Origin of the sequence: Nitratireductor sp. L15S-10, assembly GCF_045011005.1 — a bacterium.
In the GTDB taxonomy this organism is placed as follows: domain Bacteria; phylum Pseudomonadota; class Alphaproteobacteria; order Rhizobiales; family Rhizobiaceae; genus Nitratireductor.
The window spans coordinates 902,062-956,892 of the sequence record NZ_CP120674.1 but is presented as its reverse complement, the minus strand read 5'-3'; the positions used below and the strand labels follow the sequence as shown (position 1 = coordinate 956,892).

Here is a 54,831-nt window from a genome sequence, read left to right as displayed (position 1 = left end):
GTGATCGCCTTCTTCAGTCAGGTGCTCCTCGCACGCTGGATGGGGAGTTTTGAATACGGAATCTATGTGCTCGTCTGGGTGACAATGATCATCCTCGGCAACATTTCCTGCCTCGGATTCCACACGGCGATCATCCGCTTCATTCCTGAATACCGCACGAAGAGCGCGTTCGCGGAATTGCGTGGCGTCAACATTGCCGGCCGGCTTTTCGTGCTGGCTACATCCACGGTCTTCATGCTCGCGGGCCTCTTGGGGCTGTATTTTCTCACTCCGGTCATCGAGTCCTACTACATCGTGCCATTCTACCTCGGCCTGATCTGCCTGCCGATGCTGGCGCTCAGTGACCTGCTGCAGGGTGTTTCTCGAGCCAATGCATGGGTGATCTGGGCTCTGCTTCCGGCTTATTTCATCCGCCCGGTGCTCATCCTGCTCTTCATGGCCGTGGCCGTGCTGAGCGGCTATGCACCCGACGCGAAAACCGCGATCGTCACAGCCATCATAGCCACTTACGTGACGACGCTTCTACAGTTTGCGAGCATCACCACCCGCGTGGACCGGAACATGCCTTCCGGCAGGCCCCGCTTCGAAATGAAACACTGGGTCAGCGTATCGCTGCCCATCTTTCTTGTCGAAAGCTTCTACTTTCTGCTCACCAATGCGGACGTTCTGATGGTGGGACGCTATATGGCCCCCACGGACGTGGCCGTCTATTTTGCCACTGTCAAGACGCTGGCACTGGTGCACTTCGTCTATTTTGCGGTTAAGGCAAGCGTTGCTCAGCGCTACTCCGCCTACATGCATGGCGGAGACCGGTCCGGACTGGCGAGCTTTGCTGCGGAAACCGTGACCTGGACCTTCTGGCCGTCCCTCGCCATGGGCGTCATCGTACTGATTATCGGCAAGCCGATGCTGATGCTGTTCGGCAGTGGTTTCACCGCCGGATATCCTCTGCTGTTCCTGCTCGTCTCGTGTGTCGTCGCCCGGGCCGCCGTCGGCCCCGCGGAAAGCCTGCTTACAATGAGCGGGTTCCAGAAAATCTGCGCCGGGATTTATGCCATCACACTCGGCATCAACATCGGTCTCAACATGATCCTGATACCACTCTACGGGCTTTGGGGAGCAGCGATCGCGACAGGTATTGCCATTCTGTTCGAAGCAGCCTCGCTATCATTCACCGCATGGCAGAAGCTTGGCATCCGCATGCTGGTCTTTCTTCCCCGCTTTCGAAAGGAGGCCAATCCGTGAGCATCCCCCCTCTCCTTGAAGAGACGAGCGGCGGCGCGGGAGGGTCCGACAGCGATCACGCCCGTGATGCCACGTTCGAACCCGATACCGAGCGCCTCGCTTCGGTGGCGACGGACGACCAGAAGCGCAAGCTCGCGGTTTATCCGGCTTCAGCCGGTTTCGAGCTGGTTGATGAGCTGGATTACCTGGCAGCCCGCTCCATCGAAACGAACATATTCTTCAACCCACGCTTTCTGGCACCGGCCATGCCCCGGCTGGAAGATCGGGAAGTTCGGCTGGCGGTGATCCGCGACGGAACGGAGGACCGAAGCCGCCTGCGCCTTCTTGTTCCTTTTACCGTTGAGCGCCCGCTGCTGCCCTTCAGCGTTCCGGTGCTGCGCACCTGGGCAAATCCGTTCGGCCCGCTCGGCACCCCTCTGGTCGACTATGACGACCCTGCCGGAGTGATCGAGGATTTCTTCGCCATGTTGGCCCGGCCACATCTCGATCTGCCCAAGGTTTTTGTCCTGCCGGATGTCGGCCTGGACGGTGCATTTGCTGCCATCCTGCGTACGGTGGTGGACGCGCGCAACCTGCCGTTCCAGATCACCAATCGGGTTGAGCGACCGACTCTCGAGAGCGCTCTGGATGGGGATACATATCTGCGAGATTCCCTGCGCTCACATCACTACCGTGAGTTCCGGCGCCTAAGAAGACGCCTGGGAGAACTGGGCAACCTCGAATATCGCATCGCCCGCCACCCCGATGAGGTAAGGCACGGCATCGAAGCCTTCCTCACCCTGGAAGCTTCCGGCTGGAAGGGCCGGGAGCGCACCGCCATGGCGATCGACCGTTACCGTGCGGCCTTTGCGCGGGAGGCGGTTCATCGGCTTTGCGAACGCGACATGTGCCGCATCCATATGCTCACACTCGACGATGTGGTCATCGCCTGTCTGATCGTCTTCATAGAAAACGGCACGGCCTACACGTGGAAAACGGCCTATGATGAAAGCTTCGCCACCTACTCGCCAGGCACGCTTCTCATGATTGAGGTTACAAAAACACACCTTGACGATCCCAACATCGTGATGACGGACTCCTGCGCGGTGCCCGATCACCCGGTCATGAGCCGCCTGTGGAGCGAGCGTCGTCCCCTGGGAACGATGGTCGTCGGGCTTACACCGGATGCAGACCGCCATGTGCGCAAGGCAGCCGCCCAGCTTGGTCTCGCACGCCGTGTACGCAATCGCCTGCGGATCGTGCGCAATCGTCTGCGCGGCTGAACAGACAGGCGGGAACCATCCTTCCGCGACGCCCGTTCGCCTCCCAGAGGCAAGCCTGTTATATTGCCGCAACACTGGAGGCCGGTCATGCGTTTCAAAACATTTCGCCGAGATCGCATATCGAAGCCCATCTACAACTGGGCCCGCAAGATCATGCCACCGATTTCCGAGACGGAACGGGAAGCGATCGATGCAGGGACGGTCTGGTGGGACGGCGAACTTTTTACCGGGAACCCTGACTGGGAACAGTTCCTGGCCATGCCGCCGGCGCGCCTTTCCAAAGAAGAGCAGGCCTTTATGGACGGTCCCGTGCGCGAGCTGTGCGCCATGGTCGATGATTGGACGCTCAACTGGCGCGATCGCGACCTCTCCCCCGCCGTATGGAATTTCATGCGTAGGAACAAATTCTTCGGAATGATCATCCCGAAGGAGTTTGGTGGGCTCGGCTTCTCAAACACCGCCCATTCGGAGGTGGTGCGCACGCTCTCCTCTGCAAGCGTCGTCGCCGGCGTCACCGTAATGGTGCCCAACTCGCTTGGTCCGGGCGAATTGCTCATGCATTTCGGCACCGACGAACAGCGCAAATACTGGCTGCCGCGCTTGGCCGACGGGCGCGAAATACCGTGTTTCGGCCTTACCTCCCCGCACGCAGGCTCCGACGCCGCAGCGATGACGGACACGGGTGTGGTTGAATATGGGACCTGGAAGGGCAAGAAGGTCCTTGGCCTGCGCCTCAATTTTCACAAGCGCTACATCACGCTCGGGCCTGTGGCCACCGTAATGGGCCTCGCCTTCAAGATGCGGGATCCTGAAAACCATCTCGGCCGCGGCGAGGATCTGGGGATCACCGTCGCGCTTTTGCCAACAGACACCAAAGGCGTACGCCACGGCGACCGGCATATTCCGCAGTTCACCTTCTTCCAGAATGGCCCGCTCTATGGCGAGGATGTCTTCGTTCCACTTGACCACATTCTCGGTGGCGAGAAGCAGATCGGTCAGGGCTGGACCATGCTGATGACGGCGCTCGCTGCCGGGCGCAGCATCTCACTGCCCTCGCAATCGGCGGCATCGGCCGCCATGTGTGCCCGTGCGACCGGCGCCTACGCGCGGGTACGCACACAGTTCAACGTGCCTATTGGTTATTTCGAGGGCATTCAGGAGCCGCTGGCTGAATTGTGTGGCAACGCCTATCTTATCGATGCGGCACGGCGCACGACGCTTGCGGCGCTGGATCAAGGACACAAGCCTTCGGTCATTTCCGCCATCATGAAGTACCACGCCACAGAGCGCATGCGCCGCTCGGTGGAACATGCGATGGATATTCACGGCGGCAAGGCGATCATCGACGGACCCAGCAATTACATGGGCGCAGCCTATCGCGCCGTACCGGTGGGCATCACGGTCGAAGGGGCCAACATCCTGACCCGCAATCTGATGATTTTCGGTCAGGGGGCCATTCGCTCCCACCCCTATATGCTGGAAGAGTTGCTGGCACTTTCCAATGAGGATCGGGAAGAGGGTCTCGATCGCTTCGACGAGACATTCTGGAAACATGCAGGCCACGCTTTCAAGACCGCCGGCCGCGCCTTCCTGCGCGGCTGGACCGGTGGCCTTCTGGCCCCCGCTCCGAAAGGCGCGGCAATGGGCCATCACTGGAAAACGCTCTCGCGCCATTCCGCAGCCTTCGCGCTTCTGTCCGATTTCGCATTGCTCACGCTTGGCGGATCCCTCAAACGACGGGAAATGATCTCGGCACGGCTTGGCGACATTCTTGCAGAACTTTATCTGCTGGGCGCTGTGCTGAAACGCTATGAAAGCGAAGGGCGTTTCGCCGAAGACAAGCCAATCGTCGATTATCTCATGCAGGCTGGTGAGGCGCGCATCGGCATCGCCTTCCGGGGTGTTCTCGACAATTTGCCAGCGCGGCCGGCTGCATGGCTGATGCGTCTGATCGCCTTCCCGTTCGGCGTGCCCAACCCCGTGCCTTCTGACCAGCTCATCACGAAGCTGGCCGAAATCCTGCTGAAACCCTCCGAACAGCGGGACAGGCTCTCGCCCGACCTCTATCTCGGCCAGGGACACGATGCGCATCCGCTCAAGGATCTGGAACGCGCGTTCAGGCTTGTCGTCGACGCCGCCCCCATCGAGAAGAAGATGCGCGCTAGGCATATTAGCAACGCTCAGGAGGCTCACGATATGGATCTCATCAGCGATGCCGAACTCACGCAACTGCGCGAAGCGCGGGAAGCTGTCGAGAAGGTTATCGCTGTCGACGCCTTTCCCATGGAAGAGATTTCGGCAACGGCCTCACAGCACAAGATAAAAAAGCCCGCCGCACGGCGCAAGTCGCCGCAGCGGCAGGCCGCTGAATAGAGAGCTGCAAACCGGAATTATCGTGTCGGGACCGGTGTCTCGCCGCGATAGTCATAAAAACCGCGACCGGTCTTGCGGCCAAGCCAGCCGGCTTCGACGTATTTAACCAGCAGCGGGCACGGCCGATATTTGGAATCGGCCAGTCCCTCGTAAAGGACCTGCATGATCGAAAGGCAGGTGTCGAGGCCGATGAAATCGGCCAGCTGTAACGGCCCCATCGGATGGTTGGCGCCAAGCTTCATGGCCGTGTCGATGGCTTCAACAGTCCCCACGCCTTCGTAGAGCGTATAAATTGCTTCATTGATCATCGGCAACAGGATGCGGTTGACGATGAAAGCGGGGAAGTCCTCGGCCACGGTAATCGTCTTCTCAAGGCTTTCGACAAAGCCGCGCGCCTTCTCGAACGTGTCATCTTCCGTGGCAATGCCGCGCACCAGTTCCACCAGCTTCATCACCGGGACGGGGTTCATGAAGTGGATACCGATGAACCGCTCGGCCCGGTCGGTCTGTGCGGCAAGACGCGTGATGGAGATTGATGAGGTGTTGGTGGCGACGATGGCCTCCGGATTGAGCACCGGACAGAGCTGCGCAAAAATCTTGCGCTTGACCGTTTCGTCCTCCGTAGCCGCCTCGATCACCAGATCCATGTCGGCGAGTGCTTCCATGGTGGTGGCCGGAGCAATGCGCGCCAATGCATCCTGACGAACCTTATCCTCGAGTTTTCCGGACGAAACCTGCCGTGCCATGTTGCCGGAGATGGTCGCGATACCCGCCTCGATCCGCTCGGCGGAAAGATCGTAGAGCTTCACATTATAGCCTGCCAGCGCGGCGACATGGGCAATTCCGCTGCCCATCTGCCCCGCGCCAATCACACCCACTTTTTCAATCTTTCCAGTCATTTCGAAAACCCCGTGAGATGCGGCTTGCACTCTTCGTCAGTGTTGTTGCGCTGCAAACTAAATGGGAGGCGCAATGGCGTCTACCCCCGCGAACAAAATCCTTCACGCTCCCCCTCCCAGCGCCACATTATTTGAATGAAAACAAAAAAAGCCCCGCTCGAGAGCGGGGCTTGTTGCCTGAGATTCCGGTGTTCTTTTTGGCTTAAAGCGCCTTCTCGAGCTCCGGCAGCACGTCGAAAAGGTCTGCAACCAGGCCGTAATCGGCGACCTGGAAGATCGGGGCTTCTTCGTCCTTGTTGATCGCAACGATCACCTTGGAGTCTTTCATGCCGGCGAGATGCTGGATCGCGCCGGAAATGCCGCAGGCAATGTAGAGATCTGGAGCGACGACCTTGCCCGTCTGCCCCACCTGCCAGTCGTTCGGAGCATAGCCCGCATCGACGGCCGCACGCGAGGCACCGACAGCCGCTCCAAGCTTGTCAGCAACAGGAAGGATCACCTCGTTGAACTTCTCCTCAGAGCCCAGCGCACGACCGCCCGAGATGATGATCTTTGCAGAGGTCAGCTCCGGCCGGTCGCTCTCTGCGATACGGTTTTCGACGAATGTCGAGAGACCGGAATCGGTAGGCGCGTCAACGCTCTCCACCGCGGCAGAGCCCCCTTCGCCTGCCGCCTGGAAGGACGATGTGCGAACCGTAAGCACCCGCTTTGCATCGGTTGCTTCAACGGTCTGGATCGCGTTGCCGGCATAGATCGGGCGTTTGAAGGTCTTGGCATCGAGCACTTCGATCACGTCGGAGACCTGCATGACATCCAGCAGGGCCGCCACGCGCGGCATCACGTTTTTGCCAGTGGTCGTGGCGGGGGCAACGAACGTGTCATATCCGTCGGCCAAAGACACTACGAGGTCGGCGAGCGGCTCGGCAAGCCGTTCGGCAAGCGCATCGCTTTCCGCGAGCAGAACCTTGTGCACGCCGCCAAGTTTCGCCGCAGCGTCGGCCGCTGCCTTCGCGCCTTTACCGGCAACCAGCACATCTACATCCGAGCCAATCTGGCTCGCGGCGGCGAGCGCCTTGGCGGTCTGGTCGGACAGGGTTTCGTTATCGTGTTCGGCAATCAGAAGAATAGCCATCTTGTTTCTCCCTCTCCGTTAAAGCACGCCGGCTTCGTTTTTCAGCTTGTCGACCAGTTCGGCCACCGAGCCCACCTTGATGCCCGCCTTGCGGCCAGCCGGTTCCTCGGTCTTGAGCACCTTCAGGCGCGCCTTCACCTCAACGCCGAAATCGCCGGGCTCCTTGGTGTCGAGCGGCTTCTTCTTGGCTTTCATGATGTTCGGCAGAGAAGCGTAGCGCGGCTCGTTCAGACGCAGGTCCGTGGTCACGATGGCCGGCAGTTTGAGCTCGACCACCTGGAGACCACCATCCACCTCACGCGTCACCTTGGCCTTGCCGTCTGCAAGCTCCACATCCGACGCAAATGTTCCCTGGCTCCAGCCAAGCAGTGCAGCCAGCATCTGTCCGGTCTGGTTGGAATCGTCATCAATGGCCTGTTTGCCGAGGATCACGATTTCCGGCTTCTCCTCGTCGACAACGCCCTTGAGGATCTTCGCCACATCAAGTGGCTCGACCGCATCGTCGGTCTTGACGAGGATCGCGCGGTCAGCACCCATGGCAAGAGCGGTGCGCAAGGTTTCCTGGGCCTTGTCGGGGCCAATCGAAACGGCGACGATTTCTTCGACCTTGCCGGCTTCCTTCATGCGGATCGCTTCTTCAACCGCGATTTCACAGAACGGGTTCATCGCCATTTTGACGTTTGTCAGCTCGACACCGGAGCCATCCGCCTTCACGCGGGGCTTCACATTGGCGTCAATGACCCGCTTGACCGGAACAAGGACTTTCATGCGCAATCACCTTCCATGGTGGACTTCGGTTCTGATGCTGGATACCAGCAGATGGACGCGCCGGATGGCTGAATGCCGACATGTTCAGGGAAATTCAGAACACTCCTCCTCCCCCTCATGCGGCACGCCGCCGGAGTTGGCGGGACCGTAGAGAGGCCTGACGTTCACGTCAATATGCAGAAATGTCCTATTGCCGCCCCCAGCGCGGCTGCTCGGTTTCCAGCGTGCGCGCAGCATCCGGCTTTTCAAGCTCTACCGCGCGTGGTTTCTCCAGACGCTTGTCGAGCAGAGGTACATCCCTGCGCCTTAGAATGACCACCAGGACCGCCCCGGCGAGAATGCCTCCCGCATGAGCGGCCCAGGAAATCTGGTTTTCGGTATCAATCATCAACATCAGGAACTGGAAACCGATCCACAGCGCGAGAAGGATGAAAGCCGGGATACGAATGGGAATGCGCGCAAATGCCAGCACCCAGACCTTCACCCGTGGATGCAGGATCAGGTAGGCGGCGACGATGCCTGCAATGGAACCGGAAGCGCCAATGAGCGGCGCATTGGAATCCGGCGCGATGAAGCCGTGCATATAGGCCCCCGCAACAGCGCAGGCGAGATAGAACACCAGATACCGGAAATGCCCGAGCGCATCTTCCACATTGTCTCCGAACACCCACAGAAACAGCATGTTTCCGCCCAAATGCATCAGGTCGCCATGCAGGAACGAGTAGGTGATGTAGGTGAGCGGCTCGGGAACCAGATCGAGCTCTGGCGGCAGCACCGCGAGGTCATTGGAAACGGACGGTATATAGCCAAGCCCAAGCGCAGCGGCGAACGCGAAATCCGTGCCTCCCACCGCCGTCACCAGATAGGCGATCACATTGACCGCTATGATTGCCAGCGTGACATATTGCCGTTTGATATGCCGCAGGCTGTTGGCATCGTGCAGCGGTATGAACATCGGAGCCCTCTTTGCGGGCCCCGATCCCGGCCCGAATATCTCAGCGGTTTTGCCCAGGCACCCATAGCACGTCAAGCGCACCATTGTCATTGACGGCGCGTGAAGCGACGAACAGGAAATCGGAGAGGCGGTTGATGTAGCGCATGGCCGCATCACTGACGATCTCACCTTCGACTGTGCGCAACTCCACCATAAGTCTCTCGGCACGTCGCGAGACAGTGCGCGCGAGATGGAGTGCAGCAGCAGCGGGCTTGCCACCGGGTAGCACGAAGGAGCGCAACGCAGCCAGCTGGGCATTCAAGGCATCGATATCGGCTTCCAGCCGGTCCACCTGGCTCTGCACGATCCGCAAGGGTTCATATTCGGGCGCCTCGCCGGTATCCGGCGTCGAAAGGTCAGCCCCCAGATCGAAGAGATCATTCTGTATACGCGCCAGCATCGCGTCGATACGCGGCTCCGTTTCTGCCAGATGAACACGTGCCATGCCGATGCAGGCATTTGCCTCATCGACAGTGCCATAGGACGCGACCCTGAGATCGGATTTCAGGCGGCGCTCACGCGAACCGAGACCCGTTGTCCCGTCGTCGCCCGTGCGCGTGTAAATCTTGTTCAGCTTGACCACGGTATGCCTCAGCCACCCTTTGAACGCGCGTAGTAAAGCGCGAGTACGACAAAGACGACGGCGACAGCCTGCAGGATCACGCGAGCCTGCATAAGCTTGTTCGACGTGTTGGCCGAGCCACCGCGCATCATGTTCATCAGACCGCGAATGAGGACGATAACGACCGCCATCATCACAAGGATGGAAAGGATATTGAAAACTGTGGACATGGCGGCTTTCTTCTCGGTTTCAGCCCTGGTTCGACAGGAAGCGGTACAACATGCGCGCCGGAAGCAGCCGTTTCAATGCGACACCGATGCGCGCCGGTGTGGTTACCACATAGTGCGGCCTTGGACGCGGGGAAAGGAGCGCGTGAGAAAGTCGCGCATAGACCGCGTCCGGCCCAAGCTTGAACCGCGACTTCACACCGCCCTGCCTCAAACGCGCAAGCTGCGCCTTGTAGGCTTCCCGATGGGGGGAGTTTTCGTGATCGATATAGCGCTCGAACCACGGGAGTCCGTTGCTGGCAATTTTGGACTCGATGGGCCCCGGCTCGATGAGGGAAACATATATGCCAGAACCTTCAAGTTCCGCTCGCTGACATAACATCAAGCCTTCAAGCGCATGCTTCGAGGCAGCGTAGGCACCACGGTACTTTATAGGGATAAGTCCCAGGATCGACGAGCAATGAACAATGCGGCCGTGTCCCTGTCGCCGCATCACCGGGACGAGGCGCTGCGTGAGATCGTGCCAGCCGAAGACATTGACCTCGAACTGGTGGCGCAGCGCTTCCACGGGGAGATCTTCCACCGCTCCGGCTTGAGCATAGGCTCCATTGTTGAAAAGAGCATCAAGAGAACCGCCGGTCCTGTCGAGCACCTCATCCACAAGCGCGACGATCGAGCCGGGCTCGGCATAATCGAGATAGAACGATTCTATCCCTTTCCTTTCAAGGGCTCGGCGATCTTCCGGCTTCCGCGCCGTTGCAAAAACGCGCCAGCCATCCTTGAGCAGCGCCTCGGCACACCATGCACCTATGCCGGAAGAGGTTCCGGTGATCAGGATCGTCCGGTCACTAGCCATGAAATTCCCGTCAGCACTTGTCTATAAGTGTCACGGTTTCACATATTGGCCTGAGCGAAACAACAAAAAGCAGTGACGACAGCAACGAAGGGAAGAACCGTGCGCGGATTGAAAGCCACCAGACGTATCATCGGCGATGCGCTCGGCCACTTCAACACGGATGACGGCTGGGCCATGTCCAGTCACGTCGCCATCTCGGCGCTTATGGCCCTGTTCCCGTTTCTGATATTTGCCACGGCCCTGGCGAGTTTTCTTGGCGCGGACTCGTTCTCGCAACAGGCTGTCGATCTGATTTTCGATACCTGGCCAAAGGAAGTGGCCGAGCCCATTGCAAGAGAGGTTCACAATGTGCTCGGTGTACGCCGCAGCGATGTGCTGACCTTCGGTGTCGTACTGGCTGGTGTTTTTGCCTCCAATGGGGTGGAAGCACTGCGCCTTTCTCTCAACCGCGCCTACCGGGTCAGTGAAAAACGCTCGATCTTCCGCCTGCGCGCGCAAAGCCTGTTTTTCGTACTCGTTGCAACGGTCGGCTTTCTTGCCATCAGCGTCCTGCTCGTCATCGCACCGATCGCACTGCGCATCGCCGCCAACAATCTCGAATGGATCGCTCCTTATGTCGGCACGATCACGTTCTGGCGCTATGTCATCGCGCTGACCGTACTCGTTCTCGCGCTGATTTCGGTCCATCTTTGGCTGCCGGCCGGCCGACGCAGCCTTTGGGACGTGCTGCCCGGTGTCGCGTTTACACTTCTGGGATCCTTTGTCGGATCGAGCCTTTTCGCAGCCTATCTCGGGCGCTTCGGCAGCTACGCCAGCACCTATGCCGGGCTTGCTTCCATCATGATCGCAGTGGTGTTTCTCTACATCATTTCCGCCGTGTTCATTCTCGGCGGAGAACTGAACGCTTCGATCAAGCGCTACCGGGAAGCACGAGCGGTCGCCGGAACCGTATGACGCGATGAACGCCGTGTCGCGAGCGCCACGCCGAACGTCGTGATTGCCATGCCTGCAAGCTGCACGGGCGTCAGGGTCTCATCAAACAGGAACCATGCCATAAGTGCTGTCACCGCCGGCACGAGATAAAACAGAGATGCGACCCGCGCCACCTCCCCTTCTCGAATGAGGATCATCAACAGGAAGATCGCGCCCAGTGACAGCACGAAAACCAGCCACGCCATGGCAAAGACCAGTTCGCCGTTGAGCACGAAGTGCTGGGTTTCGAACAACAGCGAGACGAGAAACGTGACCAACCAACCGCCGACATACTGATAAAGCGTGACTGTTACCAGATCAGCGTTTGCGACGAAGCGCTTCTGCCAGACCGTGCCCACGCTCATGGCGATCACCGCCACAACGGCCGCACCAATGGTCGCTACCGTCACACCGCCGCTGATCGAGCCGAATTTTGGGGAAAGGACTGTCACCACACCGACAAGCCCGACCACAAGGCCAAGCCAGTGCTTTCCTGTCACCTTCTCGCCGAGAAACACACCGGCAATGACCGCAGTCAGCATCGGCTGAAGCCCAACGATGAGGCCCGCGAAACCAGCAGGGAGACCGTTGCGCACTGCCCAGAATACGCCGCCTAGATAGACGCCGTGCATGAGAAAACCCGCTATCGCAGCGTGAAACGCATTGCGCGGACCGATTGCCTTTGCCTTCACAAGCGGAATGATCAACAGAAGAACGCCAAAGGTCAGCGCAAAACGAACCCATAAGAATGTAAAGGGCTCCGCCCAAGGCATTGCATAACGCGCCCCGATGAAACCGGTCGCCCAGAGGAGGACGAACAGGGCCGGGATCGCCCTTGTAATATCTTTCATCGGATATGTCCCTGAATGCGAAACCTTGAGTTCAACCGCGGCTTTAACAGCCCCGGCCCCGGCAAGGAAAGCGAAACATTTCCATCGTAGGATCAATAGAAGTGATCCATGGCGCAGCCGGGAGTACACAAATGCTGATGAAACTGGATACGAGCTGGCTGATCTTCGCGGTCGTGGCGGTCACGATGATCGCCTATCTCCTGTCGCTCGGTCTCAACGCGGCTCTGAAGGAAGACGGCTTCGGTGCTATGGGCACCGCCATGATCATAGCAATTGCATTCTTCGGCACCGTCCATCTGGCCAACCGGAACGGGATTCGTTTCTCAAGCCTTACCGAAGGCGCCCTCGCCGGTCTGGGTGGTGCCTTTGCGGTGCTGCTGATTCTGGTCATGGCCAAGGCGCTTCTTAGACGGCTGAGCTAGACGCCCCGATCATTCGCGCGATATCGTCCGGCGTTGCACCGCTGTCGCGCAATGCCGCAAGGCTGGTATCGCCACGGCTCTTGGAGAGCTTGCGCCCATCATCGTCCAGAATGAGGTCATGATGATGGTAGTGCGGCACCGGCAAACCCAACAGTTCCTGAAGTACACGATGCACGGCGGTCGAATGGAACAGGTCACGCCCGCGCACCACATCGGTGACGCCCTGCAGCGCGTCGTCGACCACAACCGATAGATGATAACTTGCCGGGATTTCCTTCCGCCCGATCACCACGTCGCCCCAGTTCTCGGGCTTTGCCTGGACCTGTCCCGTTTCTCCTTCCGGGCCCTGACCTGTCTCGTCCCAACATAGCGTGCCCCCGACATGCGCGATGGCCGAGGACATGTCGAGCCGCCATGCGTACGGCGCCCCCTCATCGATCAGAGCCTGGCGCTCCCGTGAGCTCATATGGCGGTCTTCTCCAGGATAGATCGGCGCTCCGTCCGGGTCGCGCGGCCAACGTTCGCCACCGGCTTCATGCTCGGCTATGCGCGCCCGCACCTCTCCCCGGGTCATGAACGCCGGATAGACCAGATCCGCATCGATGAGCCGATCGAGCGCGGCACGGTAATCGTCAAAATGCTCCGACTGTCGACGCACCGGCTTCTCCCAACCAAGACCGAGCCATGCAAGATCGCGCAACACACCGCGTTCCAGCTCCGGCGTACAGCGTGTGACGTCGATGTCTTCCATCCTCACGAGGAAACGCCCGCCAGCCTCCCGTGCCATTTCCTGATTAAGGAGCGCGGAATAGGCATGACCAAGATGGAGCTGGCCGTTCGGGCTCGGCGCGAACCGAAAGACGGGACACGTCATGAGTGATGCTTGAATCGGGTTGCGGTAAGCATGAGACGATTGCTACGGCTTTCTTCCGCGCCCGACAAGAACAGGCTACACCGATACAATGAAACGCATAGACACGGATGCGGACATTCTGCGAGCCCTCGGGGACCTTGTCGCGCTCGATCCCCGCCTTCAGTCTGTGCGCGACCGTGCCGGCAGTGTTCCTTTGCGACGCACCGCACCCGGTTTTGCGAGCCTTGTTTCCATCGTCATAGCCCAGCAGGTTTCTCGTGCCAGCGCCAATGCCATTGAAGCCCGGCTGACGGGACTGATCGACCCGCTTACGCCGGCCTCCATTCTCGCAACGGGTGAAGACCCTCTGATCGCCGCCGGCCTTTCACGCGCCAAGCAGCGTACCATTGTCGCGCTCACGCGGGCTATCATCGAGGATGATCTCGACCTTGAGACACTCTGCGCGTTCGAGGCCGAGGAAGCCGTTGCCCGCCTGACGTCGATCCATGGCATCGGCCCCTGGACAGCACAGGTCTATCTTCTTGTCTGTGCGGGTCATCCTGATGTGTTTCCCGCCGGCGATGTGGCTCTGCAAGCCGCCGTGGCCGATGCCCTGGCGCTGCCGGCCCGGCCCGATGCGAAGCGCCTGACAGAGCTGGCCGAATCATGGACGCCGCTGCGGGCCGTCGCCGCCCGCCTGTTTTGGGCCTATTATCGGCAGATGAAGGGCGGAGAAGCGGCTCCATTGCCCTGACAGGAGCAAAAAACTGCGAAAATCCAGTTGTTTGAGGTGTCATAAAGCAAAATATGCGCTTCACATTCCTGTCACGGCGGGCTTACAGTATCCGCATCGATCGACTTGGTCAGTTGAAGGAGCTTCAAGGACGTGACGATCGCGGCTTCGCCAGACAGCATGCCTGCTCTGGTGCTGAATGCGGACTACAGACCGCTCAGTTACTATCCCTTGTCACTGTGGTCGTGGCAGGACGCCATCAAGGCGGTCTTCCTCGACCGGGTCAACATTGTTGCCGAATACGACCAGCAGGTTTCATCACCCTCCTTCACGATGAGACTGCCGAGCGTTATCAGTCTCAAAACCTACATTAAACCGTCGCGTTACCCCGCCTTTACGCGTTTCAACGTGTTTCTGCGCGACCGTTTCCAGTGTCAATATTGTGGCACTCGCGAAGACCTGACCTTCGACCATGTCATCCCGCGCCGTCTGGGTGGAGTCACGTCCTGGGACAATGTCGTAGCGGCCTGCTCCCCCTGCAATCTCAAAAAGGGCGGCGTCATGCCTTCCCGTGCAAAGATGTGGCCACAGCAAAAGCCCTTCCGGCCGACCGTGCAGGATCTGCACAATAATGGCCGGCTCTTCCCACCCAACTATCTGCACGAAAGCTGGATGGATTATCTCTACTGGGATGTCGAGCTCGAGCCGTAGCAGGGAGCGGGGCCCCTAAAACATTCCACGAAGCCCCAAAACACTCCAGGAAGAATGAAACGCTCTAGCGCTTGAATGCCGCCCGCAGTGCCACGAAGGCCCAAAAAGCGCTCACAAGCACGTTCCAGCCAGCAAATGAAAGCCCCAGAAAACGCCCCGCTGCTTCGCTGCAGGATGGGGGAATCACCGCGTTCAACTGGTCGAGCAGATTGCCGCCGAGGTTCTGGCTGGCAGCACCGGCGCCGCAGTCGGCCGGGCCTTCCCACCATTTCCACTCCACCCCGGAATGGTAGATACCCAGCGCCATTCCATAGAGCATCAGTGCACCACCGATCAGCAACAGCCCGCGCGTGATGAGCGGAGGCGCCTTCAGCCATGACGCCAGAAGCGCAAGCAGCATCAGCGGCACGCCAATATAGTAAGGCGTACGTTGCTCAAGGCACAGCATGCAGGGAAGGTAGCCACCGATATGCTCGAAGCCGAGCGCTATGCCCACGGTTGCGGCCAGACCGAAAACAAGCAGTCCGGCGCTCAGGGTTTGTGTAGCACCGGTGGGAGCAGTAAGGGACATCAGGGGCCTCTAGAAAACGTATCGAATGGCAACGAAGCCGCCGATCAGCAAAACCATGAAAAGGGTGAAAAGAAGGCCAAGGTTCTTCTCGATAAATGTCCGAATCGGCGCTCCGAACTTGTAGAGCAGCCACGAAACCAGGAAAAAGCGAAGCCCGCGACCGAGCACCGAGACGACGACGAACACCAGAAGATTGAGACCAGTGGCGCCGGAGAAAATCGTCAGCACCTTGTAGGGGAACGGCGTGACGGCAGCAAAAAGCACCCCCCAGCCGCCCCACTCATTATACCAGCCGGCCACCTGCTCAAAAGCATTTTCCTTGCCGTAGAAGGCCAGGATCGGCTGCCCGACCGTCTCGTAAAGAAAGGCGCCAATTGCATATCCAAGAAGCGCACCAAGGACGGAACTCACCGTACAGATCAACGCATAGCGCAGCCATTTCGCGCGCTCCGACAGCACCATTGGGATCAACAGCACATCCGGCGGAATGGGGAAGACCGAACTTTCAATGAAAGACACGGATCCAAGTGCCTTCTCCGCATGCCGTGTGGCAGCGAGCGACATGGTCCAGTCATAGAGTTTGCGAAGCATGGGAGGCCCTCAATGAGGTGTTTTGTCTAACCGCTGCCGGAGCCTGGCGCAACGGCGATGGTGAAAGACGCGACAAGCGTGAGGATTTGCGACCTGAAGTGTTGACGGAAGCCCGCTTCCCCGTATAGTCCGCAACCTGTCCGGCCGTTCGCGGCGGGCCCCTGTGGCGGAATTGGTAGACGCGCTCGACTCAAAATCGAGTTCCGCAAGGAGTGCTGGTTCGAGTCCGGCCAGGGGCACCACTTCCCCGAAGCATTGCGGTGCAGGACAGGGGGAGGAACAGCACGGCCATGCTTGAACGGCGCGAAAGCTATCGACAGCTTTACGATGAGTTCCGCTGGAGCATTCCCGAGACTTTCAACATCGGTGTCGCAATCTCGAATGCATGGGCTCTGCGTGCGCCTGAGCGTATTGCGCTCTTCGAACATCGCGGCAGCGCCAGCCCAGCAACACTGACCTATGGAGACCTTGCGGCTCGATCGGATGGCCTGGCGGCCGGTCTTGCAAAAGCCGGAATAAGGCGGGGGGAGCGGGTAGCGCTCCTGTTGCCACAATCCTTCGAGACTGCGATTGCCCACGCTGCCATCTACAAGCTCGGTGCTATTGCCGTACCGCTCGCCCTCCTTTTTGGCCCGGAAGCTCTCGAATACCGGCTTTTCAGTGCAGGAGCGGCGGCCGTCATCACCACCGGCGACGGCCTCGCGAAAGTCGCGCGCATACGCGATCGCCTGCCTGCGCTGCAGTTGGCCATCTGCGTGGATGGCGCTGGGGGCGGAGCTGAGGATTTTCACAAGCTGATTGCAGACAATCCCGGTCCCTTTGCCCCTGCCAGCACCGGCCCTGACGACCCGGCGATGATGATCTTCACATCCGGCACCACCGGTCCACCGAAAGGTGCTCTGCACGGGCATCGCGTTCTGCTCGGACACCTGCCCGGCGTCCAGTTTCACCACGAGTTCCTGCCCCGGAACCACGATCTTCTGTGGACACCCGCCGACTGGGCCTGGGCAGGCGGTCTTCTCAACGTCCTCTTACCCGGGCTCTATCTCGGTACTCCGGTGGTAGCGGCGCGGTTCGAAAAATTCGACCCACAAACAGCCCTCGGCCTCATGGAGAAGATGAAAGTGCGCAACGCCTTCATCCCTCCGACCGCGCTGCGCATGCTCAAGGCGGTCTCAGGCATTCGGAAACGTTTCGAACTCCCGTTGCGCACCATCGGCTCCGGCGGAGAAGCTCTGGGTCGAGAGACCTTCGAGTGGGCCCGCGGCGAACTGGGGCTTCACATCAACGAGTTTTACGGTCAGACCGAATGCAATCTGGTCCTTTCGTCCTGTCATGCGCTGGGGGCTGGCAAACCCGGTGCCATCGGCCTTCCCGTTCCCGGCCATCGCGTTGCAATCATCGATGATCAGGGCAGACCTGTTCGCGATGGTGAGGCCGGCGATATTGCCGTTCTGCGGCCCGACCCGGTGATGTTTCTCGGATACTGGGAAAATGAAGCGGCAACCCGTCAGAAATTCGTCGGAGACTGGATGACCACAGGCGATCAGGGTGTTCGCGACGAGGACGGGTACTTCCATTTCGTGGGGCGCGACGACGACGTCATCACATCGGCTGGATACCGCATCGGGCCGACCGAGATCGAGGACTGCCTGACCGCTCACCCCAAGGTCGCGCTTGCCGCCGCCGTGGGCAAGCCGGATTCCGTGCGAACCGAGATCGTCAAGGCCTACATCGTTCTGCACGACGGCATAGAGCCCAGCGACGCGCTGGCGGATGAAATCCGGCTGTGGGTCAGAGAGCGTCTTTCAGCCCATGAATACCCCCGAGAAATTGCCTTCGTGGAATCAATGCCTTTGACAACGACCGGCAAGGTCATCCGTCGCCTGTTCCGGGAACGTGCGAGAAACGAATAGCGGCATTTTGCGCGCCGGCGACGCTTCAGGCTGCGTAGCGTCTGCGTTTGTGTTCGTCGAGGAATGCGGGAATGTCCTTGGCGAGGATCGGCTTGCTGAAGAGGTTGCCCTGCGCCTCATCGCATCCCATTGCACGGATAATGCGCAATTGCTCTTCCATTTCGACACCTTCAACGACTGTTGTCATGCCAAGCGTGAAAGCCAGATTGACGATGGTCTGCACGATGGCGGCCTGATCCGCGCTTTTGGTGATTTCCTTGATGAAAAGCCTGTCGATCTTCACTTTGTCGAAAGCAAACTTCTGCAGGTAGCTGAGCGATGAATACCCGGTGCCGAAATCGTCGAGTGATATCCGCGTGCCGAGCTGGCGAAGGCGCCGGAGATCCGTATGCAGTTTCCGATTGTCTTCAAGCAGCAGAGTTTCTGTGATCTCGAGTTCGAGTCGGTTCGCCGGCGTGTCGGTGTCAACAAGCACACGCGCTACGGTTTCGACGATATCATCCCGTTTGAACTGCATGGGAGACAGATTGGCAGCAATGCTGATGTCATCGGGCAACGACTTCATTTCCAGACAAACCTGCCGCAAAACCCATTCGCCCAACTGGACAATTGCACCGGTATCTTCCGCAATTCCGATGAATTCGTCCGGCGGAACGGAGCCATGAACCGGATGTGTCCATCGCAACAGCGCCTCAAACGTCGTCACCTTGTTTGTGCCCAGACCGATGATCGGCTGAAAAACCAGATGAAACTGCTCGTCCAGATTGGCTGACCGAAGTTCTGCCTCGAGCGCTCGGCGTCGCTGAAGACGCTTGTTCATCCCCTCCTCATAGAAGCGGAACACACCGCGACCGTCACCCTTGGCCTGATAAAGCGCCACATCGGCCTGCATCAGCAGGTCGTCCGCCGCCTCACGTCCCGGTGCGGCGACGGCGATGCCGACGCTCGCGCCGGTCAGCACCTGGTGTCCTTCAATGATGTAGGGTTCGTCGAGTGCATCGATGAGGCGCTTGGCAAGACTGCTCGCCTGCTCTGGCTTTTCAATGTTGCCCTGCACCACGACGAATTCGTCACCACCAAGGCGCGCAACCGCATCCGCTTCACGCACCGTATTGCGGATCCGTCCCGCCACCGCTCGGAGCAATGCATCACCGACGGGATGCCCGAGCGTGTCGTTGATGCTTTTGAAATTGTCGAGATCGACGCACATGACCGCCGTGGACAGGCCACGTTCGTTGCTGCTGACGAGTATCTCCTCCAGTTGCTCGCGCATCATCAGGCGGTTTGGCAGGTCAGTAAGCGTATCGTGTCGGGCCATATAGGCCACCTGGGCCTGCGCCTTGTGGCGTTCGGTAATGTCCTCGTAGGTGGCCACCCAGCCGCCGCCCCGCATCGGCTGATGCGAAATCAGGATCGTGCGGCCGTCTCGCAGTTCCTGGGTGAGTGTGTCTGAACGGTTCTGCTCAATGAGCCGCGATTGCAAATGCGCAAGCTGCTCCGCCTCGTCCTCTGCGCTTGCGCCAGCCTCGACCATATGCCCGATCAGAGCGTTCAGTGAGGTCCCGAGTTTGAGCTGTTCCTGCGTCAGTCCGTAGATCCGCTCCATTTTCTGATTGCTGACAATGAGCCGACCCTCGGCATCGAACATGCAAAGGCCGTGGGACATGTTGTTCAGCGCGGTGTTGAACAACAGGTTCTGGGTGATCAGTTCCTCATTGGCACGTCGAGCCGCCTGAGCACTGTCGCTCAGTTCCGCACTTGTCCGCAAAAGGTCTTCGTTGGTTGCCTTGAGCCGTTGCTGAACGCTGATTTGCAGCCGGTGTTGCCACCTCAGCATCGCTATAAAAATAAAACCGGTGATGACAAGCGAAAGCGCCAACGCAGAGAACAACCAGTGGAGCCTGAGAAGCTCTCCCTGGTCCTTGGCCTGTGCGGTGGCGCCATACTCGTTGGCTTTGGACGCCAGAGCCACCATCTTGCTCTCAAGCGGAGCCGTGAGGTCAAGCGCCAGCTGCGCGTTCTCATGTTGATCGATGTCGTCAATGAAGCCACCGATCTGCCGCAACGCTGAAGCGAGCTCGTCGACTGTCTCCTTGTTTTCAGGCATGACGGAGACAAAGTTCACAAACTCGCCCTGCTCAAAGAGGCTGAGCCTGCTCATCATGATCTGGTAGCGCAGTTCCACATCCTGCTTGCTGGCCTGCGGCGGCTCGACCAACATGGCCGTCAACCTCTGCCGGAAACGCAGAAGTTCGTTCATGCCCTGGCTTGCGCTATAGGCAATGTTGTAGCGAAAGATCTGCGTAAGAGCTTCCTGGCGCTGAAAAACCAGGACTGAAATGTAGAGCGCCGCAACGGCCAGCGCGACCATCCCGATGGACAGCACTGTCTGCACCACGCGCGATGCTGTGCGGCGCCTCATTTTTCTTGTCTCCGGGTCCGACATGGGCAAAGCCTGTCAGACGCCTACCGGACGGTAAAGCGTCGAACCTGCCAAACGGAACGCGAATAGAATTTCTGCGTGTTGATTTCCGGGTCGGAATCATACGGATAAATGATGAAGAGCGGGCCCTTGTCACTGATCGGCATGTAATTCCCATCCCTCTTGTAGGCGAGAATCGTGCCATGCGCCGCAAAGTCTGCGATCGGTACCGGCGCCTGGTAATCGTTCAGCGCGGTAACAACCACCTCTTCACCACTCGCCTCGACGAGGGTCATCAGCTCGGAGAGCAAAGCACCTTCGAACTCGACGACACCGTCGAACCATGGGGTGCTGGTCCGGATCTTCGCGGACTTGAGTGCCTCGAGCATTGCCAGATCGAAATCGGCGACACCATCACCATTGGTTGCACCGATATTGCCATCAATCGTCAGGATGACATCGCCCTGCGGTTTTGGCAGAGCGGCATCCTGGGCGAAAGCGGGAGTGACAAACGAGAAGAGCAGAATTGCTGCTACCGCAAACCAGCCTCCCGCGAGCTTTTTATTGTACATTTTTGTGCCTCTTTACTGGCGTAAACCCCAACGCGGCCAATGATAGTGTCGGCTAACCAAACAACAGGTTAACGGCGGGCTCATTTGCAACACATGCCGCCTGCGATTGACACACCACTCAACCGATGACAAAGCTCTAGGCCTAAAGGACTATACATCAGGCGTGCCGGCTCGCATAACGGTCGCAGGTCCAAACGTTTCCCGATGCGGTAGACTACGGGAAATTCAGACGCCCAAAAGCAAGAAATATTTTCGAGATCAGGGGTTTAGGAAGTGGAAACGTACAAAGAGTTCACCTTCGAGGCAGCACACAAACTGGAGCCCTATTCAGGCCTTCACGGTCATTCCTTCAAGGTCTCGGTCCATCTCGTCGGCGAGCCGGATCCTGTCTATGGCTGGGCCGCCAACCTCTACGAAGTAGAGAAGCAGATCGACGAGATACACAAGATCCTCGACCACACCTACCTCAACGACATCGAAGGCCTCTCCGTGCCCTCGCTCGAGAACCTGGCTAAGTGGATCTACGACAAACTCGCGGAAAAATCCCCGGCTCTCCACCGTGTTGAACTGAAACGGGGTGCCGACGGGCAGGCAGAAGGCTGCATTTATCAGCCAGCCAAAGCGGCCTAGGAACCCCTGACAGCCGTTCAGCTTCTTCATCGCAATGTCGGGGAGCAGTGCTCCCCGAGTGCGCGTTAGTCTGAATCCGATAGAGCCGCTTCCACCAGCCGCTCGGCATCCGGGCTCCCCCATTCCGCGGGGCCGTTCATATGCGCCAGCAGACAACCGTCTTCGCCAATCAGCAATGTTACCGGCAGCCCCAGCGCCAGCCCCTGGCTCTTCAGGTCATTGAAGATCTTCATTGAAGCATCCCGGTAATAGGAGAGAGATCTGATACCCGTCTCCTGAAGGAAGGTCGTGGGCTTTTCATCATCGCCACGATCCACATTTACCGCAACAACCTCAAACCTGTCGGAACCCTTTGCGGCCTGCAGCGCGTCGAGTGCCGGCATTTCCTCCCGGCATGGGGTACACCATGTCGCCCATAGGTTCATCAACACTACCCGACCCGAAAAATCCGCCACCGTCATCCGGTTGCCATCGGGTCCGTTAAACCCGAGGTTTTTGAGAGACCGGGGCGGATCGGCTGCAAGCATCGCCGCGACGTGACCCGTTGCCGCATCGCCCACTGTTTTGGCTTTGGCCTGCTTGGCAGAACAGGCTGCATTGCCGGCCTCGGCAACAATCGGCGTCGCCGCCGTGTTGCCATCCAGCCCGCCCTTCACGTATACCGCAATCGCACCCGCGATGGCGCCCGCAGCAACAGCCAGGACGACCAGACGGAGTGCCGGGAATTTTTGTTTCTGCTTCGACATTCTTTTTTCCACACTAGCGCCCGGTTATCATGATGAGCGAAGACCAAGCCAGCAACCGCATGTGGGGTGGACGTTTTGCCTCAGGACCCGATGCCGTCATGGAGGCGATCAACGCATCCATCGGCTTCGACAGGAAGCTTTATACCCAGGACATCCGTGGCAGTCTGGCCCATGCCGCAATGCTGGCGAAGACTGGCATAATTTCGGCGGAAGACGAAAAAAAGATTGTTCACGGGCTGAACACGATCCTGTCAGAGATCGAGGCCGGAAAATTCACCTTCTCCGCGCAGCTTGAGGACATTCACATGAATGTCGAGGCACGGCTGGCGGAGCTGATTGGTCCTGCTGCCGGGCGCCTTCACACCGCGCGCTCGCGCAACGATCAGGTGGCGCTCGATTTCCGGCTCTGGGTCAAGGAAGAGCTGCAGCGCATCGATGCCGCTCTTGGCGGTCTCATCGAAGCGTTTCTCACCCGCGCCGAAGAGCACGCCGCCAGCGTGATGCCGGGCTTCACGCATCTCCAGTCGGCGCAACCGGTCACCTTCGGCCATCACATGATGGCCTATGTCGAAATGTTCGGCCGCGACCGTTCCCGTGTTCGTGACGCCATCGAACGCCTCGACGAGAGCCCGATCGGCGTCGCTGCACTTGCCGGCACAGGCTTCCCCGTCGACCGGCAAATGACGGCCGAAGCGCTCGATTTCCGCGAGCCGACGCGCAATTCCATCGACACTGTCTCGGACCGCGATTTCGCTCTTGAATTCCTGTCGGTCTCGGCCATCTGCGCCACACATCTTTCGCGCCTGGCCGAGGAAATCGTCATCTGGTCAACCCCGCAGTTCGGGTTCGTGCGCCTGTCCGACTCCTTCTCCACCGGCTCTTCCATCATGCCGCAGAAGAAGAACCCGGACGCGGCCGAGCTGATCCGCGCCAAGACCGGCCGCATCAACGGCGATCTCATTGCGCTGCTGACGGTGATGAAGGGGCTTCCCCTCGCCTATTCGAAGGATATGCAGGAAGACAAGGAAGCCGTCTTCGACGCTGCCGAGACGCTCGACCTGATGCTCGCAGCAATGACCGGCATGGTCGGCGACATGGAGATCAACACGCAGGCCATGAGAAAAGCCGCTGGTGCCGGTTTCTCAACCGCCACGGACCTTGCCGATTGGCTGGTGCGCGAGGCGGGGCTGCCGTTCCGTGAAGCCCATCACGTGACGGGCCGCGCTGTGGCGCTTGCCGAGGAAAAGAAGTGCGGGCTGGAAAAACTTGCGCTGGAAGACCTGCAGGCGATTAATCCGGCGATAAACGAAGGCGTATTCTCGGTTCTCTCGGTTGGAAACTCCGTCAAGAGCCGGACCTCCTACGGAGGAACGGCACCTGCCGAGGTGCGTCGCCAGATACGTTACTGGAAGAAACGTTTGAAACGGGATGCAACCCCCGGCAAAAAGCGCTAAAACGCAGCGCACGCACTTTCGAGGAATGGAACGCTCATGACGGCCCGCCGCACGCTCACCCTTGTCATGCTCGGTCTCGCGCTGGGCCTTGCCGCCTGTGGGCGCAAGGCACCGCTTGATTCGCCCTATGAGGCGGCGGTGGATGCGCGCAAGGAAGCTGAGCGCAACGACCAGCCTGTGCCGCCAGCGCCGGAGAAACCGGTTAAAGACCGCCCCTTCATTCTCGATGGCCTCCTCTAGAGCAGTTTAGAAAGAGCTTGCGCCGCATAGCGGTGTCAGCCCGCGTCCCATTGCGCAGCCGAAAGTATGATGTCGTGAATCATTTCGAATACCGTGACGGCGTACTTTATGCCGAAGACGTGCCGGTGCCCGCCATCGCGGAAGCCGTTGGCACACCGTTCTATTGCTATTCAACGGCAACGCTGACACGCCATTACCGTGTCTTTTCGGAAGCTTTCGAAGGCCTTGAAGCGCTTGTCTGCTACGCCATGAAGGCGAATTCCAACCAGGCTGTTCTCACCACGCTTGCCCGTCTTGGCGCGGGTATGGATGTCGTTTCGGAAGGTGAGCTGCGCCGTGCGCTGGCCGCCGGCGTTCCCGCTGGCAAGATCCTGTTTTCCGGTGTTGGCAAGACATCGCGTGAAATGGACTTCGCGCTCAAGGCCGGCATTCTCTGCTTCAACGTCGAATCGATGCCCGAGCTTGAGCAGCTTTCAGCCCGCGCCACCGCCCTGGGGCTCACGGCCAACATATCGCTGCGCATCAACCCGGACGTCGACGCCAAAACCCACAAGAAGATCTCCACCGGCAAGGCGGAGAACAAGTTCGGCATCGGCTGGAAGGATGCGCGAGCCGCCTATGCACGCGCCGCCGGGCTTCCAGGCGTGAAGGTGACCGGCATCGACATGCATATCGGCAGCCAGATCACCGAATTGCAGCCCTTCGACGACGCGTTTGCCCTTCTGACGGAATTGACCGAAACCCTGCGCACCGACGGCCACGCCATTGAACATGTGGACCTCGGCGGCGGACTCGGCGTCCCCTATGCGGAAGATGGCGACCAGCCTCCCCTCCCCACCGCCTATGCCGAAGTGGTGCGCAAGCACATGAAGAAGCTCGGCCTCAAGGTCATGCTCGAACCGGGCCGTTTGATTGCCGCCAATGCCGGCGTTCTCGTCTCCGAAGTGATCTATGTGAAGGAAGGCGAAGCAAAGAACTTTGTCATCGTCGACGCGGCAATGAACGACCTCATCCGCCCGACTCTCTATGAAGCCTTCCATTCCATCCGACCGGTCGCCGAGACGCGGAAGGAGGCCGGAAGCATGATCGCCGACGTGGTGGGCCCGGTCTGCGAAACCGGTGACTATCTCGCACTCGACCGCAAGCTTCCACAGCTCAAAGCAGGCGATCTCATCGCCATTGGCTCCGCGGGCGCCTATGGCGCTGTTCAGGCCAGCACCTACAATTCGCGCCCACTGGTGCCAGAAGTGCTCGTGAATGGGGACCGGTTCCATGTGATTCGGGCCCGCCCCAGCCATGAAGAGCTGATCGGTCTTGATTCGATACCGGATTGGCTCACGGATTGAAATGGCACGATACGCGGATCACAATTTCGCGTATCGCCTCGCCTTCGCCCGGTTTGCTGCTATCCTTGTAAAGGACAGGGCGCGCGATTCACGTGCGCTACGGCACCATGCTGAGAGCGTCTATGGCTGAAACAACCCCTGGGCATGAACGCACACGCAGCCGCTTCATCCGGCTTGCCCGCACCCGTTTTGCCACGCGCCTCACCATGACCATGGAGCGCTTCTGGCCGCGCATCCTGCCTCTTCTGGTCGTTATCAGCCTGTTCCTGAGCATTTCCTGGCTTGGCCTCTTTCGGCTTATGCCCGACACTGCGCGCTACGGCGTTGTCGCAAGTCTCGGACTGCTTGGTGTTGCCTCACTCTGGCCGTTGCGAAACTTCCGACGCCCAACGCCCGCAGAGATCGACAAACGCATCGAGCGCGCCAACCAGCTCGCCCATGAACCTGTCGCGGCCCAGTCCGATCACCCTGCAGGAAATCGTGACGGTTTTGCCGAAGCGCTTTGGCGAGAGCACCAAAAACGAATGGCCGGCAAGCTCGTCAATCTCCGTGGCGACCTACCCAAAACCGGCGTTCCGGAGAGAGATCCCTGGGGTCTGCGCGCCGCTGCCGCCCTGCTTCTGGTGATCGCGGCAGCCTTCTCCAGCGGCCCCTATGGTGGCAGCCTCCTGGACGCCTTCCGGGCGCATGGCGGCGCCGAAGTCGTGCCGCCGCGCGTTGACGCCTGGGTGACCCCTCCCACCTATACGCGCCGCGCGCCGATCTACCTGACGGCCGAAGCCAATCGGGAGACAGAGCACTTCACCGCTCCGCACGGCAGCATACTCGCCCTCCGAGTGACCGGTGGTTCGGGCACAGAAACGCTCTCCTACCTTTCTGCCGACGACACAGAAAGCCCGATCGCCCCGGAGGGCGCTTCCCAGAGCGAAGCTCTGTCGGTGGACACATCCGCCCGGCGATTTACTGCAACATTGACGGAGGACGGAAAACTACGCCTGAAACGCGACGGTCAGGAGATAGAAGGCTGGCTTTTCTCGGTCACGCCCGACAATCCGCCGGAAATCCGCTTTGCAGAAGATCCCAGGCGAGCCGTAAACGGCGCTTTGGAGCTCGCCTATGAAATCGAGGATGACTATGGACCGGCGGAAGCACAAGCCCTGTTCGAACAGGCATACAATGCTCCCGATGCACGCCCCCTTTACAGCGCTCCCGATCTGCCTCTGACGCTGCCGCGCCGCGATGGCCGCACCGTTGCCGCAAAAACCTCGCGCGACCTCACTGAACACCCATGGGCCGGCAGTTCCGTGAAGATGAGCCTGCGCGCCGTGGACGATGCCGGACAGGAGGCGCGAAGCGAGGCAAAGCTCTTCACCCTGCCTGAGCGTACATTCACCAACCCGCTCGCCAAAGCTCTGATCGAACAGCGTCGCACCCTGGCGCTCGATGCCAACAAGAAGCCCCGCGTGCTGGCCATGATGGATGCAGTCGTGACCTGGCCCGAAGAAACCCTGAAAGACCTCTCTCAGTTTCTTGGCATCTCCGCAGCACGGTCAAGGCTGGAAACGGCCCAAACAGACGACCAGCTCCGGGATGTGGTGGACTACCTCTGGGAGATTGCTCTCATCATCGAAGATGGCGACCTGACGGCCGCTGAAAAACGTTTGCGGCAGGCGCAAGAGGCACTGAAGAACGCATTGGAGGAAGGCGCGAGCGATGAGGAGATCGCCCGCCTCATGGACGAGTTGCGAAGCGCCATGCAGGAGTTCCTCCGTGAATTCGCCGAACGCGCGCAGCAGAACCCGAACATGGCGCAGCAATTGCCGGAAAACAGCCAGATGCTGAACCAGAACGACCTGGATCGGATGCTCGACCAAATCGAAGAACTGGCCAGGTCCGGGGCCCGCGATCGGGCTCAGGAGCTGCTTTCGCAACTCGAAAACATGATGAACAATCTGCAGGCAGGCCGGTCCCAGCAGGGGCAGTCCGGCAATCAGCAATCGGAAATGCGTCAGCAGATGGACGAGCTCGGGAATCTGATGCGGCGTCAGCAGGAACTGATGAACGAAACCTTCCGCATGGACCAGATGCAGCGCGGGCAGCGAAACGGGGAGGGGCAAGAGGGCCAGGGTCAGCAGGGGCAGCAGGGCCGGGGTAACGGCCAGCAGCCCGGTGAAGGTCAGGGCATGTCACCGCAGGAGTTCGCCGATGCCATGCGCGGCCTGCAACAGGGTCAGGGCACGCTACGGCAGGATCTGGAAAGCCTCATGAAGGGCCTCGAGGGACTGGGCATCAGGCCGGGTGAAGGGTTTGGTGAAGCCGGCGAAGCCATGGGTGAAGCCGAAGGTGCGCTTGGGGAAGGCGAAGGCGAGCAGGCCGTCGGCGAGCAGGGACGCGCGCTGGAAGCGCTGCGCCGCGGCGCGCAGGATATGATGAACCAGTTGCAGCAGGCCATGCGCGGCGAGCAGGGCGGCGGCGAACAGGGTTTTCGACAAAGCAACAATGGGCGCGACCCGCTCGGTCGCCCTCAGGCGACCACCGGCCCGGATTTCGGCGATTCCGTCGAGGTCCCAGATGAGATCGACACCCAGCGCGCGCGCCGTATCCTCGAAGCAATCCGCAAACGCCTCGGTGATGCCTTGAGCCCCGCGCTCGAAAAGGAATATCTCGAGCGGCTGCTCGACATGCAGTGATCCGCGGCTGGCGCAGATGATGAAGCGCCTTGCCTAACCTGGACGGTCAGGCAGCAAGTGCTTCGCCAACGCGCTGGCGCAGCTCACTCAGCGTGAAAGGCTTGTTCACCACACCCGAGACTGTGCCTTCGAGCTCGACCGCCCGTTCGCGCTGGTCCGCGTAGCCGGTCATGAGAAGCAGCCGAAGTCCAGGAAACGCGTCTGCGACGGCGCGTGCCATCTCAATGCCGTCCATTGCCGGCATACGGATATCCGAAAGGACGAGGTCGTAGTTTCCCGCCGTGGCATTGATCCGCTCAAGTCCCTCAAGACCGTCACCCGCGGTTTCCACGGTGTGACCGGCAGCACTCAACGCGCGGGCGGTAAAATTACGGACGGACTCATCGTCCTCGACGATCAAAAGCTTAGCCATGGCCTGTTTTCACCTGATCCGATTACGCTTCGGTAAACGAGCCAGCCATCACTTGTCTAAAATATTGCCGCTCAGCTATCACTATTGGCATCGCCTTTGACGACACCGACAAAAGGCAACTCACGAAAAGCGTGGGCCACGTCCATTCCGTAACCGACCACAAAGTAGTCCGGGCATTCAAAGCCGACGAAGTCGGCATCGACTTCCGTTTGCCGCCGCGAATGCTTGTCCAAAAGCACAGCGATTGAAACCGACTTGGCTCCCCGCGAAAGCATCAATTCGCGCGTATGCTTGAGCGTCTTTCCCGATTCCAGAATATCGTCGATGAGCAGCACGTCGCGGCCGCTCACATCATTATCGATATCGCGCAGCACCTTGATCTCGCCGCTTTCCGTTCCGGCGCCGTAGCTGGAGATCATGATGAACTCCACTTCCGGCGAAATGCCGACATCGTGCATGGCGCGGATCAAATCCGCCGCAAAGATGAATGACCCCTTGAGAACGGAGATGACGAGCAGATCGTCATAATCGCGCGAAGCGATGTCCTTGGCGAGTTCCAGATTGCGCCTGGCGATCGTCGAGGCTGAAAACAAAACCTCGATCTCCTTGCCGCGAACAACAGGCATGGGCGGCGAACTCCTGTCAGGGCACTTCCGGTGATTCTCATTACCCGGAACCGCGAAACCAGATGATCTATGACGTATGAAACGTCACAGAGACGGACTTGATCCCTTCCCTAGGCGCGACAAGCCGACTGGAGAAGGGAAAGCGCGCGCCCGGACCGAGATGCTGGGTGTTTGTCCCCAAAAAATAGCGCGTTGTCGAGCCGTTTTCCGTGAGAACGTTGATCGAGATCGGCGGAAGCAGCACGAGATCATCGCCACCGTTGAGTGCGGCCCCGTCAACGATGAGCATGGCATTGTCTCCCTGCCGCTCCACCCGTGATGTCACATCGACAAGCTGAAGAACCTGTTGAGGCTGATGGGATGCAAGAACATTCAGTTCCCGAAAAAGGCTGTGCCCTCCGGATATCCAGAAGGCTCCGACCGTGATCAGGGCCCCGAACAACCAGAAGGCCGGCCCGGCACGTGAGTTCTTCTGTCGCGCGCTCTGACCGCCTGTTCTGAGCATATCGAGCCCTGCCACAACCTGTTCGGTCGAAGGCCTGGACACAGACGCAGGGGTGGTGGGGGCGGCAGCAATAACTGTTTCGAAGTCTGCATCAACCGCCTCACACGCTGCCGCGCCCAGGGGCTGCGCGTGCCGCACCGGGTCGGGCATCATGATTTCACCCGAAACGGGGCGTGTGCTGTCAGAGTGCCTCATGCAGGCAGACTGTCCTTTCGTGATCCACCTTTCCGGGGTAAATGGAAATGGTTAATGCTTCGCCATCACGCATATCAAGCAAGAGTTAACTTGCTATTAACCATGCGGGTTGATGGTCTGGCAGCATGCGTCCAGGCAGCGTCCGCCACTCACAGAACGCAGGTTCCACGTGATTCGATTTGAAAATGTCGGCCATAGATATGGGATGGGTCCGGAAATTCTCCGTGACGTCTCCTTCCACCTGCCCGAACGTTCCTTCCAGTTCCTCAGCGGCCCTTCCGGTGCCGGCAAAACAACGCTGCTTCGCCTGCTCTTCATGTCTCTTAAGCCGACACGCGGGCTAATCACCATTTTCGGCAAGGATCGCTCCGCGATCACGCGAACCGAACTACCGCTCCTCCGGCGCAATATCGGCGTCGTGTTCCAGGACTTTCGTCTGCTTGACCATCTTACCACCTACGAGAACGTAGCGCTCCCTCTGCGTGTACGCGGGCGGGAGGAATCCACTTATCGCAGCGATGTAATCGAGCTGTTGAAATGGGTGGGACTGGGTGAACGCATGCATGTCCTGCCTCCCATTCTCTCAGGCGGAGAGAAGCAGCGCGCAGCCATAGCCCGTGCGCTTATTGAGCAGCCACGAATCCTTCTGGCCGATGAGCCGACCGGCAATGTGGATCCGCAATTGGCTCGCCGCCTGCTTCGGCTTCTTATCGAGTTGAATCGTCTCGGCACCGCCGTTCTCATCGCCACCCACGATCTCGGCCTGATGGATCAGGTGGATGCGCGCCGCATGGTTTTGTCCGGCGGAAGGCTCGAAATCTATGACTGAGACCAAGCGCCTCCTGAAAAATCTCGGCGCGCGCCTCAGTTCCGGCGCGCGCGGGGCGGTCTCTCGCAAGCAGATGCCTATCGTGCCTCCGGACAATGTGGCCGGCCGCGCCATGGTTCTTGTCATAGCGATCATGACATTTCTGTCCTGTCTCACGCTGGGCGCGGTAACCCTCGTGCGGGATACGGCGGCAACCTGGCAGACGCAGATCGCCCGCGAGGCGACGATCCAGATCAAGCCCGAGGAAGGGCTCGACATGGCATCCGCACTGGCCCAGGCACGCGATATTGCCGCAGGCTATCCCGGGGTCATCGATGCGACTGTCGTCGATGCTCAAGCCACCGCCCGTCTTCTGGAGCCGTGGCTTGGCACCGGTCTCGACATCGAGAGCCTCCCCGTGCCGCGACTGGTGATTGTTACCATCGATCCTCTGTCGCGTCCCGATTTTGCCGCCATGCGCTCGCAGTTGCAGGAGACCGTGGCAAACGCCACCCTGGACGACCATCGTACATGGGTCGATCGATTGGTCGCTATGGCCCGAACCACGGTAACGATCGGCATGTCGGCCCTCGCACTCATGCTTTCGGCCACTGCCCTGACTGTGATCTTCGCCACCCGTGGTGCCATGGCAGGAAACGGCCACATTATCGAGGTGCTGCATTTCGTCGGCGCAGAAGCGCCGTTCATCGCCTCCCAGTTCCGGCGCCACTTCCTGCTCGCCGGCATGAAGGGTGCAGCGGCTGGCGGAATCGGCGCAATTCTCGTTTTCATCGGCTTTTATTGGTGGTCTTCCCGGAACATGGCCACCCCGGAAGCCGATCAGGCGAATGCGCTTTTCGGAAATTTCGCGATCGGCCCCTCGGGTTATATCGGGGTTGGTGCCATCGTCGTCGTTATTGCTGTTCTGACGGCAGCGACCACCCATGTCACCGTGCTATCCTATCTGAAAAACGTGGACAGCACTCATCCCGACAGCATGTAGGGCTCGGCAGCATGTAGAGAGAATGCGGCTATCGCTTGTTGACCAGTATCTCGTCGACTATCCATTGCCGCAATTTATGGCTAACCATCACACCATGAGACAAGAGCGCCAGAGCGGCCTCGACGGCCCGGGAATGCCTCCGCCACGCGGCAGCCGGTTTGGCATGCGCCGTGTGGTCCGGGTGGCTCTTTTGGTTTGCCTTGTTGCAACCTCTGCATTCATTGCCGGCTTTGGGTTATTCGCCGATCATATTGGACACCTCTCGGCCCCGCGCAATATCGACGATGCCGATGGCATTATCGTTCTGACCGGCGGACAATCGCGCATTGATGCAGCGGTAAGCCTGCTCAAGGCCGGCAAGGGGAAAAGGCTTCTGATAAGCGGTGTAAACCCCGTGGCACGAGCGGACGATCTGCGCATCGCGACCGGTAGCGAAGCGGCTCTCTTTGATTGCTGCGTCGATATCGACCACGCCGCACTCGATACAATTGGCAACGCCGAGGAAAGTGCCAAATGGGTTCAGGCAAACGCCTACAACAGCATTATCCTTGTGACGAACAACTATCACATGCCGCGCAGCCTCCTCGAAATGCAGCGCCTCCTGCCGGATTCGGAGGTCCACCCCTATCCCGTCGTCAACACCCCGCTCGATAACGGCGCCTGGCTGGCAAAACCCGATGCGCTACGGGTGCTTGCAACCGAATATACCAAGTATGTCGGCGCACTTGTCCGCGAGGTTATTCCGCTACCCAGAAACACCCGCATGAGCGCCCCCGCGAAACTCACGAAAGCAACGGCACGCCACGACTGACCCCATCAGCGCTTTGCCTCACTGTTCTGTTAATGTAAGAGCCTCGCAAGACACCCAACGGGCCAACTTCATGCTCTTTATCCGTTCTGCCGTTTTCAACGCCGTTTTCTATCTGAACCTCATCGTTCAGATGTTATTCTGGACTCCGCTGTTTTTTCTTTTGCCGCGCAAGAAGGCCTGGTTCGTGCCAAAATTCTGGGCCGCTTCCAGCCTGTGGTTGCAAAGGGTCATCACGGGTGCACGATCCGAGATCACGGGCCTTGAAAACCTGCCCGACGGCCCTTGCATCATTGCCCCGAAGCACCAGTCGTTCTGGGACACGATCGCTTTTTTGCCAAACATTCCCGACGCACTCTATATTCTGAAGCGGGAGCTGGTCTGGATCCCGTTTTTCGGCTGGTATGTGGCCAAGATGCGCATGATCCCGATCAATCGCGGCAGCCGTACCAAAGCGCTGAAACAAGCTGTTAAATCGGCTCACGAGCTGATGCAGGACAACCGTCAGCTCATCATCTATCCGGAAGGCACGCGCCGTCCGCCGGGTGCCGAGCCAGCCTACAAATACGGCATTGTTGAACTCTATGCCCAGCTTGGCGTCCCCGTGGTGCCGGTCGCGCACGCTGCGGGACTCTTCTGGCCCCGGCGCAAGTTTCTCCGCCATCCAGGCGTGATCCGTGCCCGTTTTTTGCCGCCTATCGAGGCCGGGCTTCCCCGTGAGGTGTTCCAAGAACGCCTGGTCAGGGAAACCGAAGCCGCCTGCGACGAGATGCTGGCCGAGGCGGCCACTTCCCCCAACCCGCCGCCACTTCCTGAAACCGCTCGCCAGCGCCTGAGGGATTTGGGCATTTTACAGGAAGCCGGTGAAAGCGGGCTGCGCTAAAGTAAACTCGCCGTCTCGTCGAGGCGCGCAGCCACAGCTTCGAGCCAGTAATCGCGAATGTCCAGTGCCTTCAGGTGCTCCACGGTGTTGCGAACATAATCCACATTGGGTCCCGATTGCCCTATGGATGCGCGAACCTGCTGTACCGCATGGTCGATGTCGAGACTGCCGGCATACTGGCCATGCCTGCGATCAACCACGTAGGTAAGCGCGGTTACCGAGGTCCCGTTTGCCAAGCGGATACCGACCCGGCGTTCCAGATAGACATTCGTGACAAGCTCCCGCTCGCGCAGATAACCGATCACCTCTCCTTCGAGCTCGCCTGGAACCCTAAAGGCAAGACCCAGACAGGATCCGCCCCGGTCGAGCCCGAGGACTAGCCCCGGGCGATCCGGGGTGCCACGATGAACATGGGAATAAATGCACAGAGCGCGGCGATAGCCGTATAGTCTCGCCTTGCAGGTTTCGACATGAGCAAAACCCGGGCGCCACATCAGCGATCCGTAGCCAAAGACCCAAAAATCGTCCATATCGCCTGCCCAATGCTTGAAAGGGTGCTGCCGTGTCGCCATGACTAGAGGCGAACGGGTTAACCGGAGGACTACATGCCGTCAAGAAAACGCGCCAGGCGCAGCTTCAGTCGCCGCTTCATTCTGTTTGCGCTTTTCATCGTTCTGGCGATCCTGACTTATACGGGCGTCTGGTTCTACGCTGCGGACACACTGGAACGACGCACCATCACGGCAATCGAGAATTTGAACGTCGGCCACCAGCGCGCAAACTGCGAAGAGCCCACAGCGCGTGGCTATCCGTTCCGCATCGGTCTGTTCTGCCGAAGCGTCTTCTACGAAGACGCAAAAAACGGTGTTTCGGTCAGCGCCGGTGCCTTCCGCTCCGCAGCACAGGTCTACCAGCCAATGCGCACGGTCGGCGAGCTTGATGGACCTGCCCGCATAGCAACACCCTATCTCCCGGCCCTCGAAGCGAGCTGGGAAAACATGCGCGTCAGCGCGCGCCTGACGACAAGCCTGCCCGAACGCATCTCCAGTGAGGCAAGAAATGTTGTCCTGACACTCGATGACGAGAGCCGCCAGCCCATTGCCCGTGCAGAAGCGCTTCAGGGCCACACAAGACAAAACGGAAGCGATCTCGACATCGCCCTCATTGCGCAGGCTTTTACAATCGATCCAGGGCTCACAAACGGCAGCGCGATCCCGGCGATCGATGGCGAATTGCTCCTGACCGTCGAAAACGGTGTGTCACTGGCCAGCATCGAGGCGACCGGATTGCGTGGGCGCTCGGGGAAAATTGAAAATCTCAGCCTGAAGATCGCGGGCGGAGATTCGGGCCTCATGCTAAAAGGGCCGATCCGCATCGCAGATAACGGTTTCGTCGATGCCGAACTGCGCGTGACGGTCAACGAGCCGGAGAGGATTGCGCAACTCGTTGGCGAGATTCTACCGGACAGGCGCGACGAGATCGCTGGAATAACGGCAGGGCTCGCCAATCTCGGCACGGCACCGACCCTGCCGGTGAACATTCGCCAGGGTCGCGTTTTCGTCGGCTTTCTGCCGCTTGGGTCGATCCCGCCCGTCCAGTGACGCTTACGACTTCTCGGGATGCGCCAGTGCGTGCCGGCCAAAGTCCGGCACGTCGATATCCTGACCTGCCTCGATGATGGACCGCCGTATCGCACGCGTCCGCGTAAACATCTCAAAGAGCTTATCGCCATCGCCCCAGCGGATCGCGCGCTGAAGCGCGGAAAGATCTTCGGAAAAGCGTGCGAGCATCTCCAGAATGGCATCGCTATTGTGCAGACACACATCCCGCCACATGGTCGGGTCGGAGGCTGCAAGGCGCGTGAAGTCACGAAATCCGGAGGCCGAGTATTTGATGACTTCCGACTTGGTGACCGCTTCCAGGTCGTCCGCTGTGCCGACGATGTTGTAGGCGATGATGTGCGGCAGGTGCGAGACGATGGCAAGCACCATATCGTGATGCTGCGGGTCCATGCTGTCGACCATGGCACCACACCGCTCCCAGAACGCCGTCAGACGCGAGAGCGCATCGGAATCGGTATCGGGAAGCGGTGTCAGAATGCACCAGCGCCCTTCAAATAGGTCTGCGAAACCGGCATCAGGACCAGAATCTTCCGTACCCGCGATCGGGTGCCCGGGGATGAAGTGGACGTTGTCAGGCAGGTGCGGCTGCATCTGCGCAATCACCGACGCCTTGGTCGAGCCGACATCTGTGACAATCGCGCCCGGTTTCAACCCGGGCGCGATGGCTTCCGCCACCGCCCCGGAAGCCCCCACGGGGACCGAGACGATCACCAGATCGGCATCCTGCACTGCTTCGGCCGCACCCTGCTCATAGACATCGCCCAATCCCAGTTCGCGCGCTCTGGAGAGGGTCTTTTCGCTCCGGCTCGAAATCGCGACGGTTGATGCAAGACCGCCATGCCTGATGGCTCGCGCCAGCGAGGAACCGATCAGGCCGATGCCGACCAGCGCGATCTTTTCAAAAAGTGGGTCAGGCACAACTCAGCTTTCCATGAAATCCTTGAGCGCGGCAACAACGCCGCGATTGGCCTCTTCCGGGCCGACGGTCAGGCGCAATGCATTGGGGAAACCATAAGGCACCACCCTGCGCAGTATATAGCCGCGTGACCCAAGGAAAGCGTCCGCATCAGCCGCCGACTTGCCTCCATTGTCCGGGAAGTGAATCAGCAGAAAATTACCGACGCTGGGCGTGACCCTGAGACCAAGCTTGACGAGTTCGTCGACCAGCCAGGAACTCCACGTCTCATTGTGCGCAACGGCTCGCTCCACATGAGCTTTGTCGCGGATCGCCGCGGCACCTGCCTCGATGGCCAGCGCATTGACATTGAACGGACCGCGCACCCGGTTCACCGCATCCACCACATGCACCGGAGCATACATCCAGCCGATGCGCAGCGCCGCCATTCCATGGATCTTGGAAAAGGTACGCGTCATCACGACATTCTCGCAGGAAGAAACCAGCTCGATACCCGATTCATAGTCGTTGCGGCGCACATACTCGGCATAGGCCGCATCGAGCACCAGAAGAACATTCTTGGGCAGGCCCGCCTGTAGGCGGCGCACCTCGTCCACCGGCAGATACGTCCCGGTCGGGTTATTCGGATTGGCCAGGAACACAATGCGCGTCTTGTTCGTCACCGCCGCGAGAATGGCATCGACATCCGCGCGCTCATTGTCCTCCTTCACCACCACCGGCGTACCCCCGGCAGCCAGCGTCTGGATACGGTAGACAAGGAATCCGTGCTCGGTGAAAACCGCCTCGTCGCCGGGCTTGATATAGGTCTGTGCAAGCAGACCCAGCAACTCATCGGATCCGTTGGAACAAAGAATGTTGGCCGGGTTGAGCCCGTGCGTCTCCGCAATGGCGTCACGCAACTTCGTGGCAGATCCGTCCGGATAAAGTTCCAGATGCCCCATCGCTTTGGAAATCGCCTCGACAGCCGCGGGCGAGGGCCCGAGCGGAGATTCGTTTGAGGAGAGCTTCCACACCTTTGCTGCACCCGGGGCGCTTTCACGGCCGGGCACATAAGCGGCGATATCCATGACACCGGGCTTCGGTTCGGGACGGACGGACGTGCTCATTGAATGGTCCTGTTTTGAAAATCGGTTGATCGGATCCTCGACCCTTGCGTAGAAAATCCGTCCGTTGCTTTAGACCATGACGACGATTGACGCAAAGAAAACACCATCCTAAATAAAGGTCTCTCTTCGTGGTGATTTGGCCGGTCGGCTTGCAGCCACGTAAAACAATTCGCTAAAAGGCCGTGCGAAGCAGAATTTGCTGAGACCGGTCGCGATTTCGCCACCGGTCTTTTTTGTTGGAGCAAAACGATGCCGATCAAAATACCCGACCAGCTTCCCGCCCGCGACGTGCTCGTGCGTGAAGGTGTGTCCGTGATGGACGAGCAGACAGCCCTGCGGCAGGATGTCCGCCCTCTGCAGATCGGGCTCCTCAATCTCATGCCCAACAAAATCCGGACCGAAACCCAGTTCGCCCGTCTGATTGGCGCCTCACCTCTGCAGGTGGAGCTGACCCTCGTGCGCATCGGCAACCACCGCGCCAAGAACACACCGGAGGAACACCTCATTTCCTTCTACCAGACCTGGGAGGAAGTCCGGGACCGCAAGTTCGACGGTTTCATCATAACCGGTGCGCCCATTGAACTTCTGCCTTTCGAGGAAGTTACCTACTGGAAAGAGCTGGAAGAAATACTGGACTGGACGCTGACCAACGTCCATTCCTCCTTTTACATCTGCTGGGGAGCCATGGCGGCTGCCTGGCATTTCCACCGCATTCCAAAATACACGCTTGAGAAGAAGGCTTTCGGTGTCTTCCGGCACCGCAACAACGCCCCCGCGTCGCCGTTTCTGGCCGGTTTCTCAGACGATTTCGCCATCCCGGTATCACGGTGGACAGAAGTCCGCTCTTCAGACATTCCCACCGACCGTGGCCTTCAGGTGCTCATGGAATCGGATGTCACCGGTCCCTGTCTCCTGACAGAAGAAACCGGCAATCGGCTCTATATGTTCAATCACATCGAATACGATTCCACCTCGCTCAAGGAGGAATACGACCGCGATGTTGCAGCAGGAACCGAGGTTGCGGTCCCGCACGGTTATTACCCTGATGACGATCCAAGCCGCCCGCCGCTCAACCGCTGGCGCTCGCACGCGCACCTGCTCTTCGGAAACTGGATCAATCAGGTCTACCAGTCGACGCCTTATGAGCTTGAACAGATCGGTCAGCGCTGACCTCATCACGCGATAAGGCGCTGCTTGCCGGTCTTCGGTTGGCTTGCATGCCCACAGCGAGATCTATCGCATAGGAACCAAGGAGGGATTTAACAATTCCTGCTTGCACTCCCTTGCGACCTAAAGTGATTTCTGAGATACCTTAAATCATTGTATTTTAGTTATAATTTATCATATTCTCATAGGAAGCTATGAATGACGCGCAACTTTATCTCGGCTTCGGTTCTCATATTTTCTACTTTAACGGGAAATTCATTCGCCGCGGACGGAAGGCTGCAGGATGCCCAGGTGGTGTTATCAGATAGCGGCGACATCACCTTCATTGGAGGCGTGGGGTACACCTTTCTCCAGGCTGAAGAGATCGTTTACGATACTGCTGGAAACCGCATCAGCGCGCTTTATTGGGAAAGCGAAGCTCCCGTCATAACGGGCACTTTAGAAGCGCGGTTCGCCGGACCCTGGACGTTGAAAGCAAGCGCAACAGTGGGATTCTCCGGAGATAGCCGGATGGAGGACTACGACTGGCTCGATGCAGCACCCAGCTACACCTTCAATGACTGGAGTGACCGTTCGATCCATCCCCAAACCGAGCTGGACCATTATTTCACAGGCGACATCGCATTCGGACGGGATTTCGAGATTAGGGATACAGTAATCCTCAACCTGCATGGCGGCTTTAAATACACGGATGTCAAATGGACTTCGTATGGTGGTTCGTATGTTTACAGCGAAGCGGGCTTTCGCGACGACATAGGAAGTTTTCCCGACAATGTGCGTGGCATCTCTTATCAGCAACAGTTTCCGGGTGTTTTCCTCGGAGCGGAAGCCACCACTAGACACAATGGCTGGACCCTTGCGCTGCAGGCTCGTGGCGGCCTCAATTTCGAAGTCAGGGACGAGGATCACCACTGGCAGCGCGACCTGCGTTTCCGTGAGGATTTCGGCATGCTGCCGTTTGTTTCCCTATCCGGGCGGATGGAGTACAGCCTCACCGAAAATACCAATCTGTTTCTCGCCGGAACTTTCGAGCAACACTTCAGCAAAATCGGCGACGGGCGGATTTACGAAATCGCTTCCGGCGCACCAGTCGAGGCATTTCAGGATGGTGCAGGTCTTGAATTCCGTTCCGTCACGCTCTCTGGTGGTTTCAGGGTCGAATTCTGAAACCTTCCAGGTCAGGCGCAGTTCGCCACTCTTATGATGAGGTCAGAATATCGCTTGCTTTATGGCCAGGATCGACCCCGTCGACCAGCAAAACGTTGCCGTCCGAATGGTCACTGCGCAAGCGCTTGATGGCCTGATAGGCTGACGATGCATACCAGTCGTCGGCGTTCTGACGACTGGGGAAGGCGATCACGATCAGGTCGCCCTCCCAGTTTCCTTCCTTCACGTCCGGCGGCGCACCGTGGACGATGAAATGCCCGCCGAACGGCTCCAGCGTTTCATCGATACGTTCCAGATACTCGACAATGGCCGAGCCGATGACGACATTGCGAAGATGACCGATTGCGTAGGCTTGCATTGGGCGACACCCTTCTCTCAAACACTGTTCGAGAGCACATTGGAGTGCCTTCCGAATGAAACCAATTACCCCCGGGGTAAACGTTATCCTCGAAGGAGTTTCTCGGCATCGCGGGCCAATTTGACGGTCAGTTCGCCAGCCGGTATCGGAGCGGCCAGAGCGGCCGCCTGTCCCGCCCAGAGCGGTGAAAAATCACTCACGCCCGCCTTCTCGGCAGCAGCGCGCAATGGACCCACCGCTGCTGTGGCCAGAGGGAATGCCGGAGCCTTGTCACTCATGGGTCCCACTTCGCTGACGAAGCGGTTCAGCAGACCCCGGGCCGGACGCCCCGTGAATACATTGGTAAGAACGGTGCGATCATCCCGTGCCAGCGCCAGCGCATCCCGATGCCCCTGACTGGTAAGCGCCTCCGGCGATTGCAGATAGGCCGTCCCCACCTGAACGGCAGACGCGCCAAGCACGAAGCAGGCGGCCACCGCCCGACCATCGGAAATGCCCCCGGCAGCGATGACCGGAACAGAGACCGCATCGACCACCTGCGGTACCAGAGCCAGTGTTCCCGGCTGCGTGGCGATATCCGGTTCAAGAAAAACGCCTCTGTGGCCTCCGGCTTCCACGCCTTGGGCGATGATGGCATCGCAGCCGTTCTCCTCTAGAAACCGCGCCTCGGCGACAGTCGTGGCAGAAGCGATTATCTTCGCTCCCGCATCGCGCACACGCTGCATCAAGAGAGCGTCTGGCAGGCCGAAATGAAAGCTTACCACCTCTGGACGAAACTCTTCAACGATGGCGCAGCTTTCCTCGTTAAAGGGATTTCGGCCCGCACCGGCAGGCGCGGCGTCGGGATCTATGCCGAATTCGGAATAGTACGGCCGCAGGCATTCGCGCCAAGCCGCTTCGCGCTTTGCATCAGGCGTTGGCGGCACATGGCAAAAGAAATTCATGTTGACCGGCCTGTCTGTACGCTGCCGGATAACCCCCATTTCGGTGCGGATCTTTTCCGGCGTCAGCATTGCGCAGGGCAAAGCGCCAAGCCCGCCCGCCGCACTCACCGCGATGGCGAGTTCCGACCCGGCGGATCCCGCCATCGGCGCAAGAAGAACAGGTAGCTCAATACCGAACAATTCGGAGATCCGGGTATTCATCGCCATCAATCAGCACTCCCTTTCCTGATTACGCCGGATCGCGCCGACACGCGTGGCACCCTGCGGTGAAAGAACCGGAACAAAAACGCGGCGCGATGCGCGGGCTGTCACTGGCAGGCCCTGATAGAGGCGTTTTTCAGCCTCCACCACAAGAACACCGGCAAAAATCGGCCAGAAGCGTCGTCCCGCCTGTTCCAGCAATTGATGAAGCCGCAGCACAAAACGACGCTCGGAGGGGGGAAAATGCAGGGCATCGCCCCAGGCCGTCGCAGTAAAATTTGCTTCGCGCAGCGCCTCCGCAAGCTGTGTGCGCGAATAAGGCCGCCCGGTGCCAAAGGGGGTGTTCTCGAACCGGGCCCACATGCCTCGCCTATTGGGCACCGCGATGACGAGGCGGCCACCCGGCGCCAGAACCCGCCAGATTTCCAGGAGCGCCTGTTGCGGATTTTCCGTGTGCTCCAGCGCATGAATCATGAGAACCCGGTCTACCGAGGAGTCAGGCAGCGGCAGTTCCTCCTCGAACACCAGCGCGGTGGTTGAGGGTTGCCCCACGGGCCACGGAACTGCCCCCTGCATGGCCGGCATGAACGCGAATGCGCGCTCAGCATCTGCACCGAAGCGGTCGAGCCAGGGCAATGTGTAGCCAAGGCCCACCAGCCGTTCACTGGCGCTCTTTGACCAGATCGACGAGAGCGCCATGGCGAGAGAACGCTCGGCCAGACGACCAAGCAGGGAAGAGTAGAAGGCGCGAAGCGCGACGATGTCCGAAATCATGGTTGCGACGGTACCCCCCTTCCACGACACCGGCAAGAATTGTCGCACCCGGCGTGACAAGCCGGCGCCCTCGCCCTATCGTCCGCCCGATAACGGAGAGACCCATGGCCCTCGAAATTGAACAGTTCATGTGCCGAAGCGATAATTTCGGCATTCTGGCCCATGACAGCGAAACTGGCGAAACAGCCCTGATCGATGCGCCGGAAGAACGCGCTATCCTTTCGGCCGTTGAACGCACGGGCTGGCGGCCGACTATGATTCTCACCACGCATCATCACCCGGATCACGTGGAAGCAAACCTCGCCCTGAAAGAGCGCTTTGGCCTGACCATCACGGGCCCCGCTGCAGAAGCCGACCGCATACCCGGCATAGATCGCGCTGTCAGCGAAGGCGACACGATTTCTATCGGAAAACAGAGCGCCACGGTGATCGAGACCCCCGGGCACACGGCAGGCCATGTGAGCTACCATTTCTCCGATGCCGGCATCGTGTTCACCGCCGATACGCTATTTGCGCTCGGTTGCGGTCGCCTTTTCGAGTGCAAGCCGCCCGTGATGCTGGCCTCACTCCGAAAGCTGGCCGCACTTCCATTGGAAACGGTCGTCTATTGCGGCCATGAATACACTGAAACCAATGCCCGCTTCGCATTGACGGTGGATCCGACCAACTCCGCGCTCAGGGAACGCGCGAAGGAAATCTCGCGTCTTCGCAGCGAAGGCCGGCCTACCCTGCCCACGACCATTGGCAAGGAGATGGCGACAAACCCCTTCCTGCGCTGGCACGACCCGATCATCCGCCGCAATCTCGGCATGGAGGATGCAAGCGACGAAGCAGTCTTTGCCGAGATCAGGAAGCGCAAGGATATTTCCTGATATTACGATGCCGCACCGGCTTGCTGCCGGCGCGGCTTCAGGATCATGTTCTTTGCAGCAAGGGCGGCACCGAACGTGATCAGAAGGCAGGCGGCGATGATGTTTGCCGTTGACTCTGCAGCGCCTGCAGCAATCAGGATCAGCGTCGAAAGAAGCGGGGCGGCATAGCTTGCCGCGCCCAACACCTGAATGTTGCCGCGTTTGACCCCGTAATCCCATGCATAGAACGCTGCCCCCACCGGCATGAGACCTAGGCCAAGCACGTTTAGCCACTCCCCGGCTGAAGCCGGCCAGATGGTCTCCTCCAGCCCGAGATGGCAGAGCGCTGAAAGCACAGCCGTTGCCGCGCAGAACCACGTGACAATGCTGGTTGGCACGGCGTCAAACCGGCGCGAGAGAAGCGAATAGCCAGACCAGAAAAGAGCACAGGCCCCCGCTGCCGCATAACCAAGCGCATAGCGGCTTTCAAAGCTGAACCCACCGCCCTTGGTGATGATAAGCGCCGTACCCGCAAGCCCCAGAAGCGCGCCCGCGATATGATGCCAGCCAAGCCGTTCACCCGGCATCAACGCCGAGCCAAGCACGATCAGCAATGGCCATAGATAGGCGATCAGGCTCGCCTCCACCGCCGGCGCGTTACGCAGCGCCGTGAAGTAGAAGAAGTGATAGCCGAAAAGCCCCGCGATACCGATGAGCCACACCACCGGCGGCACAGGTTCTGCAGGTCCGTCCGACGGAGCAGCGACCCGCATCACAAGGCCAATCAGTGTGGCCACCGAAAAGGACAGTGCGGAAAGAAGGAATGGAGGAACCTTTCCCGTACCAGCCGTGAAAAGCGCCAGAAGCGCCCACATGACGACCGCCGTGAACCCGATCAGCGTGGCACGCGCCAATTGCTCCTCCCCTTGATGACTGTTCTAGTCGACTGGCCGGCCCTGAATATGAACCGTGCCAATCTTGGTTGCGATCTGCGCCTGAACGGGCGTGTGATGACCACGCGAGCCAAGCGGTTTGAAAGAAACCAGTATACGAGCCTTGTCGCGCAGGAAAGCGATTGTGGACCGCCCCTTCCGGTAGCCGGAAATCGGAATGAAACGCGCCTTGCAGGTGATCAGGTCGCGTCCGACACGCTCACCCTTGGCGGCAGGTGAAAAGACGATGTCAGCGCGCATTTCACCATCAAAAACCTTGAAACGGCGTTTGCAGACGTCTGAGCCGCTTTTCGCTGGAGAGAGCAGTGCCGAGAGCGGGTCGAGCGCATCCGTAAGATCCTCCTTCGAAACGGCGACCCAGTCATTGCCGCGCTTCTTGGGCTTCGGCGTTATCACCGTCTTCACGACCTGCCCCTTCTTGTATTGGATCGAAGTCGTCTCCCGCTTCTTCCCGCTCGTATAGGCGAGTTCGTAGAAAGAAGGTACGACGGACTGCCTGGAAAGCCGCCCTTTTGACGTGACACGCCCATCGGTCCGGTCAAACAGCCGGGCCACACCCGCGCTTGCAAAACGCCCCGAGACCTCGAAACGGTTCTCTTCAAGCCTGCTTGTGAAATCAGCCCTGCCGATGGGAATGCCGAACAGCGATGCGCTGTATTGAAAGCGGTGCGTTTCCCCGCCCTCAGCACCGGCGTTTCCGGTTGTGCCCAGAAGAAAGATCACCAGAAAAATTCGAACAATAGCAGGCCGCATCACGAGCCGTGCCCTCCAGCATGCCGACAAGCCGGCGCGTCCCTCCACTTGCGTAAAGAAGAATAATAAGGCAAATCTTTGGAAAAGGGCCATGGAGATTGACCCAACCGCGTCGCAGGGTGCTTGACCCACACGCCAAATATCTCTATGGAACGGCAACTTTTTCCATAAGGCCGCCAACAATCGACAGTGCGCCGCCAGTTTCAGGTGCGCAGTTGGGTATGGACGGGCCAAGACGATGAAGGTTTGAGAAATGTCCCGCGCCTGCGAACTGACCGGCAAAGCCGTAATGACCGGCAACAATGTGAGCCACGCGAACAACAAGACGCGTCGTCGCTTTCTTCCCAACCTGTGCCATGTGACGCTTCAGTCCGAGGCTCTTGGCCAGAACGTGCGCCTGCGCGTTTCCGCCAATGCCCTGCGCACAGTGGAGCATCGCGGCGGTCTCGACGCGTTTCTCGTGAAAGCGAAGGCCAACGAGCTTTCCCAGCGCGCCCGTCTGCTCAAGAAGCAGGTCGAGAAGAAGATCGCCGAGCAGGCCGCAGCCTGAGGCCACGGCCGCAGCATGGCTGCGGCTCGGCAAAAAATTCATTGGCCCGCCGTGGCCGCGCAGATCATGAATGGGCTTCTGCCCGAGTGAAAAGCGCCGTTGGCGGGCTTTCTGGTTCCATCACCCAGGATAAAAAAATGCATCGTCTCTATGCGATCTGGCCATTCATGGCCGCCATGGCGTTCATCGTCACCGCCTCGAATTTTCTCGTCCAGTATCCATTTCAGCATTTTGGTCTCGGCGATCTGCTCACCTGGGGCGCGTTCACCTATCCGGTGGCGTTTCTGATCAACGACCTGACGAATCGCCGTTTCGGCCCTGCCGCCGCGCGGCGCGTGGTTCTGTCCGGCTTCCTGCTTGCGGTGGTGCTTTCGATCTGGCTTGCGAGCCCGCGCATCGCCATCGCCTCGGGTGCTGCCTTTCTCTTTGCACAATTGCTCGATGTGGCCGTCTTCGACAGGCTTCGCGGGAGCGCCTGGTGGCGCGCACCGCTGATCTCCACGCTTCTCGGCTCCATGCTCGACACTGTGTTGTTTTTCTCGCTGGCATTTGCCGCGCGCTTCGCGTTTCTCGACACGGCATTTGGCCTTGAGGATGGATCTCTTGCCTTCCCCGTCTCGCTGTTCGGCACAGGCATTGAAGCACCGCTCTGGCTATCACTGGCACTTGGCGACTTCACGGTGAAGATCCTGATCGGGGTTGCGATGCTCGCGCCCTATGGTGCGCTTCTGACCATGCTGCGCCCCGGACCGGCCGTTAGCCGGCCGTAGAGCAATTTGTAGTCAGGAGGAATCACCTGACGTGCGCAAGAATGCGGAAAAACTGATAGATAGAACCGAGCAGCGTTTCCGTGAAACGATGAACCGCTCTAGCACCTAACCCTCGGCAAGTTTCGCCAGGAGGCGCAGGAAAGTTGCCGTCTCGCGCGGCGTAAGGGGTGCGAGCGTTTCCTCGCTCACCTCGAGTGCCTCGGGGAGCAGCGCTTCGATCAGCGTCCTGCCCTCCTCGCTCAGGCTCACCACAAGCCGCCTACGGTCGCGCCCATGCGGTTTGAGCACAACCAGATCACGCGCCTTCAAACGGTCGATGACCCCCTTGATGGTGGCGGCATCCATCGCCACCAGCTGGCCAAGCTGGTTCTGCGAGGTGGCGCCCACCTCGTAAAGCTTGGCCAGAGCCGCGAATTGCGGCGGCGTCAACTCGCTTATGCGCGAAGCGAAGATCGACAGATGGCGCTGGTTGGCCTTGCGCAGGATAAAGCCGACCTGCTCGCTCAGATCATAGGCATCGGCGGACTTTCCGCCGGCCAGAACCCTGAGCTTGCCCTGTTCCACACTCATCTGAGGCCGTCCTCACCTTTCACGTCTTGCGCTTTCAAGCCACCCATGCGCGCATGGATACGCGGACCACACGCCATGGCAAGCACAAACAGTATCTCGTCCGGACGAGGGCCGTCTGCCAACCCCACTTCCATCGCATCGAAGTGGCTGCGCACATAGGCAGCATTGATATGCCCGAGCGGAATGTCTATGCGCGCACCGAAAGCCCCGACTTTTTTCGACGAAGGCACAATCGCCTTTGAATCACCAAGCCGTTCGCGCATCGCGTAGCCGCCAGGAACATGCCAGAGGGCGCCATGTTCAAGCTCCCCATCGGTGCCGACGATCGCCCCCTTGCCGAAACCATCGATCACCGAAGCATCCCCCCCGAGCGCGGCGATCAGCCGGTCTGTCATATCGAGGCCGAGAGGTTTCAGATCCTCCATCGCGCTTTCAAGCTCTTCGGCATATCCGCCTGCAAAAGGGTTCCTGACCAGCGCAAGAGCCGCCGCCCGTCGGCGGGGCTCGGCGGGCGCCGGGCCGCCCTCGTGAAAAATTTCTTCGGTGACAAGCGCAATTTTGCGCAGGGTGAATTCAGGCATGGATGAAACCTTTTTGTACGTCAGAATTAGCAGGGGCGGTCGAATGCGCTGGCATCTCCAGCGTGATTGAACCGCATTCTCGGGCTTTCCCCCTCAGGAACAGAGCCGCCGCCTCAATAAGGCCACGCTCACGCATGGCCAGCGCGGTGACAAGCCCGTTGTCGAGGGCAAGCGTAATATCGGCGCAGGAAAGCGCCCCCACCGCCAGTGTCACCAGGCGATTGCGCAGATCGCTGTCCGGGTCAATGTCGTTTGCAGGGGCACGCTTCACGGCCGGATGTCCCGGCAGATCGATGGCATTGGCGATCAGTGTCGCCGCCACATCAGCCGCCGCCGCCGAGCGGGCAACAACCGTCACGGCATCCGCAATCCCGAGCGAATGGCTTCTGCCGCGCCAGCCGCTGGTTGCAATTCCACGGACCGGATCGCTGGCGCGCACCGCGATGCGATCAGCCATTCCATGGCCGGTGCCTGCTATCGCTATGTCCAGCCTCTCACCCTCAGCCAGGTAAAGCGCAACATCACCGCCATTGTTCACATAAGCCCGTGCCAGCGCCCGGTCTTTCACAAGTGCCGCCATCACTTCATCGGCGACACTGCCGGCCACAGCGGCCATCGGCGTAACGAAAGCGGGCACATGCGCATGCGCCGCCCTTTCCATACGCTGCGCGGTGGAGCCGCAAAAGCGGCGGAGCCTCGCACCAGCCGGACTGCGCAGGGCCGGTAGTTCCGCCACCAGTTCGTCAAGGATCGTCTCGAAGCGCGCAACCGCCTGTCGGTAGGCCAAAAGCCGCTCCTGTTCGTCGCCAAAGGCCTCGACGATCAGATCGATGGGCCCGTGGTTCAAATGCAGGCGGCGTCCATCGGCAAGCCAGCTGGCGGTTGGACCGCTCATCGTTTCGGTTCCCGGCGCAATTGCTGAAGCGGTGGCCAGGGATTGGAAACCACAGCCCCCCGCGCCTCACGCGGGTTGAAATATTCGCCACCCTTTTCCAGCACGTCCTCTACGCTGCGGATTTCATCTGCATAGCCACCAAGGCGAATATAATCCTCCCGCCTGAGCGTGAATTCTATGGGCGCGACCAGCGCCGGCGTCGGCACATAGCCAAAGGCATTTTCCGGCGTGCGCATCACATCCACCATGATGGTGATGCCGCCACCCGGCCACACATAAACCGGCGCTCCACCAACCGTGACATAGGTTTTGAGGCCCTGAACGGAGCGCGTCAGATTGACCGGGTTCTCCGTCACGCCGGCGCGCAGGCTGCCACCTGCTCCACCCATGAAAAGCACGGTGCACAGTGCCGGCTCGCAATTCTGCTCGATCAGGTCGACCGACTTGCGCAGCCGCTCCGGAAAGGGCTTCTTGACCGGCTGAAGCGCCTCATCAAGTTCATAATAGGCAAACTGCTCGCCTGTGGTCGAAACCATCAGCAGGGAGAGCCCCGGCCGCGCGCCCTTCTTCTCATTGAAGGGTCCCAGAATATCGAGCGGGTCGTCAATGGTCGTCCCGCCCCATCCGAGCCCCGGCTCTGACACCTTGAAATAACGCCCCGGCGTGGAACGGCGGCCGATGATCTTGATGCCGGTATCCTCCCAGCCGATCACCTTGCCCGCCTGATGCTCGGAGACGACACCGGTAATGTGGTCATCGACCACGACGACCTCGTCCACGAGCCCCTTCCACTGGGTAGCGAACATGCCGATGGTGGCCGAGCCGCAGCCCACCCGCATGCGTTCTTCACGCGTTCCGTCGATCACCGGCGGCTGACCGGCCTGCACGATGACGCTCGCGCCCCCGTCAATGGTCAGCTCCACCGGCTTCTTGTTGCACAGGTCGAGCATCGCCTGGCAGGTAACGCGACCCTCCGCCTTCGATCCGCCGGTCAGGTGATGAACCCCGCCGAGCGAGAGCATCTGGCTGCCATATTCGGCGGTGGTGACATGGCCCACCGCCTCGCCATTCGCCCGCACCGTGGCCGCTTCGGGCCCCAGATGCCGGTCCGTATCGATCTTCACCTTCACCCCGCAATAGGAAAAGATGCCCTCCGTCACCACGGTGACGAGGTCGACACCCTCCACCTCCTGCGAAACGATGAAGGGGGCAGGCTTGTAATCCGGATAGGTGGTGCCCGCGCCCACCGCGCTCACGAAGCGGCGCTTCGTGTTGACCAATTCGCCATCCCACGGCACTTCGCCTTCAAAGGGGACGACGGCATCCCCCACCTCGGCGGCATGTTCAAGGATCATCACCGGATCACATCGGGTAATGCGCCCGTCGAAATTGCCATAGCGATCACACGCACCCGTGCGCCCCTCGGCGATATAGCACATCACCGGGCAGGCATCGCAGCGCAGCTTTTCGTCCGAAGGCTTCTTCGGCGGCGTGACCTCAAAACGCTCGGTGAGTTCGTTCATCACCCGTTCTCCCGTGCCCGGATCGCCGCCAGAATGCGGCTCGGCGTAGCCGGCACTTTCGTAACTTCTACTCCCACCGCATGGCGGATCGCATTGAGGATCGCCGGCGCGGTGGGGATCAGCACATGCTCGCCCAGCCCCTTGGCGCCAAAAGGCCCTTCCGGGTCCGGCACTTCCACCAGAATCGTTTCGATCGGCGGCACATCGCCAATGGTGGGGATCAGATAATCATGCAGGTTTTCAGTGCGCCCCGGTACGTATTCCTCCATCAGCGCAAGGCCAATGCCCTGGGCTATACCGCCCTCGATCTGGCCTTCCACCAGAAGCGGGTTGATCGCACGGCCCACATCATGCGCCGCGGTGATCTTCAGGAGCCGCACCGTGCCAAGCGTGGGGTCGACCTCCAGCTCGACAAGCTGCGCACCATAACCGTAGACCGCATAGGGAACACCCTGCCCCTTCTCGTCCAGCGCGGTCGTGGGCGGATCGTAGGTCTCTTCCGCCGAAAACGCATAGCCATGCGCGTCGGCCTCAATATCGGAAAGCGCCACGCGCCGGCGCTCCGTCCCCTCGCTGATCACCAGCGCGCCATCCTCCAGCGCGATAGCCGCCCCCTCTGACACATTGGCAAAGCGCAGGATTTTCTCACGCAGGGCACGCCCCGCCTTTTCGGCAGCCTTGCCCGTCACATAGGTCTGGCGCGAGGCGGATGTCTTCCCGGCATCCGGCGTGACAACCGTATCACCGCCCACAAGCTGAAACGCCGAGAGCGGCAGACCGCTTGCATCGGCGCAGATCTGCGTCACCACCGTGTTCGATCCTTGCCCGATATCCACCGCGCCCTGATGCAGCATCACCGCACCGGAAGCCGTGATCCCCACGCGAATGGTTGAAGGGTTCGGCAGCGCGGTGTTGCCGCAGCCATACCAGCACGACGCGACACCGATGCCCCGCCGCACCCTGCCCTCTCGCGCATTGGCTTTCTCTGCCTCGCCTTGCGCCCGCGCCCAGTGCGGTTTCAGCGCCTCGAGACACTGGCGAATACCGACGCCAGAAAGAACCTGTCCGCAGGTGGTGCGATCCCCATCGGCAAGCGCATTCTCGATGCGGAATTCCAGCCGGTCGCGTCCCAGCTTTTCCGCCAGCCGGTCATAGAGCGTTTCCTGCATGATCGTCGCCTGCGGCACACCGAACCCGCGAAACGCGCCCGAAATCGGACCATTGGTGTGGATGGCCCGCCCCGTGGCGCGATAATTCGGCGTGCGATAGGGCCCCGACGCGTGAACAGGAACGCGGTTTGCAACCGTCGGCCCCCAGCTTGCATAGGCCCCGGTGTTGAAATCCCCTTCAAACACCATGCCGGTAACGCGCCCTGCCTCATCCGCCGCAATCGAAGCGCGCATCGTTGCCGGGTGCCGCTTGGTGGTGGAGCGCATGGAATCGCCCCGCGTATAGACAATCGCCGCCGGTCTCCCGGTCTTGAGCGCCACCAGCCCCACCAGCGGCTGCAAGGAGACGTCAAGCTTGGAACCGAAACCGCCGCCCGTCGCCAACGGCACGATGCGCACCTTCTCCGGCGGCAGACCGAGCACCTTGGCCGTGTCGTCGCGATCCATATAGGGCGCCTGCGTGCAGGCCTTGATGACCAGCATGTCGCCATCCATCATCGCATAGCCCGCTTCCGGTTCGATATAAGCGTGCTCCACATAGGAGGTCTCTATCTCTCCCGAAACAGAGACAAAGGCTTTGGAAAGCGCGCCTTCCGGGTCGCCGCATTCCACGAACCCTCGCGTCAGCTCATTGCCCGTCCGCCCCTCATGCAGATCCGCAAAGCCTTCCCGCCGGGCCTCATCGGGCGTCAGCGCATGGGGCAGCTCCTGCCAGCGGATCGGGAAGGCATCCATATCAAGTGCCTCGACTGCATCGCGCGCGCCTGCAATCAGCGCCACCGCCTCGCCGCGAAACCGCGCCCGGCCCTCGGCCAGCGCCGGTTGATCGGCGAAAGGCGGGATGACGCCAAACCGGTTTTCGCCAGGGATGTCGGCTGCCGTGAAAACCGCGACAATGCCCGGATGCGCGGCGATGAACGCCTCCGTGTCGCCGATTTCGAAATCGGCGTGCCAATGAGGCGACCGCACAACCGCGACCGACAGCGCATCGGCAGGTCGCTCATCCGCGCCGAAAATCTCCGTTCCATTAACCTTGCGCTCGCCATCGAGCCTGATCGGCGAGGCACCAACCGCATGACCCTGCTCCACCATGCTGGCATCGACACCCACGGAGCGGTTGGCATTCATCACCGCCTCGATGATCTTGCGATAGCCGGTGCAACGGCAAAGAACCCCGCCCAGCGCATCCTGCACCTCGGTCTCAGACGGTGTCGGGTTCTGCTCCAGAAGTGCCGCCGCGCTCACCAGAACGCCCGGCGTGCAAATCCCGCACTGGGCCGCCCCGTGGCGCAGGAAGGATTCCTGGAGTGCCGAGAGGCTGCCATTTGAAAGCCCCTCCACCGTGCGCACGCTTTTGCCCGAAAGACCGGCTGCCGGCACGAGGCAGGCACAAACCACAGCGCCATCCACCATCACCGAACACGCCCCGCAATCACCGGCGTCACAGCCGACCTTGGTGCCGGTCAGGCCCAGTTCGTCACGCAACACCGAAGAAAGCCGCTGCAACGGAGAGACCTCGGTCACGATCGACTTGCCATTGACTTCCAGAGATAAGGAAAGGCTTTTCCCGCTCATGCCGCCACCTCGCTGCGCCCTGCGCCCTGCCACGCCTGCTCAAGCGCACGGATCACGATCTCCCGCGCCGCCTCGCGCCGATAGGCAGCGGTACCACGCACATCGTCGATGGGGGAAAGCTCCGGAAATGCGTAGTCCATCACGGTCCGGCGCAGCTCCGGCCTCTCGACGCCTTCAAGCCGCGCTTCCAGCCCCGAAAGGCGCTGCGCCACGGCAGAGCATGAACCGACACTGATGGCGGCTTTCGCTATCCGCCCTCCCTCAGGCACAACCCGAGCAGCGGCCATGGCGATGGAAATCACAAGATAGCGCCGCGCGCCCAGCTTGACGAAGCCGGAGGCACCGCGCGTCGCTGCCTTGGGCACTCGGATAGCGGTGAGAAGTTCATCATCCGCCCGCGCGGTCTTGCGATTGCCGAGAATAAAGGCCGATAGCGGCAGATGGCGCGCACCTTTTGCCGATCGCAATTCCACCTCTGCATCCAGAGCCAGAAGCGGCGGAACGCCATCTGCCGCCGGTGAGGCGTTGCACAGGTTTCCGGCGACCGTCGCCGTGTTCTGGATCTGCACCGAGCCAACCTCCCGTGCCGCCTGTTTGAGCATGTCGAAGGCGGGCGGCAGCGCCGCACCGATCACCGCACTCCAGCTCGTCCGTGCGCCTATGACGAAATGCGTCTCTGTCTCTTCAATACCGCTCAACGCGGATAACCCGTTGATGTCGAGCACGTCGCTTCTCAGCGGGGCCGCGCCAAGAGCGGGATAAAAATCCGTACCCCCGGCAAGAATGCTCCAGCGCTTCGTGCATAAGAGCCCGAGCGCCTCCTCCAGTTCGGTCGGTCTGGCATAGTCCATGCTGCGCCTGCCTGCCACTTGCGATGTTGTTCCCAGGCCCTTCTTGATGCTCTGACGGCGGGGCCCAAATTTGTTTGTATACGAATGATACGCTCCTCAGCACGCTTGTCAAAGGGGAACATTCGGTCCACCTTCGCGGCGATTTCATGCGAGAGGGAGACAGGGCATGGCCGACGAGGCACTGATCGTGATTGATGTGCAGAATGACTTCTGCCCCGGGGGAGCGCTGGCCGTTGAAGACGGCGACGCGGTGGTTCCGGTCATCAACCGGCTGATCGGGCGCTTTGATCATGTTATGCTTACTCAGGACTGGCACCCTGCCGGCCATTCCAGCTTCGCCTCCTCGCATCAGGGCAAGGCCCCGTTCGAGACGGTCGAAATGCCCTATGGCACGCAGACCCTTTGGCCCGATCACTGCGTACAGGGCACGAGGGGCGCTGCGTTCCACGAAGGGCTGGCATGGGACAAGGCAGAGCTTGTCATCCGCAAGGGGTTCCGCAGCGCGATCGACAGCTATTCGGCCTTTTTCGAAAACGATCACGAAACGCCGACCGGTCTCTCAGGCTATCTGCGCGAACGCGGCATCACCAGAGTGACGCTTGCCGGCCTCGCAACGGATTTTTGCGTTGCCTATTCAGCCATCGATGCGCGCCGGCAGGGTTTTGAGGCCACCGTCATCATGGAAGGCTGCCGCGCCATCGACCTCGGCGGCTCATTGGCAGCGATGACTGCGAAGATGAAAGAGGCCGGTGTGACGCTGGTGTGAGTGATGGGGGCAGGAGCCAGGCGCCAACGTCCCGCGTCACCCCACGCCCACATAACGGTGCACCATCTCGGGATCATCCCGCAGCCGCTCAACATCCACCGTCTCGCGGTTGCGACCGTTCTCGATAAACGCGACCCGATCCGCCACCGGCAGCACCGCATCCACCCGCTGCTCAACGAGAATGGTGGAGACCCCGCGCTCGCGCAGCCCTGCCACCGTTTCACGGATGCGCGCGATCATGGAGGGCATCAGCCCCTCCGTCGGCTCATCCAGAAGCAGCACCTGCGGCTCCAGACACAGCGCCCGCGCCATGGCCAGCATCTGCTGCTCGCCGCCGGAAAGCGTGCCGGAGCGCTGCTTCAGGCGCTCGCGCAACACAGGGAAGAGATCGAGCACACTGTCGCGCGTGGCAGCGCCCTTGCCGCGCGTCATCAGACCGATCTCGATGTTCTCGCCCACCGTCAGTTCGGAAAACAGCCGCCGCCCCTGCGGCACATAGGCGACACCAGCCTTCGGCACCTCGTGGGGGGCAAGACTGTTCAACTCCACATCGCCAAGCAGAATGCGCCCGGCGGTTGCCGGCACCAGTCCCATGATCGTTTTTAGCGCGGTCGTCTTGCCCGCACCGTTGCGGCCAAGCAGGCAAAGCACCTCGCCCTGCCGCAGTTCCAGATCGAAGCCGCGCAGCACCTGCACATGGCCATAGGCGCTGTCGACATGTTCCATTGTCAGGGCAGCCGTCATCTCAACCTCCGAGATAGGCCTGCTGGACGGCCTGGTTTGCGCGGATCTCGGCAGGTGCACCCTGCGCAAGAATACGTCCCTGTTCCATCACCGTGATGCGCTCGGCAAGCGCCATGACCACATCCATATTGTGTTCGATCAGAAGCACCGTCGCCTCCTCGCCGATCTGGCGCACCAGCGCGATGAAATTCTCGATCTCGCTGTCAGACAGACCCTGCGTCGGCTCATCAAGGATGAGAAGACGCGGCCTGAGCGCCAGTCCCATTGCCACTTCGAGAAGCCTCTGGTGGCCATAGGAAAGATTGCCGGCCACCTTGTCGGCATATTCCCCAAGCCCGACCTTCTGAAGCGCGTCCATGCCGTGCTCGGTCAGCGCGCGTGAGGAAAGCCCCCTCTCATGATCGTCGATCAATTGCCGCTGCACCGCCAGCGCCACATTGTCGAAGGCCGTCAGATTGGCAAACACGCTTGTGATCTGAAACGTGTAGGCGATGCCCGCCCGCACCCGCTTGTGAGCGGGCATAAGCGAAATATCCTGTCCGTCGAAGATGACGCGTCCATCGGTCGGCGCAACACGCCCGCAGATCAGGCTCACAAAGGTCGTCTTGCCAGCCCCGTTCGGCCCGATGATCGCATGGGTCTCGCCTTCCGGCAGCGAGAAATCCATGCCATCGACCGCACGCAGCCCGCCGAAGGAGCGGCCAAGCTCATGGGTCTCAAGAAGCGGCTTCACGGCAGCCATGGCAA

The 54,831-nt window shown here is 60.0% G+C and carries 59 protein-coding genes, 1 tRNA gene and 1 riboswitch (2 of these 61 cut by a window edge); of the genes, 26 read left to right on the top strand and 34 right to left on the bottom strand.

Annotated elements, in window-relative coordinates:
• From P2W41_RS04655 to P2W41_RS04645, 3 genes are all read left to right on the top strand, one after another.
• Positions 1-1,245 carry the 3' portion of a lipopolysaccharide biosynthesis protein gene (locus tag P2W41_RS04655; protein WP_292897428.1) on the top strand. 168 nt of this gene lie to the left of the window's left edge, so 1,245 of the gene's 1,413 nt are visible here — the last part of the coding sequence; its start codon lies beyond the left edge, outside the window; the stop codon is at positions 1,243-1,245.
• Entirely contained in the window at positions 1,242-2,507 is a 1,266-nt protein-coding gene (locus P2W41_RS04650; RefSeq protein ID WP_404934430.1) for a GNAT family N-acetyltransferase, read from the top strand. Before P2W41_RS04655 ends, P2W41_RS04650 begins: the two co-directional genes overlap by 4 nt.
• Positions 2,508-2,594: 87 nt before the next feature.
• Positions 2,595-4,880: an acyl-CoA dehydrogenase gene (locus tag P2W41_RS04645; protein ID WP_404934429.1), complete on the top strand. Its 2,286-nt coding sequence runs from the start codon at positions 2,595-2,597 to the stop codon at positions 4,878-4,880.
• 17 nt (positions 4,881-4,897) lie between these two features.
• Here P2W41_RS04645 and P2W41_RS04640 read toward each other — a convergent pair whose 3' ends face one another.
• From P2W41_RS04640 to P2W41_RS04610, 7 genes are all read right to left on the bottom strand, one after another.
• A complete protein-coding gene (locus P2W41_RS04640) occupies positions 4,898-5,779 on the bottom strand; it encodes a 3-hydroxybutyryl-CoA dehydrogenase (protein WP_229450039.1) in 882 nt (293 codons plus the stop codon).
• Positions 5,780-5,981: 202 nt separating this feature from the next.
• The gene (locus P2W41_RS04635; RefSeq protein WP_292897436.1) at positions 5,982-6,911 is read right to left on the bottom strand and encodes an electron transfer flavoprotein subunit alpha/FixB family protein; all 930 of its coding nucleotides are present in this window, start codon (positions 6,909-6,911) and stop codon (positions 5,982-5,984) included.
• A gap of 18 nt (positions 6,912-6,929) precedes the next feature.
• The gene (locus tag P2W41_RS04630) at positions 6,930-7,679 is read right to left on the bottom strand and encodes an electron transfer flavoprotein subunit beta/FixA family protein (RefSeq protein WP_292897438.1); all 750 of its coding nucleotides are present in this window, start codon (positions 7,677-7,679) and stop codon (positions 6,930-6,932) included.
• 187 nt (positions 7,680-7,866) lie between these two features.
• On the bottom strand, positions 7,867-8,634 hold the full coding sequence (locus P2W41_RS04625; protein ID WP_404934428.1) for a rhomboid family intramembrane serine protease: 768 nt from the start codon (positions 8,632-8,634) through the stop codon (positions 7,867-7,869).
• Between the two features lie 40 nt (positions 8,635-8,674).
• Positions 8,675-9,256, bottom strand: coding sequence for a cob(I)yrinic acid a,c-diamide adenosyltransferase (locus P2W41_RS04620; RefSeq protein ID WP_292897442.1), 582 nt, complete (start codon positions 9,254-9,256; stop codon positions 8,675-8,677).
• 8 nt (positions 9,257-9,264) lie between these two features.
• Positions 9,265-9,465 (bottom strand): twin transmembrane helix small protein, encoded by a 201-nt coding sequence (locus P2W41_RS04615; protein WP_292897444.1) that lies wholly within the window; start codon positions 9,463-9,465, stop codon positions 9,265-9,267.
• A 19-nt stretch (positions 9,466-9,484) separates the two neighbouring features.
• Positions 9,485-10,318: an SDR family oxidoreductase gene (locus P2W41_RS04610; RefSeq protein WP_292897446.1), complete on the bottom strand. Its 834-nt coding sequence runs from the start codon at positions 10,316-10,318 to the stop codon at positions 9,485-9,487.
• 174 nt (positions 10,319-10,492) lie between these two features.
• On the opposite strand from P2W41_RS04610, the gene P2W41_RS04605 reads away from it, so the two are divergent.
• Entirely contained in the window at positions 10,493-11,272 is a 780-nt protein-coding gene (locus P2W41_RS04605; protein WP_404934918.1) for a YihY/virulence factor BrkB family protein, read from the top strand.
• On the opposite strand, the gene P2W41_RS04600 is transcribed toward P2W41_RS04605, so the two are convergent.
• Positions 11,236-12,141, bottom strand: coding sequence for a DMT family transporter (locus P2W41_RS04600; RefSeq protein WP_404934427.1), 906 nt, complete (start codon positions 12,139-12,141; stop codon positions 11,236-11,238). The genes P2W41_RS04605 and P2W41_RS04600 overlap by 37 nt on opposite strands.
• Positions 12,142-12,272: 131 nt before the next feature.
• On the opposite strand from P2W41_RS04600, the gene P2W41_RS04595 reads away from it, so the two are divergent.
• Positions 12,273-12,563, top strand: coding sequence for a hypothetical protein (locus tag P2W41_RS04595; protein WP_292897452.1), 291 nt, complete (start codon positions 12,273-12,275; stop codon positions 12,561-12,563).
• On the opposite strand, the gene gluQRS is transcribed toward P2W41_RS04595, so the two are convergent.
• Positions 12,547-13,437 carry a tRNA glutamyl-Q(34) synthetase GluQRS gene (gene gluQRS, locus P2W41_RS04590; protein WP_404934426.1) on the bottom strand — a complete coding sequence of 297 codons (891 nt, stop codon included), beginning with the start codon at positions 13,435-13,437 and terminating at the stop codon, positions 12,547-12,549. The two genes, P2W41_RS04595 and gluQRS, sit on opposite strands and share 17 nt — an antisense overlap.
• Before the next feature lie 88 nt (positions 13,438-13,525).
• On the opposite strand from gluQRS, the gene P2W41_RS04585 reads away from it, so the two are divergent.
• Positions 13,526-14,170, top strand: a complete 645-nt coding sequence (locus tag P2W41_RS04585) for a DNA-3-methyladenine glycosylase family protein (RefSeq protein WP_404934425.1) — start codon at positions 13,526-13,528, stop codon at positions 14,168-14,170.
• 132 nt (positions 14,171-14,302) lie between these two features.
• The gene (locus P2W41_RS04580) at positions 14,303-14,860 is read left to right on the top strand and encodes an HNH endonuclease (protein ID WP_292897458.1); all 558 of its coding nucleotides are present in this window, start codon (positions 14,303-14,305) and stop codon (positions 14,858-14,860) included.
• 64 nt (positions 14,861-14,924) lie between these two features.
• Here the strand turns inward: P2W41_RS04580 and P2W41_RS04575 are convergent, their stop codons facing one another.
• Both P2W41_RS04575 and P2W41_RS04570 read right to left on the bottom strand, forming a co-directional pair.
• Complete coding sequence (locus P2W41_RS04575) at positions 14,925-15,431, bottom strand: disulfide bond formation protein B (protein WP_292897460.1); 507 nt, start codon at positions 15,429-15,431, stop codon at positions 14,925-14,927.
• 9 nt (positions 15,432-15,440) lie between these two features.
• A complete protein-coding gene (locus P2W41_RS04570) occupies positions 15,441-16,022 on the bottom strand; it encodes a YqaA family protein (RefSeq protein WP_292897462.1) in 582 nt (193 codons plus the stop codon).
• 157 nt (positions 16,023-16,179) lie between these two features.
• Here P2W41_RS04570 and P2W41_RS04565 point away from each other — a divergent pair.
• Positions 16,180-16,264, top strand: a tRNA-Leu gene (locus tag P2W41_RS04565).
• Positions 16,265-16,312: 48 nt separating this feature from the next.
• Entirely contained in the window at positions 16,313-17,938 is a 1,626-nt protein-coding gene (locus P2W41_RS04560) for an AMP-binding protein (RefSeq protein ID WP_404934424.1), read from the top strand.
• A 25-nt stretch (positions 17,939-17,963) separates the two neighbouring features.
• Here P2W41_RS04560 and P2W41_RS04555 read toward each other — a convergent pair whose 3' ends face one another.
• Entirely contained in the window at positions 17,964-20,360 is a 2,397-nt protein-coding gene (locus P2W41_RS04555) for a bifunctional diguanylate cyclase/phosphodiesterase (RefSeq protein WP_292897466.1), read from the bottom strand.
• A gap of 44 nt (positions 20,361-20,404) precedes the next feature.
• The gene (locus P2W41_RS04550; RefSeq protein ID WP_292897468.1) at positions 20,405-20,932 is read right to left on the bottom strand and encodes an oxidoreductase; all 528 of its coding nucleotides are present in this window, start codon (positions 20,930-20,932) and stop codon (positions 20,405-20,407) included.
• Between the two features lie 273 nt (positions 20,933-21,205).
• Between P2W41_RS04550 and P2W41_RS04545 the strand changes: the two genes are divergently transcribed.
• Positions 21,206-21,562 (top strand): 6-carboxytetrahydropterin synthase, encoded by a 357-nt coding sequence (locus tag P2W41_RS04545; protein WP_292897470.1) that lies wholly within the window; start codon positions 21,206-21,208, stop codon positions 21,560-21,562.
• 65 nt (positions 21,563-21,627) lie between these two features.
• Here the strand turns inward: P2W41_RS04545 and tlpA are convergent, their stop codons facing one another.
• The gene (tlpA, locus tag P2W41_RS04540) at positions 21,628-22,308 is read right to left on the bottom strand and encodes a thiol:disulfide interchange protein TlpA (RefSeq protein ID WP_404934423.1); all 681 of its coding nucleotides are present in this window, start codon (positions 22,306-22,308) and stop codon (positions 21,628-21,630) included.
• Positions 22,309-22,340: 32 nt separating this feature from the next.
• Between tlpA and argH the strand changes: the two genes are divergently transcribed.
• The 5 genes from argH to P2W41_RS04515 all read left to right on the top strand — a co-directional run bounded on the left by argH (position 22,341) and on the right by P2W41_RS04515 (position 28,038).
• Positions 22,341-23,762: an argininosuccinate lyase gene (gene argH / locus P2W41_RS04535; RefSeq protein ID WP_292897474.1), complete on the top strand. Its 1,422-nt coding sequence runs from the start codon at positions 22,341-22,343 to the stop codon at positions 23,760-23,762.
• A gap of 36 nt (positions 23,763-23,798) precedes the next feature.
• Positions 23,799-24,002, top strand: coding sequence for a lipoprotein (locus P2W41_RS04530; protein WP_292897476.1), 204 nt, complete (start codon positions 23,799-23,801; stop codon positions 24,000-24,002).
• Positions 24,003-24,076: 74 nt separating this feature from the next.
• Entirely contained in the window at positions 24,077-25,348 is a 1,272-nt protein-coding gene (gene lysA / locus P2W41_RS04525; RefSeq protein ID WP_404934422.1) for a diaminopimelate decarboxylase, read from the top strand.
• 1 nt (position 25,349) lies between these two features.
• On the top strand, positions 25,350-25,478 hold the full coding sequence (locus P2W41_RS04520) for a hypothetical protein (RefSeq protein WP_404934421.1): 129 nt from the start codon (positions 25,350-25,352) through the stop codon (positions 25,476-25,478).
• Positions 25,471-28,038: a TIGR02302 family protein gene (locus tag P2W41_RS04515; RefSeq protein ID WP_404934420.1), complete on the top strand. Its 2,568-nt coding sequence runs from the start codon at positions 25,471-25,473 to the stop codon at positions 28,036-28,038. Before P2W41_RS04520 ends, P2W41_RS04515 begins: the two co-directional genes overlap by 8 nt.
• A gap of 46 nt (positions 28,039-28,084) precedes the next feature.
• Here P2W41_RS04515 and P2W41_RS04510 read toward each other — a convergent pair whose 3' ends face one another.
• From P2W41_RS04510 to P2W41_RS04500, 3 genes are all read right to left on the bottom strand, one after another.
• Positions 28,085-28,450, bottom strand: a complete 366-nt coding sequence (locus tag P2W41_RS04510) for a response regulator (protein WP_292897482.1) — start codon at positions 28,448-28,450, stop codon at positions 28,085-28,087.
• Between the two features lie 71 nt (positions 28,451-28,521).
• The gene (gene hpt / locus P2W41_RS04505) at positions 28,522-29,076 is read right to left on the bottom strand and encodes a hypoxanthine phosphoribosyltransferase (protein ID WP_292897484.1); all 555 of its coding nucleotides are present in this window, start codon (positions 29,074-29,076) and stop codon (positions 28,522-28,524) included.
• A 67-nt stretch (positions 29,077-29,143) separates the two neighbouring features.
• Positions 29,144-29,776 carry a hypothetical protein gene (locus P2W41_RS04500; RefSeq protein WP_404934419.1) on the bottom strand — a complete coding sequence of 211 codons (633 nt, stop codon included), beginning with the start codon at positions 29,774-29,776 and terminating at the stop codon, positions 29,144-29,146.
• A 169-nt stretch (positions 29,777-29,945) separates the two neighbouring features.
• Here P2W41_RS04500 and ftsE point away from each other — a divergent pair, with 169 nt between their 5' ends.
• From ftsE to P2W41_RS04480, 4 genes are all read left to right on the top strand, one after another.
• Positions 29,946-30,605 (top strand): cell division ATP-binding protein FtsE, encoded by a 660-nt coding sequence (gene ftsE / locus P2W41_RS04495; protein WP_223021660.1) that lies wholly within the window; start codon positions 29,946-29,948, stop codon positions 30,603-30,605.
• Positions 30,598-31,587 carry an ABC transporter permease gene (locus P2W41_RS04490; protein ID WP_292897492.1) on the top strand — a complete coding sequence of 330 codons (990 nt, stop codon included), beginning with the start codon at positions 30,598-30,600 and terminating at the stop codon, positions 31,585-31,587. The genes ftsE and P2W41_RS04490 overlap by 8 nt, the downstream gene beginning before the upstream one ends.
• A 94-nt stretch (positions 31,588-31,681) precedes the next feature.
• On the top strand, positions 31,682-32,398 hold the full coding sequence (locus P2W41_RS04485; protein WP_404934418.1) for a YdcF family protein: 717 nt from the start codon (positions 31,682-31,684) through the stop codon (positions 32,396-32,398).
• A gap of 70 nt (positions 32,399-32,468) precedes the next feature.
• Complete coding sequence (locus P2W41_RS04480; protein ID WP_404934417.1) at positions 32,469-33,278, top strand: lysophospholipid acyltransferase family protein; 810 nt, start codon at positions 32,469-32,471, stop codon at positions 33,276-33,278.
• Here the strand turns inward: P2W41_RS04480 and P2W41_RS04475 are convergent.
• Positions 33,275-33,808 (bottom strand): gamma-glutamylcyclotransferase, encoded by a 534-nt coding sequence (locus P2W41_RS04475; RefSeq protein WP_292897496.1) that lies wholly within the window; start codon positions 33,806-33,808, stop codon positions 33,275-33,277. The genes P2W41_RS04480 and P2W41_RS04475 overlap by 4 nt on opposite strands.
• A gap of 75 nt (positions 33,809-33,883) precedes the next feature.
• Between P2W41_RS04475 and P2W41_RS04470 the strand changes: the two genes are divergently transcribed.
• On the top strand, positions 33,884-34,879 hold the full coding sequence (locus P2W41_RS04470; protein ID WP_404934416.1) for a DUF2125 domain-containing protein: 996 nt from the start codon (positions 33,884-33,886) through the stop codon (positions 34,877-34,879).
• A 3-nt stretch (positions 34,880-34,882) separates the two neighbouring features.
• On the opposite strand, the gene P2W41_RS04465 is transcribed toward P2W41_RS04470, so the two are convergent.
• Positions 34,883-35,818 (bottom strand): prephenate/arogenate dehydrogenase family protein, encoded by a 936-nt coding sequence (locus P2W41_RS04465; protein WP_404934415.1) that lies wholly within the window; start codon positions 35,816-35,818, stop codon positions 34,883-34,885.
• A 3-nt stretch (positions 35,819-35,821) separates the two neighbouring features.
• The gene (gene hisC / locus P2W41_RS04460; RefSeq protein WP_404934414.1) at positions 35,822-36,922 is read right to left on the bottom strand and encodes a histidinol-phosphate transaminase; all 1,101 of its coding nucleotides are present in this window, start codon (positions 36,920-36,922) and stop codon (positions 35,822-35,824) included.
• Positions 36,923-37,040: 118 nt separating this feature from the next.
• Positions 37,041-37,118, top strand: a riboswitch (SAM riboswitch).
• A gap of 53 nt (positions 37,119-37,171) precedes the next feature.
• On the opposite strand from hisC, the gene metA reads away from it, so the two are divergent.
• On the top strand, positions 37,172-38,092 hold the full coding sequence (gene metA / locus P2W41_RS04455) for a homoserine O-succinyltransferase (protein ID WP_292897504.1): 921 nt from the start codon (positions 37,172-37,174) through the stop codon (positions 38,090-38,092).
• Between the two features lie 195 nt (positions 38,093-38,287).
• The gene (locus P2W41_RS04450) at positions 38,288-39,256 is read left to right on the top strand and encodes an omptin family outer membrane protease (protein WP_404934413.1); all 969 of its coding nucleotides are present in this window, start codon (positions 38,288-38,290) and stop codon (positions 39,254-39,256) included.
• Positions 39,257-39,287: 31 nt separating this feature from the next.
• Here P2W41_RS04450 and P2W41_RS04445 read toward each other — a convergent pair whose 3' ends face one another.
• From P2W41_RS04445 to P2W41_RS04435, 3 genes are all read right to left on the bottom strand, one after another.
• Positions 39,288-39,614 (bottom strand): DUF1330 domain-containing protein, encoded by a 327-nt coding sequence (locus P2W41_RS04445; RefSeq protein WP_404934412.1) that lies wholly within the window; start codon positions 39,612-39,614, stop codon positions 39,288-39,290.
• Between the two features lie 83 nt (positions 39,615-39,697).
• A complete protein-coding gene (locus P2W41_RS04440) occupies positions 39,698-40,765 on the bottom strand; it encodes an NAD(P)H-dependent flavin oxidoreductase (RefSeq protein WP_404934411.1) in 1,068 nt (355 codons plus the stop codon).
• Positions 40,766-40,768: 3 nt separating this feature from the next.
• The gene (locus P2W41_RS04435; RefSeq protein WP_292897512.1) at positions 40,769-41,533 is read right to left on the bottom strand and encodes a class I SAM-dependent methyltransferase; all 765 of its coding nucleotides are present in this window, start codon (positions 41,531-41,533) and stop codon (positions 40,769-40,771) included.
• A gap of 104 nt (positions 41,534-41,637) precedes the next feature.
• Between P2W41_RS04435 and gloB the strand changes: the two genes are divergently transcribed.
• Entirely contained in the window at positions 41,638-42,405 is a 768-nt protein-coding gene (gloB, locus tag P2W41_RS04430; protein ID WP_404934410.1) for a hydroxyacylglutathione hydrolase, read from the top strand.
• Positions 42,406-42,407: 2 nt separating this feature from the next.
• Here the strand turns inward: gloB and P2W41_RS04425 are convergent, their stop codons facing one another.
• Both P2W41_RS04425 and P2W41_RS04420 read right to left on the bottom strand, forming a co-directional pair.
• Entirely contained in the window at positions 42,408-43,298 is an 891-nt protein-coding gene (locus tag P2W41_RS04425) for a DMT family transporter (RefSeq protein ID WP_292897516.1), read from the bottom strand.
• Between the two features lie 24 nt (positions 43,299-43,322).
• Complete coding sequence (locus tag P2W41_RS04420; protein WP_404934409.1) at positions 43,323-44,060, bottom strand: DUF3108 domain-containing protein; 738 nt, start codon at positions 44,058-44,060, stop codon at positions 43,323-43,325.
• A gap of 283 nt (positions 44,061-44,343) precedes the next feature.
• Between P2W41_RS04420 and rpmB the strand changes: the two genes are divergently transcribed.
• Positions 44,344-44,640, top strand: a complete 297-nt coding sequence (gene rpmB / locus P2W41_RS04415) for a 50S ribosomal protein L28 (protein ID WP_007010112.1) — start codon at positions 44,344-44,346, stop codon at positions 44,638-44,640.
• Positions 44,641-44,777: 137 nt separating this feature from the next.
• Positions 44,778-45,410, top strand: coding sequence for a queuosine precursor transporter (locus P2W41_RS04410; protein WP_404934408.1), 633 nt, complete (start codon positions 44,778-44,780; stop codon positions 45,408-45,410).
• Positions 45,411-45,515: 105 nt separating this feature from the next.
• On the opposite strand, the gene P2W41_RS04405 is transcribed toward P2W41_RS04410, so the two are convergent.
• Genes P2W41_RS04405 through P2W41_RS04380 form a run of 6 tightly spaced genes read right to left on the bottom strand, consistent with a single transcriptional unit; the run spans position 45,516 to position 52,574 of the window.
• Positions 45,516-45,980: a MarR family winged helix-turn-helix transcriptional regulator gene (locus tag P2W41_RS04405; RefSeq protein WP_292897522.1), complete on the bottom strand. Its 465-nt coding sequence runs from the start codon at positions 45,978-45,980 to the stop codon at positions 45,516-45,518.
• Complete coding sequence (locus P2W41_RS04400) at positions 45,977-46,561, bottom strand: amino acid synthesis family protein (protein ID WP_292897524.1); 585 nt, start codon at positions 46,559-46,561, stop codon at positions 45,977-45,979. The genes P2W41_RS04405 and P2W41_RS04400 overlap by 4 nt, the downstream gene beginning before the upstream one ends.
• Positions 46,554-47,456: a UPF0280 family protein gene (locus P2W41_RS04395; RefSeq protein WP_404934407.1), complete on the bottom strand. Its 903-nt coding sequence runs from the start codon at positions 47,454-47,456 to the stop codon at positions 46,554-46,556. Before P2W41_RS04395 ends, P2W41_RS04400 begins: the two co-directional genes overlap by 8 nt.
• Positions 47,453-48,979 (bottom strand): 6-hydroxynicotinate reductase, encoded by a 1,527-nt coding sequence (locus P2W41_RS04390; RefSeq protein WP_292897528.1) that lies wholly within the window; start codon positions 48,977-48,979, stop codon positions 47,453-47,455. Before P2W41_RS04390 ends, P2W41_RS04395 begins: the two co-directional genes overlap by 4 nt.
• Entirely contained in the window at positions 48,979-51,723 is a 2,745-nt protein-coding gene (locus tag P2W41_RS04385; RefSeq protein ID WP_404934406.1) for a molybdopterin-dependent oxidoreductase, read from the bottom strand. The genes P2W41_RS04390 and P2W41_RS04385 overlap by 1 nt, the downstream gene beginning before the upstream one ends.
• On the bottom strand, positions 51,720-52,574 hold the full coding sequence (locus P2W41_RS04380; protein WP_404934405.1) for an FAD binding domain-containing protein: 855 nt from the start codon (positions 52,572-52,574) through the stop codon (positions 51,720-51,722). Before P2W41_RS04380 ends, P2W41_RS04385 begins: the two co-directional genes overlap by 4 nt.
• Before the next feature lie 166 nt (positions 52,575-52,740).
• Here P2W41_RS04380 and pncA point away from each other — a divergent pair, with 166 nt between their 5' ends.
• Positions 52,741-53,340 carry a bifunctional nicotinamidase/pyrazinamidase gene (gene pncA / locus P2W41_RS04375; RefSeq protein ID WP_292897534.1) on the top strand — a complete coding sequence of 200 codons (600 nt, stop codon included), beginning with the start codon at positions 52,741-52,743 and terminating at the stop codon, positions 53,338-53,340.
• A 36-nt stretch (positions 53,341-53,376) separates the two neighbouring features.
• Here pncA and P2W41_RS04370 read toward each other — a convergent pair whose 3' ends face one another.
• The 3 genes in view from P2W41_RS04370 to P2W41_RS04360 are tightly spaced (at most 1 nt apart) and all read right to left on the bottom strand, a layout consistent with a single transcriptional unit that may run on beyond the window.
• The gene (locus tag P2W41_RS04370; protein ID WP_065818189.1) at positions 53,377-54,084 is read right to left on the bottom strand and encodes an ABC transporter ATP-binding protein; all 708 of its coding nucleotides are present in this window, start codon (positions 54,082-54,084) and stop codon (positions 53,377-53,379) included.
• 1 nt (position 54,085) lies between these two features.
• Positions 54,086-54,826, bottom strand: coding sequence for an ABC transporter ATP-binding protein (locus P2W41_RS04365; protein ID WP_404934404.1), 741 nt, complete (start codon positions 54,824-54,826; stop codon positions 54,086-54,088).
• Positions 54,814-54,831: the 3' end of a branched-chain amino acid ABC transporter permease gene (locus P2W41_RS04360; protein ID WP_404934403.1), read on the bottom strand. It continues 948 nt past the right edge of the window; the window shows 18 of its 966 coding nt (coding positions 949-966); the start codon falls outside the window, past its right edge; its stop codon occupies positions 54,814-54,816. Before P2W41_RS04360 ends, P2W41_RS04365 begins: the two co-directional genes overlap by 13 nt.

What these genes read in the sequence shown, in the direction of transcription:
- P2W41_RS04555 (WP_292897466.1), bottom strand. Translation starts at nt 20,360, where the DNA reads ATGAGGCGCCGCACAGCATCGCGCGTGGTGCAGACAGTGCTGTCCATC.
- P2W41_RS04440 (WP_404934411.1), bottom strand. Translation starts at nt 40,765, where the DNA reads ATGGCGATGAATACCCGGATCTCCGAATTGTTCGGTATTGAGCTACCT.
- P2W41_RS04435 (WP_292897512.1), bottom strand. Translation starts at nt 41,533, where the DNA reads ATGATTTCGGACATCGTCGCGCTTCGCGCCTTCTACTCTTCCCTGCTT.
- P2W41_RS04445 (WP_404934412.1), bottom strand. Translation starts at nt 39,614, where the DNA reads ATGCAAGCCTACGCAATCGGTCATCTTCGCAATGTCGTCATCGGCTCG.
- P2W41_RS04610 (WP_292897446.1), bottom strand. Translation starts at nt 10,318, where the DNA reads ATGGCTAGTGACCGGACGATCCTGATCACCGGAACCTCTTCCGGCATA.
- P2W41_RS04600 (WP_404934427.1), bottom strand. Translation starts at nt 12,141, where the DNA reads ATGAAAGATATTACAAGGGCGATCCCGGCCCTGTTCGTCCTCCTCTGG.
- P2W41_RS04480 (WP_404934417.1), top strand. Translation starts at nt 32,469, where the DNA reads ATGCTCTTTATCCGTTCTGCCGTTTTCAACGCCGTTTTCTATCTGAAC.
- P2W41_RS04365 (WP_404934404.1), bottom strand. Translation starts at nt 54,826, where the DNA reads ATGGCTGCCGTGAAGCCGCTTCTTGAGACCCATGAGCTTGGCCGCTCC.
- gluQRS (WP_404934426.1), bottom strand. Translation starts at nt 13,437, where the DNA reads ATGACGTGTCCCGTCTTTCGGTTCGCGCCGAGCCCGAACGGCCAGCTC.
- P2W41_RS04385 (WP_404934406.1), bottom strand. Translation starts at nt 51,723, where the DNA reads ATGAGCGGGAAAAGCCTTTCCTTATCTCTGGAAGTCAATGGCAAGTCG.
- P2W41_RS04640 (WP_229450039.1), bottom strand. Translation starts at nt 5,779, where the DNA reads ATGACTGGAAAGATTGAAAAAGTGGGTGTGATTGGCGCGGGGCAGATG.
- P2W41_RS04395 (WP_404934407.1), bottom strand. Translation starts at nt 47,456, where the DNA reads ATGAGCGGTCCAACCGCCAGCTGGCTTGCCGATGGACGCCGCCTGCAT.
- P2W41_RS04400 (WP_292897524.1), bottom strand. Translation starts at nt 46,561, where the DNA reads ATGCCTGAATTCACCCTGCGCAAAATTGCGCTTGTCACCGAAGAAATT.
- P2W41_RS04570 (WP_292897462.1), bottom strand. Translation starts at nt 16,022, where the DNA reads ATGCTTCGCAAACTCTATGACTGGACCATGTCGCTCGCTGCCACACGG.
- argH (WP_292897474.1), top strand. Translation starts at nt 22,341, where the DNA reads ATGAGCGAAGACCAAGCCAGCAACCGCATGTGGGGTGGACGTTTTGCC.
- P2W41_RS04550 (WP_292897468.1), bottom strand. Translation starts at nt 20,932, where the DNA reads ATGTACAATAAAAAGCTCGCGGGAGGCTGGTTTGCGGTAGCAGCAATT.
- pncA (WP_292897534.1), top strand. Translation starts at nt 52,741, where the DNA reads ATGGCCGACGAGGCACTGATCGTGATTGATGTGCAGAATGACTTCTGC.
- P2W41_RS04500 (WP_404934419.1), bottom strand. Translation starts at nt 29,776, where the DNA reads ATGAGGCACTCTGACAGCACACGCCCCGTTTCGGGTGAAATCATGATG.
- metA (WP_292897504.1), top strand. Translation starts at nt 37,172, where the DNA reads ATGCCGATCAAAATACCCGACCAGCTTCCCGCCCGCGACGTGCTCGTG.
- P2W41_RS04405 (WP_292897522.1), bottom strand. Translation starts at nt 45,980, where the DNA reads ATGAGTGTGGAACAGGGCAAGCTCAGGGTTCTGGCCGGCGGAAAGTCC.
- P2W41_RS04450 (WP_404934413.1), top strand. Translation starts at nt 38,288, where the DNA reads ATGACGCGCAACTTTATCTCGGCTTCGGTTCTCATATTTTCTACTTTA.
- P2W41_RS04645 (WP_404934429.1), top strand. Translation starts at nt 2,595, where the DNA reads ATGCGTTTCAAAACATTTCGCCGAGATCGCATATCGAAGCCCATCTAC.
- P2W41_RS04370 (WP_065818189.1), bottom strand. Translation starts at nt 54,084, where the DNA reads ATGACGGCTGCCCTGACAATGGAACATGTCGACAGCGCCTATGGCCAT.
- P2W41_RS04380 (WP_404934405.1), bottom strand. Translation starts at nt 52,574, where the DNA reads ATGGACTATGCCAGACCGACCGAACTGGAGGAGGCGCTCGGGCTCTTA.
- P2W41_RS04635 (WP_292897436.1), bottom strand. Translation starts at nt 6,911, where the DNA reads ATGGCTATTCTTCTGATTGCCGAACACGATAACGAAACCCTGTCCGAC.
- P2W41_RS04390 (WP_292897528.1), bottom strand. Translation starts at nt 48,979, where the DNA reads ATGAACGAACTCACCGAGCGTTTTGAGGTCACGCCGCCGAAGAAGCCT.
- P2W41_RS04575 (WP_292897460.1), bottom strand. Translation starts at nt 15,431, where the DNA reads ATGTCCCTTACTGCTCCCACCGGTGCTACACAAACCCTGAGCGCCGGA.
- P2W41_RS04605 (WP_404934918.1), top strand. Translation starts at nt 10,493, where the DNA reads ATGTCCAGTCACGTCGCCATCTCGGCGCTTATGGCCCTGTTCCCGTTT.
- P2W41_RS04510 (WP_292897482.1), bottom strand. Translation starts at nt 28,450, where the DNA reads ATGGCTAAGCTTTTGATCGTCGAGGACGATGAGTCCGTCCGTAATTTT.
- P2W41_RS04615 (WP_292897444.1), bottom strand. Translation starts at nt 9,465, where the DNA reads ATGTCCACAGTTTTCAATATCCTTTCCATCCTTGTGATGATGGCGGTC.
- P2W41_RS04625 (WP_404934428.1), bottom strand. Translation starts at nt 8,634, where the DNA reads ATGTTCATACCGCTGCACGATGCCAACAGCCTGCGGCATATCAAACGG.
- P2W41_RS04475 (WP_292897496.1), bottom strand. Translation starts at nt 33,808, where the DNA reads ATGGACGATTTTTGGGTCTTTGGCTACGGATCGCTGATGTGGCGCCCG.
- P2W41_RS04470 (WP_404934416.1), top strand. Translation starts at nt 33,884, where the DNA reads ATGCCGTCAAGAAAACGCGCCAGGCGCAGCTTCAGTCGCCGCTTCATT.
- P2W41_RS04585 (WP_404934425.1), top strand. Translation starts at nt 13,526, where the DNA reads ATGAAACGCATAGACACGGATGCGGACATTCTGCGAGCCCTCGGGGAC.
- P2W41_RS04520 (WP_404934421.1), top strand. Translation starts at nt 25,350, where the DNA reads ATGGCACGATACGCGGATCACAATTTCGCGTATCGCCTCGCCTTCGCC.
- P2W41_RS04560 (WP_404934424.1), top strand. Translation starts at nt 16,313, where the DNA reads ATGCTTGAACGGCGCGAAAGCTATCGACAGCTTTACGATGAGTTCCGC.
- P2W41_RS04530 (WP_292897476.1), top strand. Translation starts at nt 23,799, where the DNA reads ATGACGGCCCGCCGCACGCTCACCCTTGTCATGCTCGGTCTCGCGCTG.
- gloB (WP_404934410.1), top strand. Translation starts at nt 41,638, where the DNA reads ATGGCCCTCGAAATTGAACAGTTCATGTGCCGAAGCGATAATTTCGGC.
- P2W41_RS04630 (WP_292897438.1), bottom strand. Translation starts at nt 7,679, where the DNA reads ATGAAAGTCCTTGTTCCGGTCAAGCGGGTCATTGACGCCAATGTGAAG.
- P2W41_RS04595 (WP_292897452.1), top strand. Translation starts at nt 12,273, where the DNA reads ATGCTGATGAAACTGGATACGAGCTGGCTGATCTTCGCGGTCGTGGCG.
- rpmB (WP_007010112.1), top strand. Translation starts at nt 44,344, where the DNA reads ATGTCCCGCGCCTGCGAACTGACCGGCAAAGCCGTAATGACCGGCAAC.
- P2W41_RS04410 (WP_404934408.1), top strand. Translation starts at nt 44,778, where the DNA reads ATGCATCGTCTCTATGCGATCTGGCCATTCATGGCCGCCATGGCGTTC.
- P2W41_RS04490 (WP_292897492.1), top strand. Translation starts at nt 30,598, where the DNA reads ATGACTGAGACCAAGCGCCTCCTGAAAAATCTCGGCGCGCGCCTCAGT.
- P2W41_RS04515 (WP_404934420.1), top strand. Translation starts at nt 25,471, where the DNA reads ATGGCTGAAACAACCCCTGGGCATGAACGCACACGCAGCCGCTTCATC.
- tlpA (WP_404934423.1), bottom strand. Translation starts at nt 22,308, where the DNA reads ATGTCGAAGCAGAAACAAAAATTCCCGGCACTCCGTCTGGTCGTCCTG.
- P2W41_RS04485 (WP_404934418.1), top strand. Translation starts at nt 31,682, where the DNA reads ATGAGACAAGAGCGCCAGAGCGGCCTCGACGGCCCGGGAATGCCTCCG.
- hisC (WP_404934414.1), bottom strand. Translation starts at nt 36,922, where the DNA reads ATGAGCACGTCCGTCCGTCCCGAACCGAAGCCCGGTGTCATGGATATC.
- hpt (WP_292897484.1), bottom strand. Translation starts at nt 29,076, where the DNA reads ATGCCTGTTGTTCGCGGCAAGGAGATCGAGGTTTTGTTTTCAGCCTCG.